Source organism: Lentzea sp. NBC_00516 (genome assembly GCF_036346835.1).
GTDB lineage: Bacteria > Actinomycetota > Actinomycetes > Mycobacteriales > Pseudonocardiaceae > Lentzea > Lentzea sokolovensis.
This window is the reverse complement of record NZ_CP107840.1, coordinates 9,637,311-9,694,981: the sequence shown is the minus strand read 5'-3', so window position 1 is coordinate 9,694,981 and position 57,671 is coordinate 9,637,311. Positions and strand designations below refer to the sequence as shown.

Annotated in this window: 45 protein-coding genes and 1 riboswitch (1 of these 46 only partly in view); of the genes, 29 read left to right on the top strand and 16 right to left on the bottom strand. The window is 69.6% G+C overall.

Going from position 1 to position 57,671, the window contains the following annotated elements:
* Positions 1-18 precede the first annotated feature (18 nt).
* Genes OG205_RS45215 through OG205_RS45200 form a run of 4 tightly spaced genes read right to left on the bottom strand, consistent with a single transcriptional unit; the run spans position 19 to position 4,524 of the window.
* Positions 19-1,296 carry an MFS transporter gene (locus tag OG205_RS45215; RefSeq protein WP_330273883.1) on the bottom strand — a complete coding sequence of 426 codons (1,278 nt, stop codon included), beginning with the start codon at positions 1,294-1,296 and terminating at the stop codon, positions 19-21.
* Complete coding sequence (locus tag OG205_RS45210; RefSeq protein WP_330273882.1) at positions 1,293-2,507, bottom strand: cytochrome P450; 1,215 nt, start codon at positions 2,505-2,507, stop codon at positions 1,293-1,295. Before OG205_RS45210 ends, OG205_RS45215 begins: the two co-directional genes overlap by 4 nt.
* Positions 2,443-3,537, bottom strand: coding sequence for a hypothetical protein (locus tag OG205_RS45205; RefSeq protein WP_330273881.1), 1,095 nt, complete (start codon positions 3,535-3,537; stop codon positions 2,443-2,445). The genes OG205_RS45210 and OG205_RS45205 overlap by 65 nt, the downstream gene beginning before the upstream one ends.
* 21 nt (positions 3,538-3,558) lie before the next feature.
* On the bottom strand, positions 3,559-4,524 hold the full coding sequence (locus OG205_RS45200; protein WP_330273880.1) for an aKG-HExxH-type peptide beta-hydroxylase: 966 nt from the start codon (positions 4,522-4,524) through the stop codon (positions 3,559-3,561).
* A gap of 461 nt (positions 4,525-4,985) precedes the next feature.
* Between OG205_RS45200 and OG205_RS45195 the strand changes: the two genes are divergently transcribed.
* On the top strand, positions 4,986-6,140 hold the full coding sequence (locus OG205_RS45195) for a hypothetical protein (protein WP_330273879.1): 1,155 nt from the start codon (positions 4,986-4,988) through the stop codon (positions 6,138-6,140).
* Positions 6,141-6,145: 5 nt separating this feature from the next.
* On the opposite strand, the gene OG205_RS45190 is transcribed toward OG205_RS45195, so the two are convergent.
* Positions 6,146-7,150 (bottom strand): LuxR C-terminal-related transcriptional regulator, encoded by a 1,005-nt coding sequence (locus OG205_RS45190; RefSeq protein ID WP_330273878.1) that lies wholly within the window; start codon positions 7,148-7,150, stop codon positions 6,146-6,148.
* A gap of 450 nt (positions 7,151-7,600) precedes the next feature.
* Here OG205_RS45190 and OG205_RS45185 point away from each other — a divergent pair, with 450 nt between their 5' ends.
* The 9 genes from OG205_RS45185 (at position 7,601) to OG205_RS45145 (ending at position 19,574) form a co-directional block, all read left to right on the top strand.
* Positions 7,601-10,399, top strand: coding sequence for an AfsR/SARP family transcriptional regulator (locus OG205_RS45185; protein ID WP_330273877.1), 2,799 nt, complete (start codon positions 7,601-7,603; stop codon positions 10,397-10,399).
* Positions 10,400-10,458: 59 nt separating this feature from the next.
* The gene (locus OG205_RS45180) at positions 10,459-11,937 is read left to right on the top strand and encodes a peptidoglycan DD-metalloendopeptidase family protein (RefSeq protein ID WP_330273876.1); all 1,479 of its coding nucleotides are present in this window, start codon (positions 10,459-10,461) and stop codon (positions 11,935-11,937) included.
* 29 nt (positions 11,938-11,966) lie between these two features.
* Positions 11,967-13,424 (top strand): hypothetical protein, encoded by a 1,458-nt coding sequence (locus tag OG205_RS45175; protein ID WP_330273875.1) that lies wholly within the window; start codon positions 11,967-11,969, stop codon positions 13,422-13,424.
* A 263-nt stretch (positions 13,425-13,687) separates the two neighbouring features.
* A complete protein-coding gene (locus OG205_RS45170) occupies positions 13,688-14,134 on the top strand; it encodes a hypothetical protein (RefSeq protein ID WP_330273874.1) in 447 nt (148 codons plus the stop codon).
* A 181-nt stretch (positions 14,135-14,315) separates the two neighbouring features.
* Positions 14,316-15,974, top strand: coding sequence for a SpoIIE family protein phosphatase (locus OG205_RS45165; RefSeq protein ID WP_330273873.1), 1,659 nt, complete (start codon positions 14,316-14,318; stop codon positions 15,972-15,974).
* A 77-nt stretch (positions 15,975-16,051) separates the two neighbouring features.
* Positions 16,052-16,855, top strand: coding sequence for a GAF and ANTAR domain-containing protein (locus OG205_RS45160; RefSeq protein WP_330273872.1), 804 nt, complete (start codon positions 16,052-16,054; stop codon positions 16,853-16,855).
* A gap of 67 nt (positions 16,856-16,922) precedes the next feature.
* Positions 16,923-17,327, top strand: a complete 405-nt coding sequence (locus OG205_RS45155; protein WP_330273871.1) for an ATP-binding protein — start codon at positions 16,923-16,925, stop codon at positions 17,325-17,327.
* A 172-nt stretch (positions 17,328-17,499) separates the two neighbouring features.
* Positions 17,500-18,171, top strand: coding sequence for a response regulator transcription factor (locus tag OG205_RS45150; protein WP_330273870.1), 672 nt, complete (start codon positions 17,500-17,502; stop codon positions 18,169-18,171).
* Complete coding sequence (locus tag OG205_RS45145; RefSeq protein WP_330273869.1) at positions 18,168-19,574, top strand: sensor histidine kinase; 1,407 nt, start codon at positions 18,168-18,170, stop codon at positions 19,572-19,574. The genes OG205_RS45150 and OG205_RS45145 overlap by 4 nt, the downstream gene beginning before the upstream one ends.
* On the opposite strand, the gene OG205_RS45140 is transcribed toward OG205_RS45145, so the two are convergent.
* Together OG205_RS45140 and OG205_RS45135 are read right to left on the bottom strand one after the other, a co-directional pair.
* Complete coding sequence (locus tag OG205_RS45140; RefSeq protein ID WP_330273868.1) at positions 19,575-21,347, bottom strand: sugar phosphate isomerase/epimerase and 4-hydroxyphenylpyruvate domain-containing protein; 1,773 nt, start codon at positions 21,345-21,347, stop codon at positions 19,575-19,577. It lies immediately after the preceding gene.
* A complete protein-coding gene (locus OG205_RS45135) occupies positions 21,337-22,185 on the bottom strand; it encodes a shikimate dehydrogenase (RefSeq protein WP_330273867.1) in 849 nt (282 codons plus the stop codon). Before OG205_RS45135 ends, OG205_RS45140 begins: the two co-directional genes overlap by 11 nt.
* A 110-nt stretch (positions 22,186-22,295) precedes the next feature.
* Here OG205_RS45135 and OG205_RS45130 point away from each other — a divergent pair, with 110 nt between their 5' ends.
* The 5 genes from OG205_RS45130 (at position 22,296) to OG205_RS45110 (ending at position 28,850) form a co-directional block, all read left to right on the top strand.
* Positions 22,296-22,937, top strand: a complete 642-nt coding sequence (locus OG205_RS45130) for a TetR/AcrR family transcriptional regulator (RefSeq protein WP_330273866.1) — start codon at positions 22,296-22,298, stop codon at positions 22,935-22,937.
* A 74-nt stretch (positions 22,938-23,011) separates the two neighbouring features.
* On the top strand, positions 23,012-24,316 hold the full coding sequence (locus OG205_RS45125) for an MFS transporter (protein WP_330273865.1): 1,305 nt from the start codon (positions 23,012-23,014) through the stop codon (positions 24,314-24,316).
* 64 nt (positions 24,317-24,380) lie between these two features.
* Entirely contained in the window at positions 24,381-25,727 is a 1,347-nt protein-coding gene (locus OG205_RS45120) for a hypothetical protein (protein WP_330273864.1), read from the top strand.
* A 266-nt stretch (positions 25,728-25,993) separates the two neighbouring features.
* On the top strand, positions 25,994-27,340 hold the full coding sequence (locus OG205_RS45115; RefSeq protein ID WP_330273863.1) for an endo-1,4-beta-xylanase: 1,347 nt from the start codon (positions 25,994-25,996) through the stop codon (positions 27,338-27,340).
* Positions 27,341-27,416: 76 nt separating this feature from the next.
* Positions 27,417-28,850 carry a WGR domain-containing protein gene (locus tag OG205_RS45110; RefSeq protein WP_330273862.1) on the top strand — a complete coding sequence of 478 codons (1,434 nt, stop codon included), beginning with the start codon at positions 27,417-27,419 and terminating at the stop codon, positions 28,848-28,850.
* Positions 28,851-28,887: 37 nt separating this feature from the next.
* Here the strand turns inward: OG205_RS45110 and OG205_RS45105 are convergent, their stop codons facing one another.
* From OG205_RS45105 to OG205_RS45095, 3 genes are read right to left on the bottom strand one after another with little or no spacing between them, the layout of a single operon-like run.
* Entirely contained in the window at positions 28,888-31,581 is a 2,694-nt protein-coding gene (locus tag OG205_RS45105) for an AfsR/SARP family transcriptional regulator (protein WP_330273861.1), read from the bottom strand.
* A 22-nt stretch (positions 31,582-31,603) separates the two neighbouring features.
* Positions 31,604-33,691: a glycoside hydrolase family 2 protein gene (locus OG205_RS45100; protein WP_330273860.1), complete on the bottom strand. Its 2,088-nt coding sequence runs from the start codon at positions 33,689-33,691 to the stop codon at positions 31,604-31,606.
* A 46-nt stretch (positions 33,692-33,737) separates the two neighbouring features.
* A complete protein-coding gene (locus OG205_RS45095) occupies positions 33,738-35,177 on the bottom strand; it encodes an IucA/IucC family protein (RefSeq protein ID WP_330273859.1) in 1,440 nt (479 codons plus the stop codon).
* 22 nt (positions 35,178-35,199) lie between these two features.
* On the opposite strand from OG205_RS45095, the gene OG205_RS45090 reads away from it, so the two are divergent.
* Positions 35,200-36,543, top strand: coding sequence for an IucA/IucC family protein (locus OG205_RS45090; protein ID WP_330273858.1), 1,344 nt, complete (start codon positions 35,200-35,202; stop codon positions 36,541-36,543).
* On the opposite strand, the gene OG205_RS45085 is transcribed toward OG205_RS45090, so the two are convergent.
* A complete protein-coding gene (locus OG205_RS45085) occupies positions 36,533-37,546 on the bottom strand; it encodes a hypothetical protein (protein WP_330273857.1) in 1,014 nt (337 codons plus the stop codon). The genes OG205_RS45090 and OG205_RS45085 overlap by 11 nt on opposite strands.
* Before the next feature lie 69 nt (positions 37,547-37,615).
* Positions 37,616-37,963, bottom strand: a complete 348-nt coding sequence (locus OG205_RS45080) for a hypothetical protein (protein WP_330273856.1) — start codon at positions 37,961-37,963, stop codon at positions 37,616-37,618.
* Between the two features lie 177 nt (positions 37,964-38,140).
* On the opposite strand from OG205_RS45080, the gene OG205_RS45075 reads away from it, so the two are divergent.
* The 4 genes from OG205_RS45075 to OG205_RS45060 are packed head-to-tail and all read left to right on the top strand — an operon-like array spanning position 38,141 to position 41,152.
* Positions 38,141-38,671, top strand: coding sequence for an NUDIX hydrolase (locus OG205_RS45075; protein WP_330273855.1), 531 nt, complete (start codon positions 38,141-38,143; stop codon positions 38,669-38,671).
* Positions 38,671-39,531: an ABC transporter substrate-binding protein gene (locus OG205_RS45070; protein ID WP_330273854.1), complete on the top strand. Its 861-nt coding sequence runs from the start codon at positions 38,671-38,673 to the stop codon at positions 39,529-39,531. Before OG205_RS45075 ends, OG205_RS45070 begins: the two co-directional genes overlap by 1 nt.
* Positions 39,522-40,493: a D-cysteine desulfhydrase family protein gene (locus OG205_RS45065; protein WP_330273853.1), complete on the top strand. Its 972-nt coding sequence runs from the start codon at positions 39,522-39,524 to the stop codon at positions 40,491-40,493. The genes OG205_RS45070 and OG205_RS45065 overlap by 10 nt, the downstream gene beginning before the upstream one ends.
* 26 nt (positions 40,494-40,519) lie before the next feature.
* Entirely contained in the window at positions 40,520-41,152 is a 633-nt protein-coding gene (locus OG205_RS45060) for a GTP pyrophosphokinase (RefSeq protein ID WP_442916697.1), read from the top strand.
* Positions 41,153-41,185: 33 nt separating this feature from the next.
* On the opposite strand, the gene OG205_RS45055 is transcribed toward OG205_RS45060, so the two are convergent.
* Positions 41,186-42,007 (bottom strand): MerR family transcriptional regulator, encoded by an 822-nt coding sequence (locus OG205_RS45055; RefSeq protein WP_319978963.1) that lies wholly within the window; start codon positions 42,005-42,007, stop codon positions 41,186-41,188.
* 101 nt (positions 42,008-42,108) lie between these two features.
* Between OG205_RS45055 and OG205_RS45050 the strand changes: the two genes are divergently transcribed.
* From OG205_RS45050 to OG205_RS45040, 3 genes are all read left to right on the top strand, one after another.
* On the top strand, positions 42,109-43,032 hold the full coding sequence (locus OG205_RS45050; RefSeq protein WP_330273851.1) for an anti-sigma factor RsbA family regulatory protein: 924 nt from the start codon (positions 42,109-42,111) through the stop codon (positions 43,030-43,032).
* Between the two features lie 216 nt (positions 43,033-43,248).
* Positions 43,249-43,602, top strand: coding sequence for a DUF742 domain-containing protein (locus OG205_RS45045; protein WP_330273850.1), 354 nt, complete (start codon positions 43,249-43,251; stop codon positions 43,600-43,602).
* A gap of 96 nt (positions 43,603-43,698) precedes the next feature.
* A complete protein-coding gene (locus tag OG205_RS45040; protein WP_330278374.1) occupies positions 43,699-44,031 on the top strand; it encodes a LapA family protein in 333 nt (110 codons plus the stop codon).
* Here OG205_RS45040 and OG205_RS45035 read toward each other — a convergent pair.
* On the bottom strand, positions 43,985-46,609 hold the full coding sequence (locus OG205_RS45035) for a helix-turn-helix transcriptional regulator (RefSeq protein WP_330273849.1): 2,625 nt from the start codon (positions 46,607-46,609) through the stop codon (positions 43,985-43,987). The two genes, OG205_RS45040 and OG205_RS45035, sit on opposite strands and share 47 nt — an antisense overlap.
* A 281-nt stretch (positions 46,610-46,890) precedes the next feature.
* On the opposite strand from OG205_RS45035, the gene OG205_RS45030 reads away from it, so the two are divergent.
* On the top strand, positions 46,891-49,434 hold the full coding sequence (locus OG205_RS45030; protein ID WP_330273848.1) for a helix-turn-helix transcriptional regulator: 2,544 nt from the start codon (positions 46,891-46,893) through the stop codon (positions 49,432-49,434).
* 56 nt (positions 49,435-49,490) lie between these two features.
* Positions 49,491-50,006 carry an EF-hand domain-containing protein gene (locus OG205_RS45025; protein WP_330273847.1) on the top strand — a complete coding sequence of 172 codons (516 nt, stop codon included), beginning with the start codon at positions 49,491-49,493 and terminating at the stop codon, positions 50,004-50,006.
* On the opposite strand, the gene folE is transcribed toward OG205_RS45025, so the two are convergent.
* On the bottom strand, positions 49,994-50,542 hold the full coding sequence (gene folE / locus OG205_RS45020; RefSeq protein WP_330273846.1) for a GTP cyclohydrolase I FolE: 549 nt from the start codon (positions 50,540-50,542) through the stop codon (positions 49,994-49,996). The two genes, OG205_RS45025 and folE, sit on opposite strands and share 13 nt — an antisense overlap.
* A gap of 55 nt (positions 50,543-50,597) precedes the next feature.
* On the opposite strand from folE, the gene OG205_RS45015 reads away from it, so the two are divergent.
* The gene (locus OG205_RS45015; RefSeq protein WP_330273845.1) at positions 50,598-51,275 is read left to right on the top strand and encodes a helix-turn-helix transcriptional regulator; all 678 of its coding nucleotides are present in this window, start codon (positions 50,598-50,600) and stop codon (positions 51,273-51,275) included.
* On the opposite strand, the gene cobN is transcribed toward OG205_RS45015, so the two are convergent.
* Positions 51,236-54,799, bottom strand: a complete 3,564-nt coding sequence (cobN, locus tag OG205_RS45010) for a cobaltochelatase subunit CobN (protein WP_330273844.1) — start codon at positions 54,797-54,799, stop codon at positions 51,236-51,238. The genes OG205_RS45015 and cobN overlap by 40 nt on opposite strands.
* Positions 54,800-54,834: 35 nt before the next feature.
* Positions 54,835-54,969, bottom strand: a riboswitch (cobalamin riboswitch).
* An 8-nt stretch (positions 54,970-54,977) separates the two neighbouring features.
* Between cobN and OG205_RS45005 the strand changes: the two genes are divergently transcribed.
* The 3 genes in view from OG205_RS45005 to OG205_RS44995 are tightly spaced (each overlapping or abutting the next) and all read left to right on the top strand, a layout consistent with a single transcriptional unit that may run on beyond the window.
* Entirely contained in the window at positions 54,978-56,054 is a 1,077-nt protein-coding gene (locus OG205_RS45005) for a hypothetical protein (protein ID WP_330273843.1), read from the top strand.
* Entirely contained in the window at positions 56,051-56,671 is a 621-nt protein-coding gene (locus OG205_RS45000; protein ID WP_330273842.1) for a precorrin-8X methylmutase, read from the top strand. The genes OG205_RS45005 and OG205_RS45000 overlap by 4 nt, the downstream gene beginning before the upstream one ends.
* Positions 56,668-57,671, top strand: the 5' portion of a protein-coding gene (locus OG205_RS44995) for a precorrin-2 C(20)-methyltransferase (protein ID WP_330273841.1). The gene runs 463 nt beyond the window's last position; only the first 1,004 of its 1,467 coding nucleotides appear in the window; it begins with the start codon at positions 56,668-56,670; its stop codon lies off the right edge, out of view. Before OG205_RS45000 ends, OG205_RS44995 begins: the two co-directional genes overlap by 4 nt.

Here is a 57,671-nt window from a genome sequence, read left to right as displayed (position 1 = left end):
GCGCGCCTCGGCGTGTGCTCAGAGGTTCCGGTACGGCCTACTGAAGAAGCCGACCGAGAAGGCCGCGGACACGCCCAGTCCGGCGACGATGATCACGACCTCCGGGTCGGCAGTGCCCAGTGCCGTCCCGGCCAGTAGCGCGGAGGCGGGGAAGGCGAGACCGGCACAGGTGGCCAGCAGGCTCATGACTCTGCCCAGCGCTCGAGCAGGCACTGCCCGTTGGAGCATCGTCATGTAGAAGACGTTCACGGTGGCTTGCAAGGACGCGGCGGTGAACATCGCCGCGGTTGCCATCACCAGCGAGTTGCCCACCGGGACACCCGTCAGAGCGAGTCCCTCGGCGGTGCCCAGGCAGAGTGCGATCAGCCCGCGACGGCGCAGGCGCAGAAGTGCCGGGCCCAGCAGTGCTCCGACGACCGAGCCGGCACCGAGGCCGGCCATCATGACCCCGAACCCGAAGGCTCCCCGGCCCAGCGAATCCTGGGCGAAGATCGGCAGTGCGACCTCGATCAGGCCGACGGCGGCGAGGTTGAACACGAGCGTGGTCAGCAGAGTCATGCGTACCAAGGGAGAGCCGGCGGCATACCGCAGCACCGATCGCCAAGTCCGCAGTCGGTCGCTGTCGTCGGCGTGCTGCGCCGCCGGTTCATCGGCTGTTCCGGTCGCCGGCCTGGACGGTCGGATCGCCATCAGGGTCAGGCTGGACACCAGGAAGGTGATCGCGTCGATCAGCAGTCCCACGCCGCTCTTGAGCGACGCGACGAGCATTCCGCCCAGCGCGGGCCCGGCGATCCTCGACGTGCTCTGCATGATCGCGATCAGGGAGTTGCCCGCGGCGAGCGACTCGGGGCGCACGATCTGCGGCAGTACGGAGAACGAGGCCGGCATGAAGATCCCACCGAGGACGCCGAACGGAACCGCAACGGCGATCATGGCCCAAAGGGGAATGTGACCGTTGGCGGCGAGCACGGCGAAACCGAGCACGACGAGGGCACGGAGCGCGTCCGCGGCGAGCATCACCGGCCGGGCGCCCAGGCGGTCGGCGAGCGCTCCGCCGATCGGAAGGGCGGCCAGCCTGGCCGTTCCGTAGCAGGCCAGCACCACGCCGAGGTTCGCCGGACCGCCACCCTGGTCGAGCATGACGAACGGCAGCGTGACGAGGTAGATGCCGTCGCCGATCTGGGAGAGCAGCTGGCCGATGAGGTACAGCGCGAAGCGTCGTTCCCGCAGCGGAGCCAGCAAGCGGACGGCAGGCTCTCCTGAGGTCACGGCCGTGCCCGCGACACGGCGTGTCACCAGGTGACGGGCAATGTGTGGATGCCGTAGAGGAGCGCTCCGTCCTTGAAGGACAGTTCCTCGACGGGGGCGGCCAGCCGGAGGCCGGGAATCCGGGCGAACAGGGTGTTGAACACGATCTCGATCTCGACACGGGCCAGGTTCTGGGCGACGCACCGGTGGATGCCGTGGCCGAAGGCCAGCTGATGCCCCGCGTCGCGGTCGAAGTCGAGTTTCTCCGGATGGGCGAAGACGCTGTCGTCCCAGTTGGCCGCCGCGGTGGACACGACGACGGCGTCGCCCTTCCTGACCACCATGTCGCCGACCTCGATGTCGGCCAGCGCCACCCGCAGCCCACTCGGGTCGGTGATGCTGGTGTGGCGCAGGATCTCCTCCACCGCGCCCGGTGTGCGGGACGGGTCTGCCCGGATCGCGGCGAGTTGCTCGGGGTTCTCGAGCAGCAGCACGGTGCCGAGTGACATCACGTTGGCCGTGGTCTCGTGCCCGGCGCTCAGGAGCGACACGCACAACGCGGCGATGTCGTCCAGCCCCAGGACGCGCTGCTCCTGGTTCTTGGCGATGACCCGGCCGATCAGGTGGTCGCCCGGCACGGCACCCGGCTCCTCGGCCTCCTTCGCCTTCACCGCCACCAGATCGCTCAGGTAGCCCCGAAGCGTGGCGTCTGCCTCGTCGCGTTCCTTCGAGCTGCTGGTCCGGCTGGCCATCACCTTGCTGGTCGAGTGGAAGATCTCGCGATCGTGGTAGGGGACGCCGATGACCTCACAGATGACCTGCGAGGCGACCGGGCGGCAGAGAGCTTCCACCAGGTCGGCCGGCCTGTCGCCGTTCAGCATGGTCGTGACGTGCTCGTCCACGATCTTCTGCACGCGGGGCCGCAGTTTCTGCGCGCGTTTGTGGGTGAACTCGGGGATCACCATCCGGGTCAGCACCGTGTGCTCCGGCGGGTCCAGGCTCATGAGGGACGCGTTGACGTCCTCCCTCAGTTTTCGGGACAACGGGAGGTAGAAAGGAAAATTGGGGTGCAGCCGGCTCGTGGTGACGTTCGGGTTGGCGAGGAATCCGCGTACGTGCTCGTAGCGCGTGATCAACCAGGCGGTCCGCCCGCTGGGCAGAGTGATCCTCGCGAGCGGTGCGCCCGCACGCAGCTCAACGTACTGGTCCGACGGACGCATCGGGCAGGACCGGGGCATCGGGTATGCCAGTGGTTCCATCTCGAAACTCTCCCTTCGAACGTGGCATGAACGCCTTCTCGGCCGCGGTGAGGGCCCGTGCGCACCCTTCGACGGTGTCGTCGACGACAACGCTGTAGGCGTAACGGAGTGATCGAGTTCCGCCACCCGTCCCGGTCGATCGCCGATCGGGCGCGGGGAACGCCTCTGCCACGTCCACGGACGACGGCAGCCGGGTCTCGTCCGCGTGAACCAGGCCGGGTGCGGTATCTGCTTGTGCGGTGAGGAATCGGACGGCGGCAACGCGGTGGGCGCGCACGGGGATCGGGTCGGGACGAATTCCGCGGGCGACCTGCACCAGGACGCGGCCGGGGTTGACGCCGGCGGCGATTGACGCGGCATAGGGCACGAGGTCACCGCTCAGTCCCCAGTGGACACTCACGATCTTCGGTCCGCGTGCAGTGCGTCGTACTCGTGTGTGGGTGACGCCGTATCGCACGCCGATCGCCCGCTGCGCAGCTACCGCCAGGGCGGTCATCTCCTCGTCGGCGAACGTCGAATCCACGACATGTCCCGAACCTGTCAGCTCGGGGAAGACGGCGTCGATCTGCCGGCTGACGAACAGGGGGAACGGTTCGCCGTCGACGCAGGCGATGTCGAAGGTCAGGTCATCGGCACGTCGCTCGGCTTCGGCGACATGAGGGACGCCGGCCGCGGCCAACGCATCGCGGACCCCGTCCGGATTTTGGCTTCGGCCGACAACTTCTGCCCCGGCGGTCGGCAGTCCGAGCGCGGCGGCGGCGTGTGCACTAGGCACGGACCTGGCTTCGTCCAAACACAACACGCCGTCGACCGTCACTCTGTCGGCAAGGCGCGTGGCCGCCTCGACCACCGCCGCCGAATCGCGGGTGTCCACCACCGTGCAGCCGGCGATGTAGAGCTTCTCCCAGGTCGGCTCGGCATCCCGCAACAGCCACACCCGTGCGTGTTCGGCCATCAGGCTCAGCAGATACTCGTGATACACCCGATGGCCGCTGCCGACAACGATCAACAATGGTGATCGGCCTGTCATGGTCACCCCTTCTGGGCCCGGTCACGCCGCCCGCAACGAGTCCTCACACGCGCGAAGGTCCTTGAAGTAGTCGATGCCCTGATCCGTCCACTCGGCTTCCCGGCCGAGGACGTCCAGGCTTTGCGACAGGTTCTTCAGCGCCTGCTCCCTTCGTTCGTGCGCCTCGTCGGGAGCGTCGGCCTCCACCGTCCAGCGGTGCAGGCCGGTGGCCATCCGGGCCAGGACGTGCGCCGAGTGCAGGACGCCGAAAATCGGCCTCGGGTCCGGTCGCAGCGGATGCGAGGCCAGCGCCGAGCCGTTGAGCACGAACGGCCCGAACGAGTTCCGCAGGTACAGGGCGTGATGGCCGGTCTCGTGCAGCAGCATCTCGAACGCGGCGGCCACGCTGCCCAGCGATTGCGGCGCGGCGTAGATGACGCCGTACGTCTGCTCGACCGTCGCCGAGCGGAACACGGTTCCGTCCACGTACGCGATCGACTGCACCAGAGTCCGGAACTCCTGCGCGGCGGCAGGCCACACCCTAGCGAGCACGTCGACGGCTTGGTCGACGTGTGGCTGGGAACTCGCGGCCAATTGTCGCGACAGCGTCAACGACTGGGCATCGTCGACCATCTGGATGTCGTGTTCGAGGTATCGAACGCTGTCCTCGAGCCAGGTCACGCCATCACGCTCGGGCAGATGCTCCAGCGGTGGCCGGGCCGGCCCGCCGGCGACGGCGTACAACGTGCCGTTGGCATCGGCGGCGTGCAGAGCGCCGGCGTCGATCGGGCCGGTCGTGACCATTCGGACGACGCTCGGGTGCAGCCACGTGAGTTGCCGCCAGCCATCGGGTCCGTCCGGCGGCGTGCCCTGCTCGGCGAGGCTCGACCAGAGGCGCCGGCCGAGCCGCCGGTGGTACACCGTCGCCAGGGCAGCGGTCGCGTCCGGGCTTATCTCGAACGAGGTGAGCTGATTTCGCAGATATTCCTCGGCCGAAGATGTGTTCATACCGCGCCCCCAGGTCACTTCGAGCGGCTGTGCCGATATTTGGCGATTCTACATGCGCGGCAATAAGCCGCCATTGCTGATGGTGGCCGGTTCATGCCGCGCCGATCAATGGCAGGAACTGACCACTCGCGACAGGTGAACGGCGTGCAGAAGCATGGGTCTCGCCGGCAGTTGTCGGTATGGTCTCGAAGGAAGGTTCAAGCTATGCCTGACACTCAGGAGCTGCAGACCCTACTCACCGCCATGGCCGAGTCCGAGCCCGAGCCCGGCAGGGCCGAGCAGACCGAGTTCGGAACCATCGCCTGGTATCTGGCCACGCAGTAGGCGATATCGCCGACCCGCCGAGGTAACGGCCGCGACGGGTTGTCAAAAGAATGGTGGCTCCGCCGGCGGCATGCCAGCGGAGTCACCACAACCCGACCAGGAAATCGTTCACTTCGGGCGCTATTCAAGGAGCAACAATGACTGCGCAGATGGCCGACGAGCGGGTCTTCGAGGGTGTCGGTTCGCTGTTGGACGACTACGTGGTGATCCGCGACCAGGACAAGTTCGTGATCACCTACACGCCTGACAGCCGCGAGCCCGCGGCCTGGGTCGCGCTCGGACTCAAGCACCGCGGTTTCAACCCGGACATCATTCCCATGCGTCCGCTGGAGGACAGCAGCTTCGCCGAGCGGATCGGCAAGGTGCTGCCGGATCCGGCCAGGCTGCCGGGCCGGCTGGTCATCATCACCCTCGAGCGGGACACGATGTCGCACTTCGACGTGCTCGCACCGCTGCTGAGCCGCTACGGCCAGGACAAGATCATGATCCTGCGGATCATCAGCGCGTCCGCCGACTTCTTCACCAAGGCGCTCAACGTCAGTCCGATGGAGTTGTCGTCGCTCAACGGCACGTTGCTGCACCGCCTGGAGAACGCCAAGCGAGTCCGCGTGACCACCGAGGGCGGCACGAACATCACGGTCGACCTCGACAGCGAGAAGTACCAGTGGATCAGCAACCGGGGAGTGTGGCGTCCCGGTGGCTTCACGATCCTGCCCGCCGGGGAGATCGCCACCTACCCCGCGGGCGTCGAGGGCGTCCTGGTCGCCGACGGCGCCTACAACGCCAACATCATCAGCGACCTGAACGCGAAACTGGCCGACAACCCGGCCAGGGTGGAGATCGAGGCAGGCAAGGCCCGTTCGGTCAGCTGCGCCCGCCCGGAACTGCAGGAGATGTTCCAGCTCTGCCTGGACAGCCCGAACGGTCGCAACGTCGGCGAGTTCGGCCTCGGCACGAACCACGGTGTCGGCGAGTTCATCACCACGAACTCGCACATCAACGAGCGCAGCTGCGGTCTTCACCTCGGGTTCGGCGCGCACAACCAGAGCTTCAGCCGGGTCGAGTACATGGCGTGGGCGCACCTGGACCTGATCACCATCGGCGGTCTGATGTGGATCGACGACGAGGTGGATCCCATCGACCTGACCAAGGTCCAGCCGCTCGACGTGCCGCACCCGGCGGACGCGCTGGACGAGGACATCACCGGCGACTGTTGCGGCATGGGATACCGCCAGCTCAAGGGGCTCTCCGAAGACCCGTCCTGCCAGGTTCCCGGAGTCCAGGGGCCCTGACACCGCTAGTCCAGGTCGTCGATGTCGACCCATCCTCGTGCCACGGCCCGTGCGCCCGCCTGGAACCGGCTCCGTGCGTCCAAGCGCGCGAGCAACTCCGACGCGACGCGGCGGGCCGTGCGCACCGAGACGCCCAACCGGCGCGCGATCATCTCGTCGGTGCACCCCTGGCCCAGCAACTTGAGCGCCTCCCGGCCCTGGCCGGTCAGGCCGTCCGCATCACGTGGCCGGGGCAGGCCGAGCGGTGCCGAGGTCCGCCACACCGACTCGAACAGCGTGTACAGCGCGCTGGCGACCCCGTCGATCGAGACGACGACCGCCGATTCGTCATCGTCGTCGGTGCCGACCTGCACCAGGGCGGTCCGCCGATCGACGATGAACATCCGCAGTGGCAGCGACGGCGCGGTGCGGACCTCGCTGCCGAGTTCGGACAGCTGATGGGCGTACTCGATCGCGGACGGATGGTTGCGGATGCTGTCGAGGTAGATCGTCCGCAGGCGCACGCCCCGGTCGACGGCGCCGGAATCCGGGAACCGATCGGCCGGCAGGCTCTCCGCGAACTCCGCGCCGCCCGGCATGAACGAGCACGCCTCCCATTCGCAGGATGCCGCTATCTCGCGAAGGCGTCGCCGGATCGCCGCGGGGCCGATCAGGTGCTCGACGCCGGAATCAGCTGATTTGGTACGGGATTCAGAATGTTGTGAGAGCAATCGAGCGAGCGCGAGTTTGCTCTCTTCGATTTTCTGCTGCCGGCGCGCGATCTCGGCCTGCTGCCGGGCGATCAACGCCGCCATGCCGACCTCGGGGTCGACCAGCCGGGGCGGCTGATGCCGATTGTCGTCACCGGTCTGCAGCAGCGCCATTTTCGTCAATTCGTCCAACGCGTCACAAACTTCGCGTTCCGTGAGATCTAGATGGCTGGCGAGATGATGACAGTCTCCGTCCGTACAATCCAGCAACGCCAGATATACCAACTCGGAAGTCTCACTCAGCCCAAGCGCCTCTAGCATAGAGCCATCCCCCCAGGACGCAATTCTCTAGTAGAATTACACTATTGTGATGTCCGAGCGGTTGTCAACCGCTCACCCTGGGTGAGCGGTTGAGCTGTCCGTCGTCTATCCGCGACACGTCATGATTGGGACGAGAAGGACCTTTCCGGTGCAGGGCTTGATAGGGCCGCAGTTGCGCGCGCCAGTTGCACAAGTGCGGTGCCGCAGTTGATGTGTTGGCACGAGAGAGCTTTGCCGTGCCGCTGTGCGTTCGATTTCTGACTTAGAGTTGCTGTATGAACGCGCACTCACGTGGTCGTCCAAGGACCTGAAGACCTGGCAGGCGGTGGCAGGCGTGTCCTCGAAGGGCAGATGACGAGAAAGCCGGGGAAGTGTTGCGCTGCCTGCACACCGGTCGCGTGGTCACGCTGGCCCGCTAGGCCGTCTCGCGGACGGACCAGGGCGGGTGTGGTGTCATGGTCGGGCGATCGGGACGAGGGGGCGTTGCGCGTGGCCGTGGTGGTGCGCCTGCTGGGCGAGGTCAGCTCGGAGGTCGACGGGCAGCCGGTGGACCTGGGCACACCCAAGCAGCGGTGCGTGCTGGCCGCGCTGGCCGTGGACGCGGGCCGGGTCGTGCCGATGGACCGCCTGGTGGAGCGGGTCTCGGGCGCGGACGCGGCACATCGGTCACGGGCGACGGTGCAGAGCTACATCTCCCGGCTGCGCCAGGCGCTGGCCGGCGCGGGTGGCGTCAGCATCGTGCGCCGCTCCGGCGGATACGCCCTGATCGCCGACACGGCCGAGCCGGTGACGGACCTGCACCGGTTCCGCGACCTGTGCGCCCAGGCCGGCGGCGATGACGTCCAGGCGGTGCGGGTGTGGACCGAGGCGCTGGCGTTGTGGCGGGGACAGCCGCTGACCGGTGTGGAAGGCGAGTGGGCCGAGGCCGAACGCGACCGGCTCTCGCAGGAACGGCTGGCCGCCGAGCACGACCTGGCCGACGCCGTGCTGCGGCTCGGGAGAGGCGGGCAGCTGGTGAACGAGCTGTCCGCGCGGAGTGCCCGGCAGCCGTTGGACGAGCGGGTGACAGGGCAGTACATGCTCGCTCTGCACCAGGCTGGACGCACCGTCGACGCACTGGATCTCTACCGGCGGGTCCGGGCGCGCCTGGTCGAGGAACTGGGCACCGAACCAGGGGCGGCACTGCAGGACCTGCACCAGCGGCTGCTGACCGCGGACTCCGTGCCCGGCGGTGGATCCCAGGGCCCGCGGGCGGTGGTACCCCGGCAGCTCCTGATGGCGCCCGCGCCGTTCGTCGGCCGCCAGGACGAACTGGCCGCCCTGGACGCCGCTCTGGACACCTCCGCCGTCGCGGCCATCGTCGGCTCTGGCGGCATCGGCAAGTCCTGGCTCGCTCTGCACTGGGCGCACCGGCACGCCCACCGGTTCCCCGACGGGCAGTTGCACGTCGACCTGCGCGGCTTCAGCGCCGACGGCGACGTGCTGTCCCCTGCGTCCGCCGTGCGCGGCTTCCTCGACGCCCTCGGGGTCGAGCCCGGCCGCATCCCGGTCGAGCCGCACGCTCAAGCGGCGTTGTTCCGCAGTCTCGTGGCGGACAAGCGGATGCTGCTCGTGCTCGACAACGCCGCCGACACCGCCCACGTCACCCCGTTGCTGCCGGGCGGCGGGTCGTGCGCCGTGCTGGTGACCAGCCGCAACCGGCTGCCCGGTCTCGTCACCGGGCACGGCGCCCGGCAGGTGGTCCTCGACGTCCTCGGCGACACCGAGTCACGCGACCTGCTCGGTGCGAGGCTCGGGACCGCACAGGCCGAGGCGGAACGCGCCGCGGTGAGGGATCTGGTGGAACTGTGCGGCGGGTACCCGCTGGCGTTGAGCATCATCGCGGGACGCGCCCACACCGGTCCCGGCTCGTCCCTGCCCGCTCTCGCCGCCGAGCTGCGCGAAAGCCTCCTCGACGTGCTCGACGAAGGCGACCCCGCCGCGAGCCTGCCCGCCGTGTTGTCGTTGTCCTACAACGCGTTGACCGCCGGGCAACGAACGGTCTTCGGACTGCTCGCCATCGCCCAGGGGCCTGGCACCGGACTGCCCGCCGCCGCGTCCCTCACCGGTCTGTCCCAGGCCGCGACCAGAACCGTGCTGCGCGGTCTGGAACAGGCATCGCTGATCAGTCAGGACGCCTTGGGCCGCTACGGCATGCACGACCTGATCCGCCGCTACGCCGACGACGCCGCGCACCGCGACCTGGCGGCGCCGGAGCGGGAGTCGGCGTTGCGACGGGTGATCGGCTTCTACCTGCACACCGCCCACGCCGCCGATCGCCTCGTGTACCCGCACCGCGTGGACATCCCGCTCGACCCGCCCGCACGGGGTTGCTCACCCCAGCCGTTGCCGGACTCGTCGGCGGCCATGGTCTGGTTCGACGCGGAACACCTCTGCCTGCTGGCGGCCCAGCACATCGCGGCCGCGCTCGGGTGGCGGCAGGCCGTCTGGCAGCTGGCGTGGTCGCTGTCCACGTTCCACCAGCTCCGGGGGCACCACCACGACCAGGTCCGCACCTGGCAGGCCGCGCTGGTCGCGAGTGAGCACCTGCCCGACCCCGCCGCCACCGTGCTCGGCCATCGCCAGCTCGGCCTCGTCCACGCCGAACTCGGCCTGCGCGAGCAGGCACTGGACCACCTGCTGCGGGCTCTCGCCCTGGCGGAGCAGCACCACGACGTGACCGCTCAGGCCCACACCCACACGGCCCTCGCCAGGGCGTACGAGCAGCAGGGAGACGACAGGAGCGCGCTGGAGCACTCCGTCCGGTCCCTGGAACTCTGCCGCGTGCTCGGCAACCCGGTGTGGGAGGCGGGAGCGCTCAACGGCGTCGGCTGGTACGCCGTCCGGCTGGGAGAGCACGACCGGGCACGGGAGCACTGTCAGGCCGCATTGGCCCTGTACCGCGCGCACGACGATCCGGCCGGTGAGGCGGGTGTGCTGGACAGCCTCGGCTACATCGCCCACCTCGCCGGTGACCACGCGCAGGCCGTGGACCACTACCGCCAATCCCTGGCTCTGCAGCGAGAACTCATCTACGACTACGCGATCGCGGAGGCCCTGGCCGGACTCGGCGCCCCGCACGCCGCGCTCGGTCAGTTCGACGAGGCGCGCGCGGCGTGGCAGGAGGCGCTGGAGATCTACCGGCAGCAGGGCCGGACCGAAGAGGCACAACGGATCCAGGAGCGACTCGACTCCCTCGACCGCTGCTGAACTGCGCTTTGCAGAAACCTGCAAAGAATTCACATGATCGGCCGGACATCGTGACCGGCATGAGCACGCCAAGTACCAGGAACACGCCGAGAGTCCGGCCTTTCCTCCTCGTCGCCGCGATCGTCACGTCATCGCTGGCGGTCGCGACACCCGCACAGGCCGCCGCGCCCAGCCTTGAGCTGCCGTTCGTGTGCGGTACCTCGTGGGACGGCAACTCCGGCGACAGCAACGCGCACCGCAACAAGGAAATCGACTTCAACGCGACCGGCACGAAAGGCGACGCCGACAGGGGCAAGCCCGTCGTCGCCGCGGCCGCCGGCACCGTCAGGTGGGAGGGTGGCGAGAACTCCGACTACGGCAACTACGTCGAGATCGACCACGGCGACGGCTACTCGACGTTGTACGCCCACCTCGACCAGAAGTCCGTGGGCACCGGCGACACCGTCCACCAGGGCGAGCTGATCGGCACGGTCGGCAACACCGACGGCAACTCCCCCGGCATCTCGGCACACCTGCACTTCGAGTTCCGCAACCGGGGCAGCGGCCAGAGCTACCCCGACTACATCAGGCCCGCGTCGTTCCACGGCGACTCCTTCGACTACGCGACGGGCAAGGAGACGTTCGTCAGCCAGAACTGCGGCACGCAGGCGCCGCCGACGATGCCGGGTGTCTCCTCGGTGTCGCGGGCGGACGGGTCGATCGACGTGTTCGCGGTGACGTCCGACTACCGCTTGAAGCACCGGAACTTCTCGGCCGGCAAGTGGTCGTGCTGGTCCACCCTGCCCGGCAACGCCAAGATCAAGGGCGACCCCGCGGCCGTGGTCTCCGGCAACGGCAACAGGATCGACGTCTTCGCACAAGGCGTGGACAACCGCCTCAAAAAGCCGACCTGGATCGCCGGGCAGCAGTGGTACGACTGGGCGGATCTCGGCACCTACGCCATCACCTCCTCCCCCGCGGTGACCATGCGGTACGACACCGGGTTCGACGTCTTCGCCCGCAACGCCGCCAACAAGATCGTCTACCGCCACTTCAGCATCGCCGACGGCTGGATCAACGACTGGGCGGCCATCGGGCAGAACGCGGCCACCGTGTCCTCGTCCAGCGCGCCCGCGGCGGTGGCGAGCGCGGACGGCACCCGGATGAACGTCTTCACGCGCTCCGCGGACGGCAGCCTGCTCACCCTGATGTGGACCAGCGGCGCCGGTTGGTACAACTGGGCCGACCGGGGGCTCGCGATCATCGGCCGCCCCGCCGCCACCACGCGGGCCGGTAACAGCGTGGACCTGTTGCTGCGCCACTACGACAGCAGCCTCCTGCAGTGGTACACGCCCGACGGCGCGGACTACACCACGTACAAGCCGCAGGACTTCGGCGGTTACATCACCACCAGCCCCACCGCCACCACCTGGGGCAACCAGCGGATGGACGTCTTCAGCCGCAACAGCAACGGCGACCTCATCCAGAAGTTCTGGACCGCCGGCAACAACTGGACCCCCTACATCGGCCTCGGCCCCATCGGCGCCCCCGCCTGCTGACGACGTCTTTCTGACAAGGAAACGAAATCGTGAAGAGACTTCTCACGGTGCTGGCCGCTGCCATCACCTTCGCCGCGGGACTGACCGCGCTCACCGCCCCGGTCGCGTCCGCCGCGGACATCCGGGCGTGCGACAAGGGCGGCACCAACCCGCAGGACCAGACCATCGCCGGACAGCTGAATCCCAAGCTCACCAAGGACATGCGCGGCAGGATGGGCGCGTACGAGGTGTCCTGTGCCCGCGTGATCGTGCAGGCCATCAAGGAGCGCAAGCTTCCCGAACGGGCCGCCGTCATCGCGATCACCACGGTCATCGTCGAGACCCACATCGAGAACATCAACGGCGGCGACCGCGACAGCGTAGGCCTGTACCAGCAGCGCGACGGCTGGGGTTCGGCGCCGAACCGGCTCGACGCCGAGTGGGCGACCAACGCGTTCCTCGACGAGATGATCCGGTTCTACCCCAACAACAAGTGGCACACCGGCGACATCGGCGACATCTGTCAGGCCGTGCAGCGTTCCGGGTACCCCGACCGGTACGCCGTGCAGGTCAGCGACGCGCAGATCATCGCGAACGCGTTGTGGAGCCAGGACACCGCGCCGTCCTCGATGCCGGGCGTGTCGTCGGTGTCGCGGGCGGACGGTTCGATCGACGTGTTCGCCACGACCACCGACTACCGCCTGAAGCACCGGAACTTCTCGGCGGGCAAGTGGTCCTGCTGGTCCACGTTGCCGGGCAACGCCAAGATCAAGGGCGACCCCGCGGCCGTGGTCTCCGGCAACGGCAACAGGATCGACGTCTTCGCGCAAGGTATCGACAACCGCCTCAAGAAGCTGACCTGGATCGCCGGCCAGCAGTGGTACGACTGGGCGGACCTCGGCACCTACGCCATCACTTCGTCGCCTGCCGTGACCATGCGGTACGACACCGGTTTCGACGTCTTCGCCCGCAACGCCGCGAACAAGATCGTCTACCGCCACTTCAGCATCGCCGACGGCTGGGTCAACGACTGGTCGGGCATCGGTGACAACTGGAGCACCGTCACCGCCACCAGCGCGCCCGCGGCCGTGGCGAGCGCGGACGGCACCCGGATGAACGTCTTCACCAGGGCCCCGGACGGCAGCCTGCTGTCGGTGATGTGGACCAGCGGTGCCGGGTGGTACAACTGGGCCGACCGCGGCGGCAACTACGTCGGCCGTCCTGCCGTCACCACCCGCGGCGGCACCAGCCTGGACCTGTACCTGAGGCACAACGACAGCAGCCTCGTCCAGTGGTACTCGCCCGACGGCGCGGACTTCACGAGCTACAAACCGCAGGACTTCGGTGGCTACATCACCACCAGCCCCACCGCCACCACCTGGGGCAACCAGCGGATGGACGTCTTCAGCCGCAACAGCAACGGCGACCTCATCCAGAAGTTCTGGACCGCCGGCAACAACTGGACCCCCTACATCGGCCTCGGCCCCATCGGCGCCCCCGCCTGCTGACAGAACAACCCGTGATTCGGCCGTTCTGTCGTCGTCGGCCCCGTCACCCGAATGAGTTGAACTTCGACTGCAACGAAACCAAGCCCGCGCGGTCGCCGATACCGGCACACTCTGCGGCGACGACGTCGATCCGTTGCCCCGTCTGTTCATCGCTGCTTCGCGCTGTCCGCAGTGGACGGACAGCGGTGGCGGAACCGGGACCGCGTCGAGCAGCTCGCGGGCGTAGGGGTGCTCCGGCGTTCGGCGGTATGATCCGGCGCATCATGGGCGAAGGCACGGAGGACCCCGCGGGCAACGGCGACGCCGTCATCGACGACCCCATGCTCACCACGCCGCTGGCCAGGATGATGGCGCTGGCGATGGGCACTAACGTCCGCGTGTTCGAGGTGCCCGTGGCACACAGCGCTGGACTCGCGGGCCTGGTCGGCGTCGGTTCCGGCGCGGACGGCGAGCCGCAGTGCAAGATCGGGCTCACCGACGACCTGGACGACGGCCTGCGCGCCGACGTGCTCGCGTTCGGCCTGGCGGTGCTCGTCGGCACGCCGGAGATCCTCGGCGAGAGCCCCGACGGCGTCCTCGGGATCAGCAGGGAGCGGCTGCCCCAGGCCGGCAACGGCCCCGGCAACCTGGCCTGGCACATGTTGCAGACGTGCGGGCGCGAGTCGCCGTCCGCGACGTTCCGGCTGATGATCATCCAGCCCGACCTGTAACCCACGCCGGCTCGAATGCCGCGCGCTCACCCGCACGTCCTCTGTGGACCTGCCGTGCCTCCGTCAGGTTGATTCCGTGTTTACCCGCGCCGGGAGCCGGGTATGAAGATTGCCGGAAGTACCGGCATGCCAAAGAACCTGGAGCCAAGCCTGTGTGGTGAGACAGGAGGAACGACGAGTCATGTGGTTCGTGGACGGGAAGAACGCGGAGTTCCTCAACGGCGCGCCGGCGGGCACCATCGACCTCGCCCGCGGCCTCGCCGGGTCTGGCCGGTCGCTGCCGGAGATCGCGGCGATGATCGAGCGGGCGCCGGTGGGCTTCGCCGTGGTGGACGAGCGGATGCGGTTCCTCTACGCCAACCCGGAGTTCGTGTCGATGCACGGCCTGGTGGGCAGTGACCACGTCGGGCTGACGGTGAGCGAGGTCGTTTCCCCCGCTTACGAGGCCACGCTGGAACCTCATGTCGCCGAGGTGCTCGGGGCCGGCGCCGTGCACCGCGACGTCGAGACCCGTGCCGACCTCGCGAACACCAGTAAACAGCTCCTGCTCAACCTGTTCCCGCTGTGCGATCACGAGAACGAGGTGATCGCCGCCGTGGTGGCGGTGCAGGACCTCACCAGGTCCCACGAGGTCGCCGAGCTCGAAGGCCTGCGCGTGGAGGCCGAGTGGACCGACCGGCTGGACCGGACGCAACGCGCGGGCGGTACGGGTTCCTGGGAGGTCGACCTGCGCAGCGGCAGGATCACGTGGTCGGCCAACCTCTGCCGCATCGCCGGTGTCACCCACTCCCCGAACACGCTCGAGGAAGTCCTCGCGCACGTGCATCCCGAGGACCTCGAATCGGCCAGGGCGTCCTTCACCGGCCTCACCCTGCACTCGCCGACACCCGACATCGAATACCGGCTGTGCACGCCCGACGGCCGCGTGGTCGTGATCTCCGCGATCGCCGAGGCGGTCGCGGACGCCACCGGAACCGTGGTCGCGCTGCGCGGCATGTGCGTCGACCGCACCGCCCGGCGCACGGCCGAGGCCGACGTGCGGGCGGCCGTGGTGCGAGCGGACGAGATGACGGAGCAGCTGAAGGACGAGCGGGAGATCGTGCTGCAGTTGCAACGGGCCCTGCTCCCGCCGAGCATTCCCGCCGTCGAGGCGACCGAACTGGCCGTGGCCTACCAGCCCGCGAACAGCTCTGCCGGTGTGGGCGGCGACTTCTACGACGCCTTCCCGCTGGCCGACGGCAGGCTCGCGATCGCGGTCGGCGACGTGATCGGCCACGACATCAGGGCCGCGGTCACGATGGGCAGGGTTCGCAGTGCCATCCGCGCCTACGCGATGCTGGACCCGCGTCCCGACCGCGTGCTGCGGGACCTGAACCTGCTCGTCCACTCGGGCAACGACATGACGATGACGACGGTGTTCTACGGCGTCTACACGCCGTGGGACGGCACTCTCCGCTACGCCAACGCCGGTCACCCTCATCCGCTGCTGGTCCGCGACGGCGTCGCCCGTCCGATGGCGCACCGGCACGGGCTGATCACGGGTGCCGTGAAGCACGCCGAGTACCTCGCGTTCGAGACGTCCCTTCGCCCGGATGACGTGCTGGTCGTCTACACCGACGGGCTCGTGGAACATCGCAACGACGACATCGACGCGGGTGTCGAGAAGCTGTGCGCCGCCGTGACGGCGCCGCACCTGCCCGAACGCCTCGACGACCTCGTTCCGGCGGTCATCAGCGCCGTCGCTCCCGAACAGGGTCGCGACGACGTCTGCGTCCTCGCACTGCGCCCCAGACCGGATCCGCCCAAGTTCACCGAGGCGAGACCGACCCTGGCACGGTGAACGGCCCTACGATGCTCTGGCGAGCGTCGAGCAGCCTGCGCCGTGTACTCCCCCAGGCTATGAAGGAGTGCGGCGGCATGGCCGACGTGATAAGACCGTTCCCGCGATCATCGGACCAGCCGGCCGACGACAGACCTGATCCCGTCGAACGTCTCGACGAGACGACGGAAGCGCTCGCGGTGCTGCGCGACGCGCTGACCGGCGAAGAGGACCTGGACGAGGCGCTGCAGCGGCTGGCGGAGACAGCGGCCAAAGCGATCGTGGACGCCGACGCGGTGACGGTCTCGGTGCTCAAGCTGGACCAGACGCACACGGCGGCCGCGACCGACCAGCTTCTCGTCGAGGTCGACGAGAAGCAGTACAGCGCCGACCGCGGTCCGTGCCTGGAGGCCGCCCGCGCCCTGACGGTCGTCCGCGCGGTGGTCGGAGAACACCTCAACGAGTGGCCCGAGTTCGAGTCGGCCGCGGCGGCACACGGCATCCGCGCCTACCTGTCCGTGCCCGTGGTGCTGCCGGCGTCGGAGAGATCCGAGGCCCAGCACGTGGGCTCGCTCAACATCTACAGCCGCACCGCGGCCGCTTTCGACCCGTTCGACGAGAGCCTGATGCGCCTCTTCACCACCGCGGCCTCCGCCACGATCACCAGCGCGCAACGGTGGCAGCGCTCCCGCAAGCACATCCAATATCTGGAGCAGGCGCTCGAGTCGCGTGCCGTCATCGAACAGGCCAAAGGCGCGCTGATGGCCGCGTACGAGTGCACAGCGGACGAAGCCTTCACGATGCTGGTCGAACGTTCCCAGCGCGAGAACGTCAAGCTCCGCCAGGTCGCCGTCACCCTGCTGAAGACCGTCACTCGCTCAGGTGAGCCGGGCAACGGTTGATCGCTTCGGCGAGCGGGCATCCCTTCAGCGACGCACAAGGCGTGACATCGCGAAGGAGGGCGAAGTGATGAACGGCAGCACCTCTTCGGATGCCGCGCACGTCCTGGAACTCGACCGCGACGCCACCGACCTCGGCAGGATTCGCCGCTGGACCGAGGCCGCCCTCCCCGGAGTGCACCAGGACGAGCTCGTCGACGTGCTGCTGGTCGTCACGGAGCTCGTGTCGAACGTCTACGACCACGCGCGGTTCCCGGCACGTCTCCGGCTGCGGAAGTCCGCCGAGCCGTGCACGGTCGCCATCGCGGTCGAGGACGCCTCCCCGTCGAAGCCCGTGCTGCAGCCGGTCTCGCCCGACTCGGTGCGCAGCCGCGGCCTGGTGATCGTGAACCAGCTGGCCAAGCAGTGGGGCGTGGTCCAGCGCACGGTCGGGAAGTCCGTGTGGGCGCTGGTCCCCTGCCCGCTCACCCCGTGAGGTGATCAGAAGGTGGCAGCGCCGTTCCCCCCGCCGCGCCGCCACCTTCTCCCCCGATCGCGGATCCCCTCATCCACGCGGCAGAGCCTGCCAGGGTGAACCTGAAGGGACGCTGAAAGAACCTGAACCGGATTTCAGGACGCGATCATGAGCGATGCGGCACGCTGCTCCCATGCGCGTGCTCGTGGTGGAGGATGATCCCCGTCTCGCCGACCTGCTCACCCGCGGTCTGACCGCCGAAGGGTTCGCCGTCGACGTGGAGCGCACCGGCACGGACGGGCTGTGGCGGGCGCGGGAACACCCGTACGACGTGATCGTCCTGGACATCATGCTGCCCGGCCTCAACGGCTACCGGGTGTGCCAGGAGCTGCGGGACGCGGGCGTGTGGACGCCGATCCTGATGCTCACCGCGAAGGACGGCGAGTTCGACGAGGCCGAGGGCCTGGACACCGGCGCGGACGACTACCTGACCAAGCCGTTCTCCTACGTGGTGCTGGTGGCCAGGCTCAGAGCGCTGGCCCGGCGGTCGCGCACCTCCCAGCCGGTGCTGCTGCGGGCAGGCGACCTGGTGCTCGACCCGGTCAGCAGGGAGTGTCACCGGGGCACCGCGCGGATCGACCTGAAGGCCAAGGAGTTCTCGGTGCTGAGCTTCCTGCTGCGGCACGCGAACGAGGTCGTCACCAAGTCGGAGATCATCGACGGCGTGTGGGACTCCGCGCAGGACCCCGACCCCAACCTCGTCGAGGTCTACATCAGCGCGCTTCGCCGCAAGATCGACACACCGTTCGACCGGCGGAGCATCACCACCGTGCGCGGTGTCGGCTACCGGTTGATGGACCGATGAAGTCCTTGCAGGTCAAGGTGACCGTGCTGGCCACGGTGATCACCGCGGTGCTGATCGGGCTCGTCGGCGTGCTGGTGCTGACGACACAGCGCCAGCAGATCGCCGACCAGACCGCGAGCAGCTCGCGCGTGCACTACATGTGTTCCAGCGCCCAGAACTGCGTCCCGCTGCGCGAAGGGACGACCGCACCCACACCGGGGGTGCTGGTCCGGTACGCGAGCACCGAGGTGCGGCCGGAGTTGTCGATCTGGCCGTTCACCGGTCTCGGCCAGACCCCGTACCAGGTGATCGGGGAAGGGTGGCCCCCGAACGAAGAAGAGACGCTGAAGATCGTCGACCAGGCGCAACAACAGCTGAACAACGCGACGCTGGTCCTGCTCGGCGTGCTCACTTCGATCACCGCGCTGGTGTCGGTCACGGTGCTGGCCGCGGCCAGCCGGGTGCTGCGGCCGGTGGAGGCGATGCGGGCCGAGGTCGCCGAGATCAACGAGCACAACCTCACCCGGCGCGTCCCGGTGCCGTCCTCCGACAACGAGATCGCCCGGCTGGGCAGGACGCTGAACGAGACGCTGGACCGGATGCACCGCGCCGTCGAGGACACCCGCAGGTTCGTCGGGGACGCCTCGCACGAGCTGCGCAGCCCGCTGGCCGCGTTGCGGGCCGAACTGGAGATCGCGCTCTCCCACCCGCACCTGGCCGACTGGACCACCGTCGTGAAAGCGGCACTGGAGGACGCCGAACGGCTGCAGGAGCTGACCACGGATCTGTTGCTGCTGGCCAGGCTGGACGCCGACGCACTGGACAAGCAGGACACCGTCGACCTCACCGGTGTGGTGCGGCGGGAGGTCTCCCGCCGGGGGACGGTCACCCTGGAGGCCGACGACCAGGTCATCGTTCCCGGGCGGCAGGCCCAGCTGTCCCGGCTGCTCGGCAACCTGCTGGACAACGCCGAACGGCACGCGGGCACCGCGGTCGTCGTGCGGCTGCGCGGCGGGCCCTGCGCGACGCTGGAGGTCATCGACGACGGACCCGGCATCCCCGAAGCGGATCGGGAACGCGTCTTCGACCGGTTCACGCGGCTCGACGAGGCCCGCACCCGTGCCGCGGGTGGTGCCGGGCTCGGGCTCGCGATCGCCCGGCGCATCGCCACCAGGCACCACGGCACGCTGGAGGCCACCGACGCCGAGGGGTTCCGCGGAATCCGTTTCGTGGCAACGATTCCGACCGGCGTTCCGGTGCCGAGGAAAGCCGCCGCACAGCAACGCGCGGGTGACGAGGTGTGGCAGTTCCTCAACGGCTCGATCGTCCCGACGCACGGCCACATCCCCGAACCGCGCCCGGCTCCCGAGCAGGAGCTGGAGTGGGAGCTCATCTTCGGGGAGCACCCACCGGTGCCGAGGTGATCAGGTGCGGGCGAACCGCCGCGCCTCGTGGTGGGCGGCCATCCGGACGGGCGCGTTGACCACCCCGAACCCGCGGTAGCCACCGATCCGTTCGACCACCTCGAAGAACACCCTCGCGCCCGCCAGTTCGGTGTAGAAGTGCAGGTATTCACCGAACTCGTCGCGGTCGTAGAGCACCGAGTTCCGCCGCAGCGCGCCGACCCGATCGGCCGGCAGGTTCGTGCGCGCCATCAGGTCGTCGTAGTAGTTGCCGGGGATGTCCAGCAGCCGTGCGCCCAACTCCCGCAACGCTTCGGCGCACGCGACCGCGTCGGCACAGGTGAACGCGATGTGCTGGGGCTCTTCCACCGCCGGTGCCCAGCCCCCGCGCCGGACCAGCGCGCAGTCCAGGGTGAGCCGGACGCCGCCACCACTCACGCCGCGGCCGCGCACCAGACCGAACGGCGCCGCGAACTCCGCCGTCACCCCCGGTTCCAGGCCCAGCACCGAACGGTAGAAGAGACCCGCCTCGTCGAAGTTGTCGAACGGCTGGGTCAGCGCGACGTGGTCGATGCCGGTGATGCCGGCCTCCGGCGCCGACTCACCGGTCGGCACGAAGTCGCCGAGCCAGTCGTCGTCCGCGCACAGGAAGATCTCGGTGCCGTCGGGTGCGGCGATCGCCGTCAGCGGCGCTTCGCCAGGACCGGCCTTGCGTGCCAACGGGGGCGCGAGCAGGACCTTCGCCCGCAACGCGGCGGCGGCAGGGTCCGGCACGGAGACGCCGAGCGCACCGATCGCGCCGGGTTCGCCCTCCGCGTTGACCAGCACGCGCGCTTCGCCCTGCGTCCACAGCTCCACCGGCTTCGAGCGATGCACGCCCGCCCGCGTGAAGCCCAGCACGGCGAGGTCCGACTCCCCCACGACCTCGGCGAAGGCGTAGCCGGTCGGGACGGGCGCGGCGGGAACGTCCAGCAGCCGCAAGGAGTCCTGCAGACCGACGAGCGACCGCATGGCGTCGACCGCGGCGCGGTGCGGGTCGGACTGGCGGAAGACGTCGTTGAACACCTCGAGCGAAAGCGGACCGCGGTACCCGGCGTCGAGGACGTCACGGGTGAACGTGGTCAGGTCGAAGTCGCCCTGTCCCGGGAAGAGCCGATGGTGGCGGCTCCACGGGAGAACGTCCATCGGCAACGTCGGCGCGTCCGCGAGCTGCAGGAAGAAGATCTTCTCGCCCGGGATCGCGCGGATGGCCCTGGGATCGTCCCCTTTGGACAGGATGTGGAAGCTGTCGAGGCAGACACCGAGTGACGGATGTCCTGCGCGGCGCACGATCCGCCACGCGTGCTCGTAGCCGTTGACGTACCTGCCCCAGGCGAGCGCCTCGTAGGCGATGCGCAGTCCGCGTTCGCCCGCGCGCGTCGCGAGCAGGTGCAGTTGCTCGGCGGCGAGATCGTCGTCGTCGATGGCCTCCGGCGACACCGAGGAGCACACCAGCACGGTGTCCACGCCCAGTTCGGCCATGACGTCGAACTTCTGCTCGGCGCGGCGGAGATTGGCGGCGAGCACGTCCGGCGGCACGGCCTCGAAGTCGCGGAAGGGCTGGTACAGGTCGATGCTCAGGCCGAGGTCGGCGCAGCGCCGCCGGATCTCCGCCGGGCCGCGGCGGTCGGCGAGCAGGTCGTTCTCGAAGAGCTCGATGCCGTCGAAACCCGCCTCGGCGGCCGCGGTCAGCTTGTCGTCCAGGGTGCCGGACAGGCACACGGTGGCGATGGCGGTGCGCAGCTCAGGACGCATGAGCGGGCTCTCCTTCCAGCTCCTCGAAGTGCGCGAGCATCCGGTCCGCGTCCGGTTCGACGCCGGTGAACAGCCGCAACGACTCCGCGGCCTGCAGCACGACCATGCCGCCGCCGTGCAGCACCCGGCAGCCTCGTGCGCGCGCGGCGGCGAGGAGTGCTGTCTCCAGCGGCCGGTAGACGATGTCGGCGACCCAGAGTTCGCCCCGCAGCAACGACTCGTCGAGCGGCAGGCCGGGATGTGCCGCCATGCCCGTGGGGGTCGCGTGGACGAGACCGTCCGCCGTGCGCACGGCCTCAGGGGCGCAGGTGGTGGCCCGGCCGGTGCCGAAGCTGAGTTCCAGTGCTGCCACCAGCTTCGCGGCGCGTTCCTGGTCGACGTCGTGGACGCCGAGATGTTCGATGCCGAGCGACAGCAGAGCGTGGGCCACGGCGGCGCCCGCCCCGCCCGCGCCGAGCAGGACGACGTCGCGCATCCCGGCGTCCGGCAGGCCCCGGCTCAGGCTGCGGGCGAAACCCGTCGCGTCCGTGTTGTGGCCGATCGCCCTGCCGTTCTCGAAGACCACGGTGTTGACGGCGCCGAGTGCGGCGGCCTGCGGGACGAGTTCGTCGAGGTGCGGCAGGATCGCCTGCTTCGCCGGATGGGTGATGTTGAGGCCGTCGAACCCCTCGGCCCTGGCCTGCGCCAGCACCTCGTTCAGCGGCAGTCCGATGACGTCGAGGTCGAGCAACCGGTAGCTGTAGCGCAGTCCGAGCTCGGCGGCCTCGCGCTCGTGCAGCGCCGGGCTCAGCGACGGGCCGATGCCGGAGCCGATGAGCCCGATCTGGTAGGTGGTCACCCGGCCTCCACTTAATGTACGAACTAGTGAGTTCACTCTAGCGCGCCGAGTCGCCCGCAGGAAGTGCTGCTCTAGAGTTGGCTGGTCATCCGCAGATCTAAGGGGGCTCGGTGGCCGCACCGCCGTCATCCGATGAGCGCCAGCGGGACAAGGACCGCACCCGCGCCGACATCCTGGACGTAGCCACGCGGGAGTTCGCGGACAAGGGCTACACGGGGGCGCGGGTCGACGAGATCGCCGAGCGCACCAGCACGACCAAGCGGATGATCTACTACTACTTCGGCGGCAAGGAACAGCTCTACATCGCCGTCCTGGAGCAGGCCTACCTGGCGATCAGGGCGCTGGAGGCCGAACTCGACGTCGAGCACCTCGAACCAGAGGACGCCATCCGCCGGCTCGCGGAGCTGACCTTCGACCACCACGAGGCGCACCCCGACTTCATCCGGCTCGTCAGCATCGAGAACATCCACCGCGCCGAGCACATCGCGCGCTCGGAAGTCCTGGCGGGACTCGCGAACCCGGCGCTCGACGGCCTGACGCAGATCCTCGAACGGGGCCGCGCCGCCGGTCGGTTCCGCGCCGACGCCGACCCGCTCGACGTGCACATGGTGATCAGCTCGTTCTGCGTCTTCCGGCTCGCGAACCGGCACACGTTCGCCGCCATCTTCGGCAGGGACATGCTCGATCCCGGACGCCGTGAGCACTACCGACGCATGCTCGGTGACATGCTGATCAACTATTTGACCAGCTGAAATCTCCTCTTGACACGCGGGGGTGGCGTATCCGACCTTGTATTAACTAACTAGGTCGTACATGGGAGTACGCCGTGACCACATCGATGGCCCGCAAGACTGCGCTGGCAGCCTGGATCGGCAGCGCCCTCGAGTACTACGACTTCTTCATCTACGGCACCGCCGCCGCACTGGTCTTCAACAAGGTCTTCTTCCCCGCCGCCGATCCGGCGACGGGAACCCTGCTCGCGCTCGGCACGTTCGGCGTGGGCTACCTCGCCAGGCCGCTCGGCGCGTTGATCCTCGGCCACGTCGGGGATCGCTTCGGCCGCAAGAAGGTCCTCGTCTTCACGCTGCTGCTGATGGGCGTGGCCACGTTCGCGGTCGGCTGTCTGCCCACCTACGCCACGGCGGGTGTCCTCGCACCGATCCTGCTCGTCTTCCTCCGCCTGCTGCAGGGACTTTCTGCCTCGGGCGAGCAGGCGGGCGCGAACTCGATGTCGCTGGAGCACGCCCCGGACCACCGGCGGGCGTACTTCACCAGCTTCACGCTGAGCGGCACGCAGGCGGGGCAGATCCTCGCCACGGCGATCTTCCTGCCCGTGGCGGCACTACCCCAGGAGGACCTGCTGACGTGGGGCTGGCGCGTGCCGTTCTGGTGCAGCGCGATCGTCGTCGTGGTCGGCCTCATCATTCGCCGCAAGATCGACGAGACCGCGGAGTTCAAGCGCACCAAGGCGGCCAAGCTCCCGGCCGCGGTGTTGTTCAGGACGCACTGGAAGGACGTCCTGCGGGTCGTCCTCGCGGCCACCATCGCCTCGGTCAGCACGATCTTCACCGTCTACGCACTGAGCTACGCGGTGAACACGATCGGCCTGGCGCGCACGCCCATGCTGTGGGTCGGCGTGCTGGCCAACGTCGTCGCGCTCGCCGCGATCCCGTTGCTGGCAGGGCTTTCGGACAGGATCGGCCGCAAACCCGTGTTCCTCGCGGGCTGCGGCGCGTGCGCGATCCTGATCTTCCCGTACCTGTGGTCGATCTCCGTCGGCGCGTACGGCCTGGTGTTCGCGCTCGGCATCCTGCTGTTCGGCGTGTGCTACTCCGCGATCAACGGCATCTGGCCGTCCCTGTACGGCGAGATGTTCAGCACCGAGGTCAGGCTGTCCGGCATGGCGATCGGCACGCAGATCGGGTTCGCCATCGCCGGTTTCGCGCCGAGCGTGGTGGCTGCGATCGGCTCCGGGCGTGACGACTGGATCGGCGTCGCGATCTTCACGGCGGCGGTGTGCGCGCTCAGTGCGACGGCGATCGCGACCGGACGCGAGACGTTCAAGCGTCCGACCGCGGAGCTCGGCCGTCTGCCACAGGAAGCTGTTGCCGGGGCCTCATTGGGCCGTTGAGTGGTGACCGGGGCGGCTCCGCCGGGGTGCAATGATCCGGCGGAGTCGCCAACGGAGGTGTGCCATGCGAACACGGCTCGTGGTGTCGTTGCTGGGGCTCGTACTTCTCGTGGGTGGTGCGCCCGCGGTGGCAGAGCCGCTGCACGTTCCCGGCGACCAGCCGTTGCCCGGTTACACCATCGTCAACCCTCCGCTGGCGCCGGAGGTGATCGACGGACGGCCCACGAAGGTGTTGCAGGGCGTCCACCGGCACTCCGCGTACGTCGTCGAGGTGCCCGCGAAGTGGAACGGCCGGCTGGCCATGTGGGCGCACGGCTACCGCGGCACCGGCACCGTGCTCACCGTGGATCCGCCGGCGTACGGCCTGCGCACCCGGATGCTCGGCCAGGGCTACGCCTGGGCCGCGTCCTCCTACTACAGCAACGGATACGACGTCCGTGCCGGCGTCACGGCGACGCACGACCTGGCCCAGCACTTCGGCACTCTGGTCGCCAGGCCGAAGGAGGTGTTCGTCGCGGGCGTGTCGATGGGCGGGCACGTCATCGGCCGTTCGCTGGAGCAGTATCCCGGCTTCTACGACGGCGCCCTGCCGATGTGCGGGGTGCTCGGCGACCACGAGCTGTTCGACTTCTTCCTCGACTACCAGCTGACGTCGCAGGCGCTCGCCGGGATTCGCGCCTATCCGATCCCGGCCGACTACCCGACGGCCGTGGTGCCGCGCATCCAGGAGAAGCTGGGGCTGACCGGACTCGTGCCCGGCGGCCCGGACACCGTCACGGAGCGGGGCGCCCAGTTCCGCGCGAACGTCGTCGAGCTCAGCGGCGGGCCGCGTCCCGGCTCGACGCCTGCTTTCGCGTACTGGAAGGACTTCCTGTTCAGCCTCGCCTCGCCGGCGAACGACAGCGCGCCGCTCGCGCTCGACCCCGGCCGGCTGGCGACCAACCTCGGCACCCGCTACCGGCCGAACACCCCGGTCGACCTCAACCGCGAGGTGCGGCGGGTGGCGCCGCGCGACTGGCGGACCCGCCTCTCCCCCGCTCTCACCGAGGTGCCGGGCATCGCGGGCAGGCCACAGGTTCCGGTGCTCTCGTTGCACGGCCTGGGCGACCTCTTCGTGCCGTTCTCGATGGAACAGGACTACCGGGCCGACGTCGCCCGCCACGGTCAGTCGAAGTTGTTGGTGCAGCGGGCGATCCGCACGGTGGACCACTGCGAGTTCTCGCCGGCGGAGGCGGGTGCGGCGTGGGACGACCTCGTGACGTGGACCGACCGCGGCCGCAAGCCCGCCGGTGACGCGATCGGCGATCGTGACGCGGTCGCCGCGCCCGGTTTCGGCTGCCGGTTCTCCGATCGCGCCGCCTACAGCGGCCCCGGCACCCGCAGGTTGTTCTCGCCCTGTCCGGTGAACTGAAGTCGATGGCGGTTTCGAAACTTTGTCGTCCGGCGCCCTTCACCGCGATGCCGGACTGGGCATTCACCTGGACTTTCGACGAATTCGACAACTGATTCGACGAATTCGACGGCTCTTGATCCGTCGAACCGATCCGGTTGACACTGCTGGAAGTTCGATTCGGGCGGTATGTGGATTTGGCGCAATCCCTGCCGCTCGCACCGGACGGTGTGTTGACCGATCCACTCCACCCGCCTCGCGCGGGTGCTTCTCAGAAAGCGCCGAAAATGACGCTGACAGCGAAGTCAGTCGCACGAGTCACGCTCGTGTCAGCCCTTCTCACCGCCGTCGCGGGTGCCGCGATCATCGGAGCCTCGCCCGCCAGTGGCGCCGCCTCCACACTGGGCGCGGCGGCCCAGCAAAGCGGCCGCTACTTCGGCACCGCGGTAGCCGCGAACAAACTGGGTGACTCGACCTACACCGGGATCCTGAACCGCGAGTTCGACATGGTCACGGCCGAGAACGAGATGAAGATGGACGCGACTGAGCCCAACCAGGGCCAGTTCAGCTACGGCAACGCCGACCGGATCGTGAACCAGGCGCGCAACCAGGGCAAGCGGGTGCGCGGGCACGCCCTGGCGTGGCACTCGCAGCAACCCGGCTGGATGCAGAACATGTCCGGCTCCTCGCTGCGCAACGCGATGCTGAACCACGTCACGCAGGTCGCGACCTACTACCGCGGCAAGATCTACGCCTGGGACGTCGTCAACGAGGCCTTCGCCGACGGCAGCGGCGGCGGACGCCGTGACTCCAACCTCCAGCGCACCGGCAACGACTGGATCGAGGCGGCGTTCCGCGCGGCCCGTTCGGCGGACCCGAACGCGAAGCTCTGCTACAACGACTACAACACCGACAACTGGTCGCACGCCAAGACCCAGGGCGTCTACCGGATGGTGCAGGACTTCAAGTCCCGCGGTGTGCCGATCGACTGCGTCGGCTTCCAGGCGCACTTCAACAGCGGCAACCCGGTGCCGTCCAACTACCACACCACCCTGCAGAACTTCGCCGCTCTCGGCGTGGACGTGCAGATCACCGAGCTGGACATCGAGGGCTCCGGCAGCTCGCAGGCCCAGCAGTACCAGGGCGTCACCCAGGCCTGCCTCTCCGTCTCGCGGTGCACCGGCATCACCGTGTGGGGCATCCGCGACTCCGACTCGTGGCGCGCTTCCGGCACCCCGTTGTTGTTCGACGGCAACGGCAACAAGAAGGCCGCCTACACCTCGGTCCTCAACGTCCTGAACAACGGCACGGACCCCGGGCCGACGAGCACCACCAGCACGACCACCACGTCGTCCAACCCCGGCGGCGGGGGCTGCACGGCGACGTACTCCGAGGGCGAGAAGTGGAGTGACCGCTTCAACGGCAACGTCACGGTCTCCGGCTCGGACAACTGGGTCGTCACGGTCACCGTGAGCTCGCCTCAGAAGATCATCGCCACCTGGAACACCAGCGCCACGTGGGGCTCCGCCAACGTGATGACCGCACGCCCCAACGGCAACGGCAACACGTTCGGCTTCACCGTCCAGCACGGCGGCAACTGGAACTGGCCGAGCGTCTCCTGCAGCGTCGGCTGATCGACCGCGGTCGCCGGAATTGTCGGACCCCCTTGCTACGGTCGGTTTCAGCTGATCAACGCGAGGGGGAAAGACAGTGGCCGCTGCCACCACGTACCTGGAGCTGTCGGAGTCCGGCGGAAGTGCGCACAAGTTCTACGAGGTGGTCGTCGCCGGCACGACGGTGACCATCACGTTCGGCCGCATCGGTGAGCGCGGGTCCACACGGGAGTCCACGTTCGCCGATGCGGCCAAGGCGGTGAGCGCGGCCGAGAAGAAGATCGGCGAGAAGGTGCGCAAGGGGTACGCGCCCGCGGTCAAGGGGCAGCGAGCGCGCCGGGCGATCACCCGGCGCGAGATCACGAGCGTGCAGTCGAGTGCCCGGCAGGCGCCCGTGTTGTGGCGCTTCCACTCCGGCGCACCGGCTTTCGGCATCTTCATCGGCGAGGACGAGGCGTGGGTCGGCAACGAACGCGGTGACGTCTTCACGCTCGCGCACGACGGCCGGGTGACGGGGCGGTACGGCCTGCCGGACGGCGTGAAGTGCATCGTCGCCGACGACTTCTGGATCTACGCCGGCTGCGACGACGGCCGCGTGTACGACCTGGGCGGCAAGGTTCCGCGCGTCGCGTACGAGATCGCCAACGACGTCGACATCTACTGGCTCGACATCGACGACGGCGTGCTCGGCGTCTCGGACCGGCAGGGCGGCATCACGATCGTCGACCACGAGGACGAGTTCCAGTGGTCGCGCCGCAGCACGGGCGACAGCGCGTGGATGGTGCGGTGCGCGCCGGAAGGGGTGTTCCACGGGCATTCTCGCGGCGTCACGCACTACGCGGCGCGCAGCGGTGATCCCGTGTGGCACGCCGAGACAGTGGGCGCCGTGCTGTTCGGCTGGCAGGAACCGGCCGAGGTGTTCGCGGGCACCAGCCGCGGGTGGGTGCACCGGTTGGCTCGCTCGAATGGCGCCGAGAAGGCGCGTTACCGTTGTGACGCGGCGGTTTTCTCGTGCGCCACCTCGCCGGGCGGGGACTACGTGTTCGCCGGTGACAACCACTCGTCGGTGTACTGCTTCGCGGCCGACGGCACGCGGTTGTGGAAGCTCGGCACGGGCTGCGGTTCCGCGTACTCCATGCAGTACCGCGACGAGCGCCTGTACATCGTCACGACCGATGGTTCGCTGGCGTGCATCGACGCGAGCCCGGCGGCGATTCACGCTGCCGAGCAAGGAGAACTGCCGCAGCGCAGCGACATCAAGGCCGACCACTGGCAGCGCGTCGAGGCCACCGCAGCGGTGGAGACCGTGGTGGCCAGCGCGGTTCCGGCCGGCGGCGTCGTCGTGGAGTGCGTGCAGGACGGCGGCCGTCTGCGCGTGCACGTGATCTCCGACGGGTACGACCGCGCTCGCGCCGTGCAGTTCCCGAAGGACATCCGCGTCCCCGGCGCGCGCTACCTGGTGACCGAGATCCACACCTCGGCGAGCGGCGGCTTCTACCGCGCGAGGGGAGAGATCAAGCGGCTCCTGTGATCGCGGCAGCCCTGCGAGTTCGCCGGGATCTCCTCCTTCACCGGGTGAGCAGGTGGTGAACGCGCTCGGTCTCCGCCTTCATCCCACGATGGAGGTAGATGCCGAGCGCTTCCCGCCACACGGCCTCGGCGCACGAGTGCCGGCCCAGAGCGACGAGGGTGTGGCCCAGCCGTTCGAGACCGTCCGCGAGCCCGAGGAGATGTCCCAGTTCCCGCACCACGGCGATGGATTCCTCGTAGTGCCGGGCGGATTCCTCGTAGTGGCCGCGCCGGTGGGCGATGAGACCGAGGCACGTCAGCACGGCCGCCTCGCCGGTGCGGAAGCCGTGCCTGCGGTGCCGGGCGAGTGCGAGGCGGCTGTAGCCCCGCGCCGCGTCGAGCTGTCCCAGGGCGGCCGCGTGCCAGCCCATCTGCGCGAGCGCACGCGCCTCCCACCTCGGTTCCTCGACGGCCCGGTAGAGCACGAGCGCGTGGCGAGCGTGAGTCAGCGCCTGCCGGGGGTCCTGCTGGCCCCAGGCGACCCCGAGCGAGTAGTGCACGCCGGCCAGGTGCACGGTGTCGTCGCAGTGCTCGGCCATGGCCAGGGCCCGGTGGAGGTGCTCGACGGCGATCTCGTGGTGTCCCAGGGAGATGTGGGCGACACCCGTCATGCGTTCGGTGTTCGCCAGCACGGCCGGATCGTCCAGGTGCCCGGCGGCCTCGGCGGCCAGCCGCCACGTCGTGAGCCTGGCGTGCGTGAGCCCGCGCCGGACCATGAACGTGTGCAGGTGCCACGCCAGGAGCCACGTGACGGCGTATCGCCGCTGGTCGAGCGCACTTTGCTGGGCGGCGACCAGGCACGCGAACTCGGCCTCGAACCACGCCTGCGCCGTCGCGTCGTCGGGCACCGGGTCGAGGTGGACGTCGCCCGTGACGTGGTCGAGCGGCGACGGGAAGCAGATCTGGTCCATGACCTCCTCCGCCACCCGCGCGGCCTGCACGTAGTGGTCGAGCACCCGCCGCGAAGCGTTCTCCCGCACCGGTTCCGGCACATCGCGGGCGACCGTCGTGGCGTAGGCGCGGACCAGGTCGTGCATCCGCCATCGGCCCGGAACGTCCTGGTGCAGCAGGGAAGCCTCTTCCAACGCCCGCAGCACCTGCCTGGCCTGTGCCGGTGTGGTGCCGAGGAGGTTCACCGCCGCCGCCAGGCCGATGTCGGGGCCGGGAGCGATGCCCAGCAGCGCGAACGCGTCGCGCAGCCGAGGGCAGAGAGCGCGCAACGACCACGACAACACGGCGGGCAGGCTGGCGGACGGCTCCTCGTTGTCGAGCACGTCGATGACGGCCTCGTCCAGTTCGGCGGCGAGGGTCGCCAGCGGAAGGCCCTGCCTCATCTGGGCGTGGGCGGCGACGATGCTCAGCGCCAGCGGGAATCCGCCGCACACCGCGATCAGCCGGTCGGTGGCGAACGGCTCGGCCTCCAACCGGCCCGCGCCGAGCCGGTCGGTGAGCAGCGCGCGGCCCTCGGCCTCGGTGAGCTCGCTGAGCAGCAGGTGCTGGGCCGCGTACCGGGTGATCAGGCCGGGCAACCGGTTGCGGCTCGTGATGATCACGGCGCACTCGTCGTTGCCCGGCAGCAGCGGCACGACCTGGTCGGTGCACGCGGCGTTGTCGAGCACCAGGACCATCCGCCTGCCCGCGACGAGCGAGCGGAACAACGCCGAGCGGTCCTGGGTGCAGGCGGGGATGCGGCCGGGGTCGACGGCCAGCGCGTGCAGCAGGCCTCCCAGCGCCTCCCCCGCGGTCATCGGTTCCTCGGTCGGGGAGAAGCCGCGCAGATCGACGAACAGCTGACCGTCGGGGAACCGGCCGGCGTGCCGGTGCGCCCACCGCAACGCGAGGCTGGTCTTGCCGATCCCCCCGGTGCCCGCGATCGCCGAGACGGCCGCGGTGCGGACGGCGTCGAGGCGGTCCAGTTCGTCCCGGCGCCCGACGAACGTCGCGGGCTCCGAAGGCAGCTGCCGCGGCACCACCGGGATCGTCCTGACCGCGGTCAGCCGGGGATCGGCGACGAGGATCCGCTGGTGCAGTTCGCGCAACGCGGCGGACGGTTCGGCGCCCAGCTCCGCCAGCAGCCGCTCGCGCACCTGCCGGTAGTGCTCCAACGCGTCGATGCTGCGCCCGGACCGGTGCAGCGCCACCAGGTACTGGCCCGCCACGCGCTCGTTCAACGGGTGCCGTGAGACCCGTGCGGACAGCTCCGCCACCAACTCCCCGCCCTCGCCGGTGGCCAGCCGCGCGTCGACGAGTTCGTTCGAGGCCGCCAGCCTCTCCTGCTCCAGCCGGTCGCGTTCCTCGCGCACCCATTCGCCGTCGAGGCCGGTCAGCGCCTCCGCCCGCCACAGGGCCAGCGCCTCGGACAACCTCCCGATCGCGTCGCCCTCCCGTGCACGGGCCCGCAGGTCGTGGAACCGCAGCAGGTCGACGGCGTCACCGGTCAGGACGTACCCGCCGGACCGGTGCTCGATCTCCAGCCCGCCGATCCCGGCCACCGCCCGCCGCAGCCGCGACACGTAGCTGTGCAACGTCGTCCGCGACCGGGGCGCCGCGTCGACGCCCCAGACCCGCTCGACCAGCCGCTCGACCGGCACGACCTTCCCCGCGTCGACCGCCAGCGCCGCCAGGACGCACCGCTGCCGGGGCGGTCCCAGGTCCACCGCTCCCGCGCTCACTTCTCCCAGAAGACGCAACACCCGGCGTCACCCCCCGGAACACTCACGCGGAAGCGAGCGTCCAGGTTGCCGTGTCGGTGTAAGTCCGTCCGTCTCGCGTGCCGGTGATCGTCACCGTGTTGGCGCCCGGCCGCAGGGTGATCGGCCAGGTGTGGATGTGGTCGGCGGCCGGCGGCTTCGGGGCGCCGACGGCCACGCCGTTCACCGTGAGCTGCACGTTGTCGGTCGTGCCGTACGCGCGAACGGTGGTGGACGCGACCGTGCGCTGAGTCCAGCGGGCGCTGTTCAGGTGCACGAACGGGGTGTTCGTCCAGTTCGCCTTGTACAGGTAGAACGCGTCTTTTCGGGTGTTGCGGTCGTAGGTGACCAGGCCCTTGTCGTTGCGTCCCAGCGTGTCGCCCTCGGAGCGGCTGTCGACGGCGAAGTCGAACATGTTCCAGACGAACGTGCCCCACAGGTACGAGCGCGTCTTGATGTCCGCCCAGTGGTTCTCGTGCACGAGGGTCTGGTACTCCTCGGGGTGCCAACGCGAGGTCGTCACGGGCGGGCGCGGGTTCTCCTCGTGCTGCGCGATGCTGCCGCCGGCGCCGTACTCGCTCAGCGCGATCTTGCGGGCCGGGTCGCGGGCGTGCAGGCGGTCCGCCCAGCCGCCGGGACCGGTGCTGCCGGTGTCGTACCAGCCGAAGTACTTGTTGTAGGCGGCCAGTTCCGCGTGGCCCGAGACCGGGTCGAGGTCGCCGATGTGGCTCGCGTAGGTCGAGTGCCGGCCGGAGTCCTCTGCCCGGACGGCGGCGGCGAGGTCGCGCAGCAGGGTGTTGGTGGCGGTGTTGCTGGTCTTCTGCTCGTTGCCGATGCCCCAGAACGCGATGGACGGGTGGTTGAAGTTCTGCCGGATCATCTCCAGCAGCTGCTGCTGGGCGTTCGCGCGGAACGCCGCGCTGTCGGTGATCTCGTTGACCAGCGGGATCTCCGTCCACACCACGTACCCGCGTTCGTCGGCGAGGTCGTAGATCTGCTCGGCCTGCTGGTAGTGGGCGGTGCGCAGGGCGTTGACGCCCATCTCGTCCATCAGGTCGAAGTCCTGGCGCTGGTTCGCGGGCGTCACGGCCCAGCCCGCGTTCAGCCGGTCCTGGTGGGCGTTCACGCCGTTGAGCCGCAAAGGCTTGCCGTTCAAGGAGAATCCGGCGTTGGCGTCGACGGCGGTGGTGCGCAGGCCGAGCGGTTCGGTGACGACGTCCTTCACGACGTTCGTGTCGGCGTCGATGATCTCCACGCTCGCGCGGTAGAGGTACGGGTCCGCCTTGCCGTTCCACCGGTGCGGGCGCGCGATCGCGACCGTCTGCACGGTGTCGAACCCGGTGGCGGCGTTGACGGAACGGGTCGCGGACGTCGTCTCACCGACGATGACACCGGCGTGATCGGCGACGACCGCGCGGATCTTGACCCGTGCCGTGGAAGTGCGGTTGTTCCAGGCCTTCGTGGTCACCTCGACGCTCGCGGACGCGTCGCTCAGAGACCGTTGCCGCAGATACACACCGGGACCGCCGGAGTCGCCCATGCGTGCGGCGAGCAGGTCCAGCGCGGTCAGCGAGACACCCCGGTAGATGCCGCCGAAGAACGTGAAGTCCGCGGAGATCGGGGCGATGTCGGCCTTCGCGGCGTTGTCCGCCTTGACCGCGATCACGTTGTCCTGCCCCAGTTTCAGCGCCGCGGTCGCGTCGAACCGGAACCCGGCGAAGCCGCCGCGGTGCTGGCCCAGCTTGACGCCGTTGACCCACACGTCCGCGACCTGGTTCACCCCGTCGAACTGCAACCACAACCGACGCCCGGCCAGCGTCGTGGACGGCGTGAAGTGCTTGCGGTACCAGCCGATTCCCCGGTAGTAGTTCGCCCCGCCGTCCTGGCCGTCGGTGGCGTTCCACGTGTGCGGGACGCTGACCTGCGACCAGGCCGCGTCGTTGAATCCCGGAGCCTCGGCCCCTGCGGCGTCCGCGCGCAGGAACCGCCAGCCCGCGTCGAGGCTCACCTGCGCGCGTGTCACCGGTGGCACGTAGGCCGAAGCCGCTGGTGTGCCGACGAACATCGCCGAGAGCAGGAGCAGCGGCAGCAGGAACGCCGGCAGACGTGTCATGTCCCTGAACGTATGGGCGCGATGAAAACGGTGTCAACGAAAGGAGCTAGTTCCGGTACAACGGGTTCGGGCAGTCGACGTACCGGCTCGCCGCGCCCTCCGCGCGCGTCCAGCGCAGCAGCAGGTTCGCCTTCGCGGGCACGAACCGGTTCTCCAGCAACGACATGACCTGTTCACATCCGTGATCTCTTGCATAAGCAACGAAAACAGACCGTGCCTGCGCCCACACGTCCAGACCGGGGTGCCGGACCAGCACGGCGCCGGCGATCTCGATCAGGTGGTTGACGATCAGGCAGTACTGCAGCCGCTCCCAGCCCTTCGCCTCGGAGACTCCCCGCGACCCGTCCGGTCCGTCCATTGAGGACAGCAGATCGGCGTGCCGGGGAAGCAGCCGCATGCCTTCGGGGTCGCGGTAGATCGCCTGCACCGGCAAGCCCGCGGAGTCCACGCCCACCAGAACATTCTGCAGATGGCACTCCATCACGACGCCGTGCGCGAAGAACGCGTGCAGCACCGGAGGAACGACGACCGAGACGTACTGCCGGAACCAGCGCAGCGCGCTCTCGGAATCCAGTGCGTCCAACGGGTTTCCGTCGAAACCCTCGCTGATCCCGGCCGCCAGCAGCGGGGTCACGCCGGGAAGAACGTGCTGCCGGACGCCGTCGCGCACCACGACCGCCAGGCCCTCGAACGAGTCCGGGGAAGTCCGGTAGCCGCGGTCGATCAGGAAGGCCGCGCCGGGGAAGTCCGCCGCGATGTCCGCGAACACCGGTCTCAGCAGGCGCGCGAGCGGCGGGATCCAGCGCAGGTCGTGCTCCCACAACCGGCGCACGTCGTTGGTGATCTGCACGTCGAGGCTGAACTTGTAGAACAGATCCGCGGGCGGGTCGTAGACCGTGCGCACCGACGACGTGGGCCACACCTCGTGCTCCGCCACCGCACCCGTGAGGCCCAGCAAGGAGAGTTGCCACGGATGTGCGGGCAGCACACCGGCGGGCAGCGGCACCTCGCCGTCGTCGACGAACTCGCCTTCCAGGTGCGCCAGCGAGAAGCTCGCGTGCACCTCGGGCGAGTACGGCAGCCACTGCGAGGCGGGCAGGCCACCGCGGCCCTTCGGCGCGGGGTGGTAGCGGTGGCCCGCGATCAGCGCCTGCTCGGAGCGCCGGTAGAGGTCGGCGGGCGCGGCGGCGCGGGCGTCCAGCACGGCGGCGATGGCCGACCGCGAGCCCGCGATCTCGTCCAGAAAACCGACCGGCGGATCGCCGAGCTCCTTCGTGATGAGCACAGCGAGTTCGTGCCACGGCAACGGCTGCCACGATCCGCTGAACACCTCGGGATCCGACAGCCAGCGCCCCTCCCGCACCCGCAGCAGAACGCCGGTGCGGGGCAGGCGGATCGTGCCGTTCGCCCACTCCCCCACCTCGCGGCGCAGGCAGTTCAGCAGGGCCGTCGTGGTGACGGCGTCGGGGTCAGTGCTGGCGTCCACCGGTGTCCGCTTCCCTGTGGGGATGTGTCAGGATCAGATCATTCTGACGCAGACACCGGTCGAGTCCGAGTTCGCCGCAGCGCTGGACGAAAGACGCGCCGAAAGGTTCATCGCGGCGTTGCCGGAAGCCCGTGCGGCGATCCTCGCGCGCCTGCGCCGCGCCTTGGCGATCGAGCCGTTGCCGCAGGTCAGCGTGGATCCCGCCGAGTACCTCCACCCGGTCGACCTGCTCACCGCACTGCGCTGGCCGCGCGCTGAGAGCCTGATCACGGAGGTCGCCCACAGCGTCGCCGGGCTGGCCCTGTCCCGCACGACGAGCCCGCTCACGACGCCGTTCCTGAGCAGGTCGCTGGAGGAGCACGAGCAGAGCGTCGTCGACGGCCATCCGCTGCACCCGTGCTGCCGCAACCGCACCGGGTTCACCGCCCAGGACCACCTCGCGTACGGCCCCGAGCACCGCCCGGTCGTCCCGCTACGACTGCACTCCGCGCGGAGTCACGTGGTGTTCGGCGACTGGCCCGACGAGCTTCGCGACGGCGAGCGGATCCTCCTCCCCGTGCACCCGTGGCAGGCGGACCTGCTGAACGTGCCTGCCGTGGGCACCCTGGACGCGAGCCCGCTGATGGCGCTGCGCACCCTCTCGACCGGTTCCTGGCACGTCAAAACGACGCTGAGCGCCCAGATCACCTCGGCCGTGCGGGACATCTCCGGCGGCTCGATCGCGACGGCGACGACGGTCTCCGACTTCCTGAGCGCGACCGTCGAGGGCATCGAACTGCAGCACAACCGGGCGTCGGCGGCGGTGCTGACCAACGGTGAACCGGACCGCAGGCTGGGCGTGATCCTGCGCGACAAGCCCGTGCCACGCGAGGGCGAGACCCTGCTGCCCCTGGCCGCGCTGAGCGCCTGGCGGATCCCCGACCCGATCGAGTGGCTCGCCGAGTTCGCCGAACTGACCGTGCCGCCGTTGATGACGCTGCTGGCGCGCGGCGTCGCGTTGGAGGCGCACGAACAGAACCTGCTGGTGGGCCTGGTGAACGGAAGACCGAGCCGGGTGATCTACCGCGACCTGGCCGACATCCGCGTCAGCCCGCGCGCCGATCTTCCGGTACGACTGCACGCGGACCCGGAAGCCTTGCGCGCCAAGACGTTCGCGACGTTCTTCGCGACCGCGCTGACCGGGTTGATCGGCGCGTTGGACGCCCCGGACGCCGACCTGTGGGACGTGGTGGCGAAGACCGTCCCGGACACGCCGGACCGGCACGCGTTGCTGAACGACCCGCTGCCGGCCAAGCCGCTCACGCTGATGCGGCTCGCCCCGAAGACGACGGCGTGGGCATACCTGCCCAACCCGTTCAGGCGCTGAGCAACGCCGAACGGTGCTGCCACGCCAGTGACAACAGCGCGGCACCGGCCGCCTGCGTCGGTTCGCGGTGCACGAAGCGCTCGACGTTCTCCGCCGTGAACGGCAGCCCGCGCAGCACCTCGCCCTCCTCGTTGTGCGACACCAGATCGCCGAACAGCTCGTCGAACTCCCCCGCCTCGATCACCGCGACCGTCAGCACGTCCGTCGCGAACGTCAGCGGGTCCACCCCCATGCCGAGGTAGAACACCCGAGCGGCCGCCGTCAGCCGCCGCGCGAACGGCCAGGCCGCGTAGTCCACCGCGTGGATCTCCTCCACGCCCAGCATCTCCTCGGCGAACTCGCGGATCATGCAGTGCCACAACGAGAAGTCGTCCTCGGACGAGCCCTGGAACACGCCGACAGGCAGCACCTGGAACATGCCGCCCGCGTGACCGACGCGCTTCGGATCGCGCCAGTGCAGGAAGAACGTCGCCTCCCCGGAAGCCTCGTCGTGGCGCAGGGTGAGGGTGCTGATGGCGACGTTGACCGGGCGGCTCCGGGGATCGCACGGATCACCGACCGCCGAACGCGACGGCAGCGCGCCGATCCGGCCGAGTTCCCGCGCCGCGTACTCGTGCGCACAGGCCTCGCCCACGTCGATGCCGTCGAAGTAGGTGCCGAGGCCGAACGTCAGGTGCCGGCCGGAGAAGTCCAGCAGCCGGTAGGTCTCGCGGTTCTGGAACACCGCGGGCGACGCGAGCGCGGCCATCGCCGCCGAGTAGCTGCCGAACCCGTCCGGCAGCACAGAGGCCGGCACCTCGGGCAGTTCGGCGGAGACCTTCAGTTCCAGCGAGAGATCGGCCAGCGGGATCGGCACGGCCGGCGTCCAGCCCGGCGACGTGAGCAGCGGCGTCCCCGCGACCGTGGGCACGTCCGGGTACTCCGAGACCGCCTTCACGGCCAGCGCGTGGCGGTGTTCGAGCAGGTGGGCGCGCACTTCGAGCCACTCGGCAGACGTCGGCATGGCGCCATTGTCGACGACACGGCGAAATGACCGGACCACGTGTGGCCCGGCCTCCGCGTCATGCGGCCGTCAGGCCCGCCAGCGCCGGGACGCGTGGACGACTTCGCCGACCGCGCGTGCCAGGCTTCCGTCAGCGTCGACGTGGCTCTCGTACTGCGCCGGAAGCGGCTGGGCCACCTCGGGCGGTGCCTCGTACGAGTCGCTGTCCTCCCACCGCAGCCTGCGCGCCGTCTTCACGAACACGACCGCCGCGACCAGCAGCAACGCCCCGAGCACGGCCGGCCACCAGACCGATTCCGAGACCGCGATGGCGAACTGGACCTGGGCCACCACGACGAACACGACGGTCAGTCCGACCACCGACCACGGGGCCGAACCGCTCTCGTGTCTGCGCTTGGCGGCACCGGTTGCCCCCATTGGCGTCACCTCCACCGATGTTGTCGTGGACATCGGCGATTGATCGCACGGAGTTACAGGCTCAAGCGTACTCCTCGGTCGTTTGGTTGCAGACCGTCATTTCCGCACATCCGCCCATCGGTGCGTAACCCCTGCACAGCACGTGCGCGATTCACCCGGTGGTGTGATCATCAACTGGTGTCCGCACTGCACGCGGGGGATCCCGCCTCATTCGCCGCCGATGTTCTCGACGAGGGTCCCGCCGAGCTCGAGCACGTGCAGGGAGTGGCGTCGCGGCGCCCCACCAAGACGTGCGCGGGCGGCGCGCTGATCCGTGATTCCACCGGACGCGTGCTGTTCGTCGTGCCGACGTACAAGGCGGTGCTGGACATCCCCGGCGGCATGACCGAGGACGACGAGTCCCCGAAGGCGGCGGCACTGCGGGAGATCCACGAGGAACTGGGTCTGTCGCTGACGCTCGGGCCGTTGCTGGTGGTGGACTGGACGCCGCGCAACGGAGTCTGGCGCGACTGCCACCAGTTCGTGTTCGACGGTGGTGTCGTGGACGACGCGGTGGCGTGCGATCCCGAACTGGAGGGCGTGCTGTACCTGACATTGGACGAGGCTCGGCACCGCATCTACCCGTCGCTGCACCGGCGGCTGACCCTCGCGGTCGCGGCCCTGGAGAGCGGTTCCACGCGGTACGCCGAGTTCGGCCGGGAGGTCTGATGCGGATCGTCTCGCTGCTGCCCGCGGCCACCGACGTCGTCGCCGAACTGGGGCTCGTCGAGCACCTGGTGGGGCGCACCCACGAGTGCGACTGGCCGGCCGAGGTCGAGGGCGTCCCCGTCGTCACGAGCACCGGGATCGACCAGAACACCCTGAGCAGCAGGGAGATCAACTCGACCGTCCACCACGGGTCGTCGTTGTACGGCCTCGACGCGGACCTGCTGAACGACCTCGAGCCGGACGTGATCCTCACTCAAGATCTCTGCGACGTCTGCGCGATCTCCTACCGCAAGGTCACCGACACGGTCCGGATGATGGACGTGGGCCCGAAAGTGCTCAGCCTCGAACCCTCCACACTGGACGAAGTGCTGGGTTGCCTGAAGACCGTCGGCGACGTGCTCGGCGTCGACAGCACGGCCAAGATCGCCGCACTGCGACACCGCATCGAGAACATCGAGCGCCAGACCGGAGGTCTCGCGCACCCGCGAGTGGCCGCGATCGAATGGCTCGACCCGGTCTGGCCCGCCGGGCACTGGGTCCCGGAGCAGATCGCCGCGGCGGGTGGCATTCCGCTCATCGCCGGGAAGGGCGAGCACACCAGGCCGATCACCTGGCAGACCGTGCACGACGCCAAGCCGGACATCGCCCTCCTGATGCCCTGCGGTTTCCCGATCGAACGGACGCTGCGGGAACTCCCGGACCAGCCGCTGCCCGAGACGTGGGTCCTGGATGGACCGTCGTACTTCAACCGGCCGGGCCCGCGCGTGGTGCGCGGAATCGAGGTCCTCGCCCATGTTCTGCACGGAATCGGGCAGAAGCCCTCCACGAGCGAGGCCGTTAAGCTCGAACCATGGACCTGAGCGCGTTCCCCCGAGTCTCACTGGGCACCTGGCCGACGCCGCTGGAGGACGCCCCGAGGCTCGCGACCGAGCTCGGCGGCCCGCCGGTCCTGATCAAGCGCGACGACGTCAACGGCCTCGGCGCGGGCGGCAACAAGCTGCGCAAACTCGAGTTCCTGCTGGGTCAGGCCATCGAGCAGGGTGCGGACACGATCATCACGTTCGGCGCGCTGCAGACCAACCACGGCCGGCAGACGGCGGCGGCGTGCGCCAAGCTCGGTCTCCGGTGCGAGCTCGTGCTCACGGCCAAGGTGCCGATGAAGGGCGACGCGTACGAGAGGTCCGGCAACGTCGTCCTGGACCACATGTTCGGGGCGAACGTGCACGTCTGCGCGGACGCCGACGAGACCGTCCAGGCGTACGAGAAGATCAACCACGACAAGGCCGTCACGCTGCCCGTGGGCGGGTCGAACGGGCTGGGCGCGCTCGGCTACGTCGCGGCGGCCATCGAACTCGTGGGCCAGCTGAACGAGCGCGGCATCGACAACGCCACCATCGTCGTGCCGGACGGCAGCGGCGCCACGGCGGCGGGGATCGCGCTCGGCACCGAACTGCTCGGATGGCCCGGCACCGTCCACGCCGCGAGCGTCTCGCACACCGCCCAGGACGCCGAGCAGGAGCTGCGGAACCTCGCCACCGACGCCGCCGCCCTCCTCGGGCAGCCCGCCCCGAAGCTCGCCCACGTCACGGTCACCGACGACACCATCGGGCCTGGTTATGGCGTGCCGACTCCGGAGATGTGGAGCGTGCTGAAGCTCTTCGCGCGGACGGAGGGTGTGATCCTCGACCCGGTCTACACCGGCAAGGCCGCGGTGAAGTTCCGCGAGATCGCCCCGCACAGCGACGTACCGGTCGTGTTCCTCCACACGGGTGGTCTTCCCGGCTTCTACGGGTACGCGCCGGAGGCCGTGGCCCAGTTCTGACCCGGGGTGATCAGTACTCTGGTGTGGTGACCGACCTGGCCGACGACCTGAGCCTGCTGCGCGACCTCGAACGACGTTTGCTCGTCTACAAGTTCGCGATCGAGGAGCTCATGACGAAGCTCCGCATCCTCAGCGAGGAGTTCGACTCGGTCCACCAGCACGACCCGATCGAGCACATCACCAACCGCGTGAAGAAGCCGGAAGGCATCCTGGAGAAGCTGCAGCGCAAGGGCTTCCCGCTCGACCTGGACGCGATCGGCGACTGGCTCGACGACATCGCGGGCGTACGGGTGGTGTGCCCGTTCGTGTCGGACGTCTACCGCGTCAAGGCGATGCTGGCGCGCCAGCACGACGTGGAGATCCTGCGCACCAAGGACTACATCGCCACGCCGAAGCCGAACGGCTACCGCAGCCTGCACCTGATCGTGCGCATCCCGGTGTTCCTGTCGGACCGGGTCGAGCACGTGAAGGTCGAGGTGCAGCTGCGGACCATCGCGATGGACTTCTGGGCCACGCTGGAGCACAAGCTGTTCTACAAGTACGACGACAGCCCGCCCGCGGACTTCGTGGGCGAGCTGATGTCGACGGCGATGATCGCGGCCCAGCTGGACGACAGGATGGAGTCGCTGCATCGGCGCATCCACCAGGACGACCACTAGGCCGTGTCCTCCGGCCGGGCCGCGATCGCCCTCCTACGGCTTGCTGATCTCCAGCTGGAGCTCGGTGACCCAGTCGGCAGGGTCGCCCTCGCCGTAGTTCAGGTACACCTCGCGGGCGAACCCGTTCTGCTTGTACCCGTGCGCCTCGATCCACGCCGCGACGGCCTGGTAGGTCACGTCGACGTCGTCCATGGTGCCGCGGTGCACGACGGTCGCCGCCTCGGCCAGCGCGGGCAGGTCGACGACCTCGAACTCGTAGGCCGGCGACGACTCGACGGCCACGGTCACCCCGGCGTGCACGACGACCTGGTCGCCCTCGGCGGGCTCGTAGGTGGCGATCCCGTAGCCGGACGGCGCGACCCCCGCGCGGCCCAGTCGTTCGAAGAGCTGCGGGTACAGCGGCTGGATGACCGGGCCGATGTCCTCGGGCCCGTAGGAGGCGGCGGTCGCGGTCAGCCGGGCGACCCGGACGGCGGGAACGGGCTTCACAACGATCTCGTCGGTGGGCATGGCGCCTTCTCTTTCAATGGCACGGAGACGTGCCTCGACCCGCCGCAGCCGCGACTCGTCCGCGAGGATCTGCTGCCGCAGCTCGGCGCGCCGCAACGAAAGCATGCCGTGCAACTGCTCGACGGAAAGCTTTTCGTCGAGCACCACACGCACCTGGTCGAGCGTCAGACCGAGGTCCTTCAACGCGAGCAGGCGGTTGAGTCGTTGCAGCTGGGCGGCGGTGTAGAAGCGGTAGCCGGTGGCCGGGTCGACGCGGGCCGGCAGGAGCAGCCCGACCGCGTCGTAGTGGCGCAGCATCCGCACCGACACCCGCCCCAGATGGGCGAAGTCTCCGATGGTGAACATGACTGCTCCTGTGTAGGGGCTGACACGGTGTGAGGGTCAAGAAATGATGGTTTGAGCAACGCACCGGGTGGACATCCTGGGACGTTGACGAGAGGTGGCACATGACGTTCGCACATCCGGCGCTCTTCTACTCAGACGAGGACTCCTACATCGACGGGACCGTGCCGTTCGTCATGGAAGGCCTCGCGAGCGCCGAACCGGTCGCCGTGGCGGTGCCCAGCACGAACCTGGAGCTGCTCAAAGAGGCACTGAGCGGGTTCGCCCACCTCGTGACGTTCATCGACATGGCGGACACCGGCCGCAACCCCGGCCGGATCATCCCCGAGCTCCGCGCGTTCGCCGACCGGCACCGCGGGGCCGTCCGCATCATCAGCGAGCAGGTGTGGGACCTGCACACCGACGTCGAGTACCCGGCGTGCGCGCTGCACGAGGCGCTGGTCAACTACGCGTTCAGCGGCCGTGACCTGAGCATCCTGTGCCCCTACAGCATCACCACCCTCAACCACGACGTCCTGGCCGACGCCGAGAAGACCCACCCGGTCGTGATCGACGCGAGCGGCCACCGTCCCAGCGACCACTTCCACCCCGCGCGGGTGGTCGTCGCCGCCCACTCGATGCCGTTGCCCATCCCGTCCGACGCGGTGAGCACGTCCGCCGGTGCCGGGACGATGGCGGCGGTGCGCGCGTTCGCCCGTGAGCAGGCCGTCAAGCTCGGCCTGTCCCATGGTCGCGTCGACGACTTCGCGCTCGCGGTCACCGAGCTCGCGACGAACAGCGTGCGGCACGGCGGGGGCGAGAGCACGGTCCGCGTCTGGGCCGAACCGAAAAGTATTGTTTGCCAAGTCAACGACAACGGGCACATCACCGATGTTCTGGCCGGCCGAACGCCTGTTCACGCAAACGAACCAGGCGGTCGCGGTCTGTTGCTCGTCAACCGTTTGGCGGACCTCGTGCGCACCCAAACGACGTCGTCGGGCACTGCAATCCAAGTCAGATTCGATCTGAGTGACAAAAAGGCAACGTGATCCACATACATTTGGGCGACTTCGTTATAGCTTGAGCACGTGCACGACGAGGAAGCGACGGCAATCGGTTACACGGGGGCGCGTTTCGGGTCGCCCGCGACCCGTAGACGGCTACGCGCCGACGGAAGTGAAGACTTCACTGGCGCGGAGACGCAACAACTGCCCCGTCAGCAACCGTTGCGCCAACGCCCACCGGAACCGCCACCGGAGTGGCCTGTGCAAGAGCAAGAACCGCCCCACGCCCCTGCTAGGGACAGCTCGCTCATTCGTCCCTACGCCCGCACCGGCGGCCGCACGACGGCCCGCCACGACCTGCGTCTGGAGACGCTGCTCTCCACCGACGAGGACCGGCTCCACCACGCCACCAACGACCAGGCGGCGATGATGCGCCTGTGTCTGCAGCCGCGGTCGGTCGCCGAGATCTCGGCGCTCATGAAGATCCCGCTCGGCGTCACGCGGGTGCTGCTGAGCGACCTGATCACGCTCAACCTGGTCGCGGTGCACGAGCCGGCCGCCCAGCCGAACGTCGCGTTGCTCGAACGCGTGCTGTCGGGGTTGCGCAAGTTGTAACCGTTCGCCAACGCGCGGGACGACGCACGGGCGCCGATAATGTGGATCGTGGCGAACCCGAGCGACGAGTCCCCGAAAACGCCGGTCACGGAACCGATCCCGGCCGCTCCGGCACCGGTCGCACCGAAGAAGACGACGCGGCCCACCCGGATCAGCGGTACCTGGGTCGCCGTGCTGGTGGCGATCGTCGTGCTGATCTTCCTGCTGATCTTCATCCTGCAGAACGGCGGCAACGCCACGATCCACTTCCTGTGGGGCGAGTTCAGCCTTCCCCTCGGGGTGGCGCTGCTGTTCGGCGCGATCGGCGGTGCGCTGCTCGTCGCCGTGGTCGGCGCGGCCCGCATCCTGCAGCTACGTCGTCAGGCCAAGCGGACCGCCACGCCTATTGGTCGTCCCGCGACCTCATCACCAGCTCGACGCGAGAGCTGATCTCCAGCTTGCGGAAGATCTTGCGCAGGTGGAAGTTCACCGTGTGCGGTGACATGAACAGCTGCGTGGAGATCTGCCGGTTCGTCTGACCCTTGGCCACCAGGTTCGCGATCGCCCGTTCGGTGTCGTCCAGACTGGACCATCCGGACGCGGGGCGCGCCGGAGCGGCCCTGCGGCGCCTGCCGAGCTTGCGCAACCGGCCCAGGACCCGCGCCCCGTCCCGTGACGCCCCGATCTCCCGGTACAGGCCGAGCGCGGTCTCCAGCGCCCTCACCGCCTCCGCCCGGTCCGGCGTGCCCGTGAGCAGCACGCCGAGGTCCTCGGCCGCGTTCGCCCGCGCCCACAGGTCGCGGTGCTGCTGTGCGGCCAGTTCCAGCAGCTTCGCGTCGGCGTCGAACAGACCGCGCGCGTGCACGGCGGCCGCGGCGACGGCGCCGAACCCGGGGTGTTCCTCGGCGAGCCGTTCCGCGCGGTCCACGACGGCCTTCGCCAGCCGCTCGTCCCCCGCCTCCAGCGCCCGGCGGACGAACCACCCGGCGGCGCGGGGTTCCTCCGCGAAGAGCCCCGACGACACCAGGCCCGGGTACTCGTCGGTGAGCAGCGCCAGCGCCTTCTCCAGCCCGGAGCCGACGTGCGTGACGAGCACGTCGGCCCACTGGTAGTAGGCGCGGGAGAAGAGGATCTCGTCGGCGGGGACCTGCTCGCGGTAGCGCTCGACGTGCTCGATCGCGGCGGGCAGGTCGCCGGTGTGGATCGCGACCATCGCCAGCACCGCCAGCGCGGGCGCCACCACCGTCTCGTGCCCGGTCTCCTCCGCCACCGTCAGCGCGGCGCGCGCCTCGACGGAGGCCTCCTCGATCCGCCCTGCCTGCAACAGGATCCGCGCCTGCACGACCGCGGTCATGACCTCCCTGGTCACCACCGCGGACGGCCCGCTGCGCACCCGCCGCACCACGTCGCCGGCGTCGGCGAACTCCCGCAGCCCCGCGAGCAGCGTCGCGAACAGCAGCTGCGGGTAGGCGCTGAGGTCGTGGGAGGTGCTCGATCGCGCGGCCTCGCGGGCGAGTTCGAGGGCGGCGCCGGGCCGTCCGGTGTCGCGCGCGATCGCCGCGAGAACGGCCAAAGCCGTTGCCAGCACGTCGTCCGGTGACCCCTGACGGGTGCGCACGACCTCCTCGGCGAGTTCCTCGGCGCGGCGCCGGTCGTGGCCGAGCAAGGCCATCAGCCGGGTGATCTCCACCCACGGCGCGAGTTCCGGGGCCAGATCGGGTTCGCGCAGCAACGCCTCGGAGATCTCCAGCGACTCGGTGTGCCGGGCGCCCAGCAACGTCGTCGTGGCCACGCAGTGCCGGAGTTTGGCCGCGGCTTCCGGGGACACGTGCCGGGACAGCGCTTCCCGCGCGAGCGCCTGCGCGGCGGTGAGCTTGCCGGCCGCGGTGAGCGCGCGCACCGCCATGACCGTGCGGTGGACCAGCGAAGCAGACGCTTGGTCGGTCAGTTCCAGCGCGCGCACCGCGAGTTCGGCGGCGGCCTCGGGGGCGTTCCACAGCACGGCTTTCGCGGCCGCGACGAGGCCGTCGATCGACCGGGCGTCGCCGCGCTGGGCGCCGTGCAGCAGGTGCCTCGCGGCCAGCACGGCGGAATCCCCGCGTGCCAGCAGCATCTCGCCGGCCTCGCGGTGCAGCGCGCGCCGCACGGGCAGGGGCACGGAGTCGGCGACCAGCCGCCAGAGCAGTTCGTGACGGAACGCCAGCCGGTCGTCCAGCGACGTCACGACGCCCGCGCCGATGACCTCGTCCAGTGCGGGCAACAGGATCGCGGTGCTCGACGCCAGCATCTCCGCGACGTCACCGGGTTCGAAGCGCGGCCCGAGCACCGAGGCGACCTGCAGGAGGTGCCTCGCCTTGCCGCTCAACGCACTCACGCGGTCGCGCAGCAACGCCTCGGTGGCGTGCGGCGAGCGGTCTGTCCTGATCGAGGCGTGCTCGGCGGTGACCACCACCTGGCCGTCCAGCCGGAGAGCGGCGAAGAGGCCGACCAGCGCGGCGGGATTGCCCTGGGCGAGCGAAGCAAGCGCTTTCAGGTCCTGGTCGGGGATGCCGCCGGTCAGGTCGGTCACGAGATCCTCGACCGCGTTGTCCGCCAACGGCCTCAGCTCGATCCGGGTCGCTCCGCGTCCTGCCGCGGCGGCGAACAGGCGGTCCGCGCCTTCGCCACGACGGCGGGCGAGCAGCCACACCACCTTCTCGTGCGTGGGCGCGGGTAACAGTGCGCGCAGCGCGGCCAGCGTTTCCGGCTCGGCCAGGTGGAGATCGTCCAGCACGACGAGTGCGGGGCCGTCCGGGCGGCGGTCGGCCAGGCGGGCCAGCAGGAACGGCTGATCGAACTCGTCCTGGGCGGTGGCCACCTCGAACCCGCGGCCGGCGGCGACGGCGGCGATCTCGGCCAGCAACCGCGTCTTCCCGGTGCCCGCCTCCCCCTCGATCAGCACCACACCGGTGCCCGCGTTCAGCACACCGCTCAGGAGCTCCCGTTCTCCCTCACGGCCGCGAAACACCCCGTCCCGATTCCCCGACACCCATTTTTCCTTTCGCTCCGCGGCGGCGGAGAACACTCGTTGCATTACCACAACGACCTGCACCACGACCAGCCCCGAAGCGCCTCTCCTAGGCCGTTGGGATGAGCGGGTGAGGCCGCCGCCACGCTGCCGCTACCCATTCGAGTAGTTGCCCGCGGGATCATACGTGCAGCCCTCCTGTTGAGACGCCCTTGACGCGGGAACCTTTACCTGGGCAAGTGGAGCGCTTTCTCCTAACATCAATTCCGCTGATACTTTCAGCGGCGGATTGTGGAGAGATCTTGGAAAACCGGCTGAAAGTGTGGTGCGCCGGAATCAGCGATCAGGTGGTGCCGGGCACGACCACGGTGGTGGAAGGCGCACCCGGCACGGGCAAGACGGCGGCACTGGACGACCTCGCCGCGCACTGGCGGGGACAGGTCGTGCGGGCGCGGGGCAGCGCGCTCGAAGGCGACCTGCCGTTCGGGATCGTGGCACAGCTCTTCGACCTGATCGACCCCGATCTCGTGCCCGCGGAAGCGATGAGTGCGTTGCAGCTCACAGCCGTGACCGCCGACTTTCCCGCGCTGCACGGCATCTATCGGCTGGCCGCCGGGCTGGCCGCGCGCGGCGATCTGCTCATCGTCGTGGACGACGCGCACTGGGCCGATGCCGCTTCCCTGCGCTGGCTCGCCTATCTGGCGTTGAGGGTGCAACGGCTGCCCATCGCTCTCGTGCTGGCCGTGGGGGTGGGCGAGCGATGTGACGATCCTTCTTACGGCGAGATCATGGCGGCGTGCCAACGGGTCACGCTGGACAACCTGACGCCGGCCGAGATCGGTGTGCTGGTCACGTCGGCGCTGGGTGAGGCCGCGCCCGAGTTCGTGACGGCCTGTGCGGAGGCGACCGGCGGGAACCCGCTGACGGTGACGCGGCTGCTCAAGGCGTTGGCGGAGGACCGGGTGCCGCCGACCGCCGAAGCGGCGTGGCGGGTCGCCCAGCGTGGCGCGGAGGTGGCCGGCGAGATCATGGCCGCCCGGCTGCGCCGCCGTCCGGCTGCTGTGGTGGCCGCGGCTCATTGCCTTGCGGCCCTGGGTTCTTCGCCGCATCCCGGCGTGCTGGCCGAGCTGACCCGGCTCAGTCCCGTCGAGCTGGCCGAGGCGGTCCGGACTGTCGAGTTGCTCGGCGTGGCCGGGCCCGCCGTCCTCGACGACATGCCGGCCGGTGCGCGGGCCGCGTTGCACCTTCGGGCCGCGCGGTCGTTGCGCACGCACGGCGCTACGGACCGGGCCGTCGCCGATCATCTGCTGGAGACCTCGCCCGGCCTGGAACCGTGGGCGGGCGAGGTGCTCGACCGGGCCGCGCAGGAGGCGGTGAACCACGGCGACACGGCCGGTGCCGCGCGGTTGCTGTGGCGGGCGTTGCGCGAACCGGTGGCGAACCCGTCACGGGCGTTGCGGCTGCTGGGAATCGCCGAGCTGGTCGGTAACCTGCCCGGCGCGACGGCCCGGCTGCGCGAGGCGTTCCAGTCCGATGTGGACGACGTGGAGTCCGCGGTGGCCCTGTCCTACGCGCTGCACGCCGAGGGCAACCCCGCCGAGATCCCCGCGGTTCTGGGCGGTTCCCCACTGGCCCAGGCACATCTGGCCGTGCACGGGCTGGTGTGGCAGGAGGCCGTGCCGTCGTCGGTGCCGCTCGACACGCCCGCCGGAGTGCTGCACCACGTGATGGTCGGGGACATCAGCGCCGCGGAGGCGGTTCCGCTCGTGTCGGCCACGGGCGTGCTGTCGTCGCTGGCGTCCGCGATGACGCTGAACCTGGCCGACTCGCTGGACGAGGCGCTGGCAGTGCTGGACGAGGTCGACCGCGCGCAGGCTCCGGCGTTGCGGGCGCTGACGAACGTGATGCGCGCGAACGTCCAGCGCCGCAAGGGAGATCTCGTCTCCGCCCGCGCCGACCTGGAGGTCGCGGCCGACCATCTGCGCCAGGACCGGCGCTGGCACGCGGTGTCGACGTGGCACGCCGCGTTGCTCGCCGACATCCTGCTCGAAGAGGGCCGCCTGGACGAGGCCGCCGTCGTCATCGCCGAGGCCTCGACGGACGGGGCGCGGCGCGTCTGGTCGTACGGCGGCGTGCTGACCGTGCGCGGACGGATGCTGACCGCACGAGGCGACGATCACGAGGCCCTGGAGGCGTTTCTGGCCGCAGGACGGCACTGCGCGGCGTGGCCGTACCGCAATCCGGCGGCGCTGGCGTGGCGTTCCGGCGCGGCGTTGGCGAGTGCCGCGATGGGCGACGGCGAACGGGCCCGCGAACTGGCCATGGAAGAGGTCACGCTGGCCCGCGACTGGGGCGCGCCCAGGGCGTTGGGCATGGCGTTGCGCGCGGCCGGCCGGGTGACGGCGGGTGCGGCCGGGCGGACGTTGCTGGAAGAGGCCGTGCGGGTGCTGCGTGGCTCCCCCGCCCGCCTGGAGCTGGCGCGCGCGTTGGTCGACCTCGGCGTCGTGGTGCGCCGTCAGGGCGACACGGCTTTCGCGCGCACCTGTCTGCGTGACGCGATGGACCTGGCGCAGAAGTGCGGATCCTCGGCGATGGCCGCGCGGGCCTACTCCGAACTGGTGGCGACGAGCGCCGGACCTCGGCGGATGCGCCAGACCGGCCCGACCGCGCTCACCCCGACGGAGCATCAGGTCGCGGAACTGGCGGCGCGCGGCCGTTCGGACGACGAGATCGCGTCCACGCTGCTCATGCCCGTCGACGGGGTCGAGGGCGTGCTCTCGGGGATCTACCGGAAGCTCGGTGTGTCCGGCCGTTTGCAGCTCGCAGATGCACTCTTTGTGGACTAGTTCGGACCCATTCGGCCGATAGTTCCCGTTGCGGCATTCAGCCTATGGTCCTGCGCATGGCGAGCGAATTTCAGCGCAGCAAGGTGCACCTGGTGTTCGGCGCGATGGACGTCACCGGTGACGGCTATCTGACCGAGGAGGACTTCCGGCTCCTCGCCGCGCGCTGGGCGGAACTGCGCGGCAGCGACGAGAAGTTGTTGTCCCAGGTGATGCTCGGCTGGTGGGCGACTCTGCAGTCGGCCGCGGGAGGAGCGGACAGGGTGACGCTGGACGACGTCCTGAACGTCGTGGACGTGTTGCCCACCAACATCGAGCCCGTGCTCGGCACCGCGGACGTGATGTTCGGTGCCGTCGACGCGGACGGCGACGACTACGTCTCCGAGGACGAGTACCGGGTGATGATCGAGGCCTGGCTCGGCCACGAGGGCACGACCGACTTCTCCGTCCTGGACCTCGACGGTGACGGCAGGCTCTCGCGGGCCGAGTTCGCCACCCTGTGGGCGGAGTTCTGGGCCGGCGACAACGCGGACGCCGCCGGCTCCTACGTGTTCGGGCCTGTTCAGGCGGCCTGAACGAGGGAGAAGAACTCCTGACGTGACGCGGGGTTCTCCCGCAGCACGCCCTTCAGCGCCGAGGTGACCGTGCGGGATCCGTTGACCCGCACGCCTCTGAGCGACATGCACATGTGCTCGGCCTCGATCACGACGCCGACCCCCTTGGGCGACAGGTGTTCCTGCAGCCAGTCGGCGACCTGCTTGGTGAGCCGTTCCTGCACCTGGAGGTCGCGGGCGAACATCTCCACGACCCGCGCGAGCTTCGACAGGCCCAGGATCCGTTCTCCCGGCAGGTATCCGACGTGCGCGACGCCGTGGAACGGCAGCATGTGGTGCTCGCACAACGACTGCACGGGGATGCTGCGCGCCAGCACGAGTTCGTCGTAGCCCTCGTCGTTCGGGAACGTCGTCATGGTGAAGGCGCGCGGGGTCAGCATCTCCTCGTAGGCCTCGGCCACGCGGCGCGGGGTGTCGGCCAGGTGCGCCGAGTACGGGTCCTTGCCCAGTGCCTTGAGAAGGTCCGTGACCGCTCGCTGCGCCGCCTCGACGTCCATGTTCGCCACGGTAGATCCGTTCGCCGAATTTAGTCAACAAGAGTAGGTTTTAGAGATGGCCGACCCCGTCGCCGCCGTCGCGGCCCTCGACGAGCCGAACCGCCGCCGGCTCTACGACTTCGTCGTGCACCAGACCGCGCCCATCAGCAAGGACGAGGCCGCGCAGGCCGCTGGGCTCCCCCGCACGACGGCCGCGTTCCACCTCGACAAGCTGGTCGAGATGGGCTTGCTCACAGTGGTGCACCAGCGGCGCACCGGCCGCACCGGACCTGGCGCGGGCCGGCCGGCGAAGCTGTACCGGCGCTCCGAGGAGCAGATCGAGGTGTCGCTGCCCAACCGCCGCTACGAGGCCGCGAGCCACCTGGTCACGGACGCGTTGATGGAGGCGGAGAGCACCGGCGAGCCTCCGCGCGAGATCCTCAACCGGCGTGCCCACGAGTGGGGCGCGGACCTGGCCTCCATGGCCTCGGGCGATCTGACCGGGGCGTTGGGAGACTTCGGTTTCGAGCCCCGGACCGAGGGCGAGGAGATCCTGCTGGGCAACTGCCCGTTCCACAGCCTGGCGCAGCGGCACGCGCAACTGGTGTGCGGCATGACCCTGTGCCTGATCAACGGCCTGCTGGACGGGATCAAGGCGAACGGCGTGTCCGCCCGCCTTGATCCGTCACCGGGTCATTGCTGCGTCCGGGTCGTTCAGACGCCGTCCTCGAGGTCGCCCTCGGTCTCGAGGTAGGCCGCCCGCAGCGCGTCCAAAGTGGACTCCTCCGGGTGCTCCCACATCTTGCGCTCGGCCGCCTCCAGCAGACGCTCGGCGATGCCGTGCAACGCCCAGGGGTTGCTGGTCTGCAGGAACTTCCGGGTCTCCGGGTCGAGCACGTACGACTCGGTCAGCTTCTCGTACATCCAGTCCGCGACGACACCGGTCGTGGCGTCGTAGCCGAACAGGTACTCGACCGTCGCCTGCAGCTCGAACGCGCCCTTGTAGCCGTGGTTGCGCATCGCGCCGATCCAGCGCGGGTTCACCACGCGGGCGCGGAAGATCCGTGAGGTCTCCTCGGTCAACGTACGCGTGCGGACGGCCTCGGGGCGCGTGCTGTCACCGACGTACGCGGCGGGTGCCTTGCCCGTCAACGCCTTCACCATCGTGACCATGCCGCCGTGGTACTGGAAGTAGTCGTCCGAGTCGGCGATGTCGTGCTCGCGGGTGTCGATGTTCTTGGCCGCCACCGCGATCCGCCGGTACGCCGACTCCATGTCCGCGCGCGCCGCCACCCCGTCCACACCACGCCCGTACGCGTAACCGCCCCACACCGCGTAGACCTCGGCGATGTCGGACGAGTCGCGCCAGTTGCGGCTGTCGATCAACGGCAGCACACCCGCGCCGTACGCGCCCGGCTTGGAACCGAAGACGCGCAACGTGGCCCTGCGCTGGTCGCCGTGCTCCTCCAGGTCCTTGAGCATGTGCGCCCGCACGAAGTTCTGCTCCGCGGGCTCGTCCAGCGCGGCCACCAGCTGCACGGCATCGTCCAACATGGACACGACGTGCGGGAAGGCGTCCCGGAAGAAGCCGGAGATGCGGATCGTGACGTCGATGCGCGGCCTGTCCAGCTCCTCCAGCGAGACGACCTCGAGGCCGGTGACGCGGCGCGACTGGTCGTCCCACACCGGCCGCACGCCCAGCAGCGAGAACACTTCGGCGATGTCGTCACCGGCGGTGCGCATCGCGGACGTGCCCCAGACCGACAGACCGACCGAGGGCGGCCACTCGCCGTCGTTCTCCTCGCGGTAGCGGGCGAGCAGCGAGTCGGCCATCGCCTGACCGGTCTCCCAGGCGAGCCGCGACGGGATGGCCTTCGGGTCGACCGAGTAGAAGTTGCGGCCGGTCGGCAGCACGTTCACCAGGCCGCGCAACGGAGAACCCGACGGGCCGGCCGGGATGTAGCCGCCGTCCAGAGCGTGCAGGACGTTCGTCATCTCGTCGGTGGTGCGCGCCAGCCGGGGCACGACCTCGACCGCCGCGAACTCCAGGATCTTCTGCACGTCCTCGGACTCGTGCAGAGTCTTGGCCACTTCCCGGTTCCAGCCCGCGTCCTCCATGGCCTGAACGAGCCCGCGCGCGATTTCCTCAACCGCGTCAACGTCTTCGCGACCCGTGGTCGTGAGGCCGAGAGCCTCGCGCAGACCGGGCAGCGCGGCGACCTGACCGCCCCACATCTGTCGTGCCTGCAACATGGCGAGCACGAGGTTGACGCGAACGCTGCCGGTCGGCGCCTCGCCGAGGATGTGCAGGCCGTCGCGGATCTGGACGTCCTTGACCTCGCAGAGCCAGCCGTCGACGTGCAGGATGAACTCGTCGAACTCCGCCTCGTGCGGCCGGTCCTCGAGGCCGAGGTCGTGGTCGAGCTTGGCGGCCTGGATCAACGTCCAGATCTGCGCGCGGGCCGCCGGCAGCTTGGCCGGGTCCATCGCGGAGATGTTGCCGTACTCGTCCAGCAACTGCTCCAGGCGCGCGATGTCGCCGTAGCTGTCGGCGCGGGCCATCGGCGGCACGAGGTGGTCGACCAGCGTGGCGTGCGCGCGGCGCTTGGCCTGCGTGCCCTCACCGGGGTCGTTGACGAGGAACGGGTAGACCAGCGGCAGATCGCCGAGCGCCGCGTCCGTGCCACAGGATGCCGACATGCCGACGGTCTTGCCGGGCAACCACTCCAGGTTGCCGTGCTTGCCGACGTGCACGACCGCGTCCGCGCCGAAGTTCGACTCGATCCACCGGTACGCCGCGAGGTAGTGGTGCGACGGCGGCAGGTCCGGGTCGTGGTAGATCGCGATCGGGTTCTCGCCGAACCCGCGCGGCGGCTGCACGATCACGACGACGTTGTTGGACCGCAACGCGGCCAGCACGATCTCGCCGTCCTTGGACTTGCTGTGGTCCACGAAGAGCGTGCCAGGGGCCTCGCCCCAGTGCTCCTGCATCGACTCGCGGAAGTCCTCGGGAAGCGTCTCGTAGAACTCCCGGTAGTCCGCGGCCGCGATGCGCACGGGGTTGCTCTCGAACTGCTCCTGCGTCAGCCAGTCCGCGTCCTGACCACCGGCCGCGATCAACGCGTGGATCAGCGCGTCGCCGTCCAGCTCCTGCACACCCGGCAGCGCGTCGCCGATGTCGTAACCGTGCTCCTGCATGGCCTTCAGCAACCGCACGGTCGACGCCGGCGTGTCCAGGCCGACCGCGTTGCCGATGCGGGAGTGCTTGGTCGGGTACGCCGACAGCATCACCGCGATCTTGCGCTCCGCGACCGGGATGTGCCGCAGCCTGCCGTGCCGGACCGCGATGCCCGCGACGCGCAGCGCCCGTTCCGGGTCGGCCACGTAGACGGTGAGGCCGTCGGAGTCGATCTCCTTGAAGGAGAACGGAACCGTGATGATCCGGCCGTCGAACTCGGGGATCGCGACCTGGGTCGCGGTGTCCAAAGGAGACAGTCCGTCGTCGTTCTCGTCCCACGACTCGCGGCTCGACGTGAGGCACAACCCCTGCAGGATCGGCACGTCGAGCGCGGCTTGCGCGCCGACGTCCCACGCGTCGTCGTCGCCACCGGCGGACGCCTTCGCGGGGTTCGTGCCGCCCGCCGCGAGCACCGTCACGACGAGCGCGTCGGCTTGGCGCAGCGTGTCGAGCAGTTCGGGTTCGGCGGTGCGCAGCGAGGAGCAGAAGACCGGCAGGGGCTTCCCGCCCTTGGCCTCGATCGCGTCGCACAGGGCGTGGACGAAGGCAGTGTTCCCGGCCACGTGATGCGCGCGGTAGTAGAGCACCGCGACCGTCGGGCCTTCTGGGGTGCCCTCGCGTTCCAGCACACCCCACGTGGGGGTGGCGGCGGGGGCCTCGAAGCCGTGGCCGGTCAGCAGCACGGTGTCCGACAGGAACTTGTGCAGCTCGGTGAGGTTCGCCGGACCGCCGTGCGCGAGGTAGAGGTGCGCCTCGGCGCACACGCCACCGGGCACCGTCGACAGCTCCATCAGCGCGGCGTCCGGCTGCTGCTCGCCGCCGAGCACCACCACCGGCAGGCCGCACGCCAGCAGCCAGTCGAGGCCTTCCTCCCACATCCGGCGCCCGCCGAGGATGCGCACGAGGACGAGGCTGACGTCCTGGATCAACTCGGGCAGGTCGTCGGTCGTGAGTCGCGCGGGGTTGCCGAGCCGGTACTCGGCGCCGCTCGCACGCGCCGACAGCAGGTCGGTGTCGGAGGTCGACAGCAACAGGATCACGCAGGCTCCATCCCTCGTGGGGTCCTCGCCCCAAAGTGCGGGTGACTGGCGAAGCGGAGTTCCTGACTCCCAGCGGTGTTCGCTGGTCACAGTGGCGGGACCGCGCCGGATTCACACCGGCTTCCTCCTGCGCTTCGTCGTTCGGGCTCACCCTAACCGGCGGGTTACAGTCCGACCTATGCGTAGTCACCCGGACGCCTGCCCCGGCGCCGTCGAGCTGCACGCCGCGGCCGACGGCGGGCTGGCGCGCATCCGGGTGCCGGGCGGCACTCTTTCCGCTGCTCAGTGGGACGTCGTGCGCCTCGCGTCGCTCGAACTCGGCACCGGCTCGGTCGAACTGACCTCGCGGGCGAACCTCCAGATCAGGGGGCTGGCGGACGGCGTGGAACTGGGCGCGCGACTGGCCGCGGCCGGACTGCTGCCCTCCGCGTCGCACGAGCGGATCCGCAACATCATCGCCGCCCCGCTGGACGACAACCAGGCGCTGGTCGACGCGATCGACGCGGCCCTGTGCGCGGACCCGGCGCTGGCTTCGCTACCAGGGCGTTTCCTGGTGACGGTCGGGGCCTCGGTGAGCGGGCTGGGCGGCGACATCGGCCTGGCAGGCGACGTGCTCCTGCTCGCCGGCCGCGACACCGGCATCCGCGTCACCGACCCCGTCGACGCGGTGGTCACCGCCGCCCGCCTCTTCCAGCAGCTCCGCGGCGCGTCCTGGCGCCTGTCCGAAGTGGACGACGGTGTGCGAAAGATCACCGCCCACTTCGGCGCCTCCTCCGAGGCCTTGTTCGTCCCGGCTGTGACTCCTGTCGCACCTTCACCGTTGACCCCAGGCGTTCCACTGGGCCGGCTCGACGCCCACCAACTCCCGGGCGTCCCGCTCCGCCTGACCCCGTGGCGCAGCCTGGTCGTCCCCGCCGGCACCGACACCTCCGGCCTCATCACCGACCCGGTCTCCCCGTGGCACGGCGTCAGCGCCTGCACCGGACGCCCCGGCTGCGCGAAGTCGCTCTCCGACGTACGCGCCGATGCGCGCGCTTGGGTCAACGGCCGCACACGGCCCGATGCGCACACACGGCCCGATGCGTCCGACCACACACACGCGCCAGGCCGGGTACCCCCAATTTCAATTCTAGGGAGCAGGTCCGACACTCCCGGCGCCGTGCACTGGTCGGGCTGTGCCCGCCGCTGCGGTCGTCCCGCCGGCGATGTGACCGAGTTCGTCGCGACCGGCGACGGCTACGAGGAGATCCGTTGACGCAGTACATCAGGGACGGGGCGGAGATCTACCGCCAGTCCTTCGCCACCATTCGCGCGGAGTCGGACCTCACCAGGTTCCCCGCCGACGTCGCGAAAGTCGTCGTCCGCATGATCCACGCGTGCGGCATGACCGACCTGCCGGACGACGTCGCATTCTCCCCGAACGTCGTGCGCGACGCCCGGGAGGCGTTGCGGAACGGTGCGCCGATCCTGTGCGACGCCAACATGGTCGCGTCCGGCGTGACCCGCCGCCGCTTGCCCAAGGACAACGAAGTCCTTTGCTACCTGCAGGATCCGCGGACACCGGAGCTGGCGCAGACCATCGGCAACACGCGCAGCGCCGCCGCCCTGGAGCTGCTCGCGGACCGGTTCGACGGCGCGGTGATCGCGATCGGCAACGCCCCCACGGCGTTGTTCCACCTCCTCGACCTGATCGCCGCCGGAGCCCCGAGGCCCGCCGCGGTCCTGGGCATCCCGGTCGGGTTCATCGGGGCCGCGGAGTCCAAGGAAGCTTTGGCCGCAACGGATCTGGAGCACCTCGTGGTGCGCGGCCGGCGCGGCGGCAGTGCCATGACGGCGGCGGCCATCAACGCGATTGCGAGCGAAGAAGAATGACGGGCAAGCTCTACGGCGTCGGCCTGGGTCCCGGCGACCCGGAACTCCTGACGGTCAAGGCCGCGCGGCTCATCAACGAAGCCGACGTGGTGGCGTACCACAGCGCCCGGCACGGCAAGTCGGTCGCGAAGACCATCGCGGCGCCCTACTTCCGCAGCCAGGACGATCCGAATCCGCAGATCATGGAACAGCTCGTCTACCCGGTCACCACTGAGGACACGGACGACTACCAGGGTGAGATCGACGCCTTCTACGAGGAGGCCGCCGCCAAGCTGGCCGCGCACCTCGACGCCGGACGCGTCGTCGTCGTCCTGGCCGCTGGAGACCCGTTCTTCTACGGCTCCTACATGCACATGCACAAACGCCTGGCCGACCGCTACGAGTGGGAGGTGGTCCCCGGCGTCACGTCCGTGAGCGGCGCTTCAGCAGTACTCGGCACACCGCTCGTGGAACGCGACGAGGTGCTCACGATCCTGCCGGGCACGCTGCCGCCCGCCGAACTCGCGACCAGGCTCGCCGACACCGACAGCGCCGCGATCCTCAAGCTGGGCCGCACTTTCGGCAACGTCCGCGAGGCCCTCGAAACGGCCGGCCGGCTCGACGGCGCGTGGTACGTCGAACGCGCCACCACCGGCCGTCAGAAGATGTCGCCGCTGGCCGACGTCGATCCCGAGAGCGTCCCGTACTTCTCGCTGGCCCTGCTGCCGAGCCAGTCCAAGCCCGCCAAGCCGAAGGGCGAGGTCGTGGTCATCGGCCTCGGTCCCGGCGCCCGCGCGTGGCTCACCCCGGAGGCCCGCCAGGAACTGGAGGCCGCCGACGAACTGGTCGGCTACAGCACCTACCTCGACCGGGTTCCGGAACGCCCTGGCCAGAAGCGCCATTCCTCGCACAACCAGGTCGAGTCCGAACGCGCGGCCTTCGCCCTGGACCTCGCGCGGAAGGGCGCGCGGGTCGCCGTCGTGTCGTCGGGCGACCCCGGCGTCTTCGCGATGGCCACCGC

What these genes read in the sequence shown, in the direction of transcription:
- OG205_RS45120 (WP_330273864.1), top strand. Translation starts at nt 24,381, where the DNA reads ATGCGAACACGGCTCGTGGTGTCGTTGCTGGGGCTCGTACTTCTCGTG.
- OG205_RS45085 (WP_330273857.1), bottom strand. Translation starts at nt 37,546, where the DNA reads ATGCCGACGTCTGCCGAGTGGCTCGAAGTGCGCGCCCACCTGCTCGAA.
- OG205_RS45015 (WP_330273845.1), top strand. Translation starts at nt 50,598, where the DNA reads ATGGCCGACCCCGTCGCCGCCGTCGCGGCCCTCGACGAGCCGAACCGC.
- OG205_RS45025 (WP_330273847.1), top strand. Translation starts at nt 49,491, where the DNA reads ATGGCGAGCGAATTTCAGCGCAGCAAGGTGCACCTGGTGTTCGGCGCG.
- OG205_RS45140 (WP_330273868.1), bottom strand. Translation starts at nt 21,347, where the DNA reads ATGCGTCCTGAGCTGCGCACCGCCATCGCCACCGTGTGCCTGTCCGGC.
- OG205_RS45210 (WP_330273882.1), bottom strand. Translation starts at nt 2,507, where the DNA reads ATGGAACCACTGGCATACCCGATGCCCCGGTCCTGCCCGATGCGTCCG.
- folE (WP_330273846.1), bottom strand. Translation starts at nt 50,542, where the DNA reads ATGGACGTCGAGGCGGCGCAGCGAGCGGTCACGGACCTTCTCAAGGCA.
- OG205_RS45150 (WP_330273870.1), top strand. Translation starts at nt 17,500, where the DNA reads ATGCGCGTGCTCGTGGTGGAGGATGATCCCCGTCTCGCCGACCTGCTC.
- OG205_RS45065 (WP_330273853.1), top strand. Translation starts at nt 39,522, where the DNA reads ATGGACCTGAGCGCGTTCCCCCGAGTCTCACTGGGCACCTGGCCGACG.
- OG205_RS45005 (WP_330273843.1), top strand. Translation starts at nt 54,978, where the DNA reads ATGCGTAGTCACCCGGACGCCTGCCCCGGCGCCGTCGAGCTGCACGCC.
- OG205_RS45100 (WP_330273860.1), bottom strand. Translation starts at nt 33,691, where the DNA reads ATGACACGTCTGCCGGCGTTCCTGCTGCCGCTGCTCCTGCTCTCGGCG.
- OG205_RS45115 (WP_330273863.1), top strand. Translation starts at nt 25,994, where the DNA reads ATGACGCTGACAGCGAAGTCAGTCGCACGAGTCACGCTCGTGTCAGCC.
- OG205_RS45170 (WP_330273874.1), top strand. Translation starts at nt 13,688, where the DNA reads ATGGGCGAAGGCACGGAGGACCCCGCGGGCAACGGCGACGCCGTCATC.
- OG205_RS45055 (WP_319978963.1), bottom strand. Translation starts at nt 42,007, where the DNA reads ATGTTCACCATCGGAGACTTCGCCCATCTGGGGCGGGTGTCGGTGCGG.
- OG205_RS45205 (WP_330273881.1), bottom strand. Translation starts at nt 3,537, where the DNA reads ATGACAGGCCGATCACCATTGTTGATCGTTGTCGGCAGCGGCCATCGG.
- OG205_RS45080 (WP_330273856.1), bottom strand. Translation starts at nt 37,963, where the DNA reads ATGGGGGCAACCGGTGCCGCCAAGCGCAGACACGAGAGCGGTTCGGCC.
- OG205_RS45200 (WP_330273880.1), bottom strand. Translation starts at nt 4,524, where the DNA reads ATGAACACATCTTCGGCCGAGGAATATCTGCGAAATCAGCTCACCTCG.
- OG205_RS45195 (WP_330273879.1), top strand. Translation starts at nt 4,986, where the DNA reads ATGACTGCGCAGATGGCCGACGAGCGGGTCTTCGAGGGTGTCGGTTCG.
- OG205_RS45070 (WP_330273854.1), top strand. Translation starts at nt 38,671, where the DNA reads ATGCGGATCGTCTCGCTGCTGCCCGCGGCCACCGACGTCGTCGCCGAA.
- OG205_RS45090 (WP_330273858.1), top strand. Translation starts at nt 35,200, where the DNA reads ATGTGTCAGGATCAGATCATTCTGACGCAGACACCGGTCGAGTCCGAG.
- OG205_RS45050 (WP_330273851.1), top strand. Translation starts at nt 42,109, where the DNA reads ATGACGTTCGCACATCCGGCGCTCTTCTACTCAGACGAGGACTCCTAC.
- OG205_RS45165 (WP_330273873.1), top strand. Translation starts at nt 14,316, where the DNA reads ATGTGGTTCGTGGACGGGAAGAACGCGGAGTTCCTCAACGGCGCGCCG.
- OG205_RS45190 (WP_330273878.1), bottom strand. Translation starts at nt 7,150, where the DNA reads ATGCTAGAGGCGCTTGGGCTGAGTGAGACTTCCGAGTTGGTATATCTG.
- OG205_RS45145 (WP_330273869.1), top strand. Translation starts at nt 18,168, where the DNA reads ATGAAGTCCTTGCAGGTCAAGGTGACCGTGCTGGCCACGGTGATCACC.
- OG205_RS45155 (WP_330273871.1), top strand. Translation starts at nt 16,923, where the DNA reads ATGAACGGCAGCACCTCTTCGGATGCCGCGCACGTCCTGGAACTCGAC.
- OG205_RS45180 (WP_330273876.1), top strand. Translation starts at nt 10,459, where the DNA reads ATGAGCACGCCAAGTACCAGGAACACGCCGAGAGTCCGGCCTTTCCTC.
- OG205_RS45160 (WP_330273872.1), top strand. Translation starts at nt 16,052, where the DNA reads ATGGCCGACGTGATAAGACCGTTCCCGCGATCATCGGACCAGCCGGCC.